Genomic DNA, 52,784 nt, shown 5'->3' with positions numbered 1-52,784 from the left:
CAGTTGAAATTGATTTCCAGCCGCTCATCGATGATCCCGTTACCGGCGCTGGCAACGATGATAATTGGGCCATCGATGATAAAGCCGATTGCGCACCCGATGATGAAAGCTGCCCCGCGCCAAAATGAGAGAGTTGACGGCGGGGCGGTTTGGCAGGCAGGACGCAAGCCATGACGCTTCACCTTTACAATAGCCTTACGCGATCACTTCAAGCCTTCGATCCGGTCGAGGAAGGCAAGGCCAAGGTCTATACCTGCGGGCCAACGGTGTATAATTTCCAGCATATTGGCAATATGCGTGCTTATGTGTTCGCCGATACGTTGGGCCGTGTGCTGCGGTATAAGGGCTATGATCTGACGCACATCATCAACATCACTGATGTCGGGCATCTGACCAGTGATGCCGACGCCGGCGATGACAAGATGGAGAAAGCCGCAGCGCTTTCGGGCAAGACGGCCTGGGACATTGCAGCGTTTTACACCGCAGAGTTCAAGCGCGATCTGAATTGGCTCAACGTCACCGAACCCGCCAAATGGACCGTCGCCACCGACTATGTCCCGGCGATGATCGACTACGCCAAGAGCATCGCCGACAAGCACTGCTACGAGCTCGACAGCGGGCTCTATTTCGACGTTTCGACCGTCCCCGATTACGGCCGCCTGGCCCGCGCTGCGACCGATGAAGGCGAAGGCCGGATCGACGAGGTTTCGGGCAAGCATCATCAGGCCGATTTCGCCATCTGGCGTAAGACGCCTGCGGGTGAGACCCGCCAGATGGAATGGGATTCCCCATGGGGCAAAGGCGCGCCCGGTTGGCACCTCGAATGCTCGGTGATGAGCGCGGCGGAATTGGGCATGCCGTTCGATATCCATACCGGCGGGATCGACCACCGCGAGATCCACCACCCCAACGAAATCGCCCAGAACCAGGCGCATGAGTGCAGCGCCCACACCGGCGCAAGTATCTGGATGCACAACAATTTCCTGATCGACCGGGGCGGCAAGATGTCGAAATCGGCGGGTGAGTTTCTGCGGCTGCAATTGCTGGTGGACCGGGGCTATCACCCGCTGGCCTATCGGCTGATGTGCTTGCAGGCGCATTATAGGTCTGAACTTGAGTTTAGTTGGGAAGGGCTGGGGGCTGCGTTGGTGCGGCTGAAGCGCATGGTGATGGGGGTTGAAGCGCTGAAGGTTCAACTGGCAGAGAACAATGGAGGCATGGTGGGAGCGCTCAGTGCCGATTTTGACGCTGAGATATCCAATGACCTGAACACCCCGAATGTACTTTCCTTATTGGATATTGTCATTTCTTTGAAGAATACCGCTGACAAGGAAAGGATGGAAGCTATTGGTGCGATGGACAGAGTACTAGGCCTAAATCTCCTCACTCTATCCCGCGCCGACCTTCGCATCCGTCCCAAATCCGCGACCATCACTGAACCTGAAATCGAAGCGGTGCTTGCCGCTCGCAAGGAAGCCCGTGCCGCCAAGGACTTCGCCACCTCAGACCGCCTGCGTGACGAACTCGCCGCTCAAGGCGTCGAGGTGATGGACGGCGATCCGCTGGGGTGGGACTGGAAGCTTGGGGAATAGGGCCCCTCCGTCAGGCCTGCGGCCTGCCACCTCCCCATCGCAAGTCGATGGGGAGATTCACGCAACGGTCGCGCAAGAGTCTCCCCATCGACTTGCGATGGGGAGGTGGCAGCGCGAAGCGCTGACGGAGGGGTGCTTGTGAGCCGGCCAGCCAAGCGAGCAACCACCATCCGCCGGGCCAAACGCTTGCGCCGGGAGATGTCGCTCCCTGAAGCTATGTTGTGGCGGCATTTGCGCGGTTCTCCCCAAGGCATCCGGTTCAGAAACCAACATCCGGCGGGCAATTATGTGCTCGATTTCTTCTGCGCGCGAGCCAATCTGGCGATTGAGGTCGATGGCATTGCGCATGACATGGGCGACCGGCCAGCGCGTGATCTGGCGCGGGATACGTGGCTGGACACGCACCGGATCGATGTGTTGCGGATTGCGGCGCGCGAGGTTCTGGCTGATCCAGTGCAGGTTGCCGAGGGCATTATCGCGCTTGCGGCTGAGCGGCTGGTGCGGTTTGGTAAGGCCCCTCCGTCATCGCTGCGCGATGCCACCTCCCCATCGCAAGTCGATGGGGAGAATCGCTCGAAAATCTCCCCATCGACGTGCGTTGGGGAGGTGGCAGGCCGCAGGCCTGACCGAGGGGCGAAATGAAGCTCTGGCGCCTGACCCGCGTGCCCTATGTGGCGCTGGACGGGAAGGGAGCCGAATTGAACGGCGCACGTTATGCGCCTTCCGGTCATCCGGTGGTCTCGCTGGCGAGCGAGGCTGGGCTCGCGGTTCTGGTGGCGCTGCGCTATCAGCCGCGCGATCTGGTGGGCTTGCCGGATGACTTTGTGCTGGGCTGGACCGAGGTTGATGTGGTGCCCGAACGCGTGCCCGATCCGGATGAGGATACCATCCGGGCGTTCGTGGGCGAATGGCTGGATACGCAGCGATCACTGACCTGCGCGATCCGCTCTCGCGTGCTGCCTGAGGCCGACGTGATTTACCTCAATCCGCGCCATCCCGATGCCGTGCGGGTCGCGCCGCTGACCACCCGGCCGTTCGATTTTGCCGAATGCCTGCACCGTCCGCCGATGCTGGACCGTTTCTCCAAGGCCTAGAGAAACGCCTTCACTTCACGCATGAAGCGATCGAACTGGTCATGGTGGAGCCAGTGCCCGGCGTTTTCGAATTCGCTGACCTTGTGATCCTGGAAGACCATCGCCCGGCCATCGGTTTCCGGGTTTGAGGCCCACGAATCCGCGCCATAGAGGAACAGGATCGGGCAGGTTATCGCCGCCCACAACTCGTTGGTGCGGTCTTCGGGCACTTCGTCGAACGGCCAGACGTTGAGGTAGGGATCGAACTTCCAGCTCCAGGTGCCGTCTTCGTTGCGGCTGGCACCGTGGACGGTCAGGTGGCGGGCCTGTTCGTCGGTGAGGAAGCCGTTCTCATCCTTCATCCGGGCAAAAGCGGCCTCGATCGTTTCATAGCGCCGCGGGATCCGGGCCGAGGCCTTGCGCTTGTCCTCGATCCATTTGCGGAACCGGGTGGAATAGCCTTTGGCCTCGCGTTCGGCGCGAACTTTGGGGGAGGGGCCGAGGCCTTCGATATTGACCAGCTTGCGGACCTTTTCCGGGTACAGCCCGGCGAACCGCGTGGCGACATTGCCGCCCAGCGAATGCGCCACGATCGTCACAGAATCGCGCCCCAGCGTGTGCACCAGCTGCGCAAAATCATAGACGAACATGTTCATCTCGTAATTGCCGTCGGGCGCCCAGGCGCTGTCGCCGTGGCCGCGCAGGTCGGGCGCGATCACGTGCCAGTCTTTGGCAAGCTCCTCGGCCACCCAGTCCCAGCTGCGGCAATGATCGCGTCCGCCGTGCTGAAGGATCAGCGGCGGTGCTTCGGGGTTGCCCCAATCGACATAATGCATGCGCAGGCGCTGCGAGATGAAGCTGTTGGCGGTGGGTCCGTTGATGCTCATGGGGCTGCGATTTGCGCGCTTTGCTGCGCTGCGTCAATCCGGGGAAATTCACGACCGCAGGACTCGCCAAGCGGTGCGCCGCTTCCTATCTGGTGCGCCAACGCACGGAGACACAGATGGCCACCCACACCACCCGCATGCTGATTATCGGTTCCGGCCCGGCGGGCCTGTCCGCCGCGATCTATGGCGCGCGCGCGGGCATGTTGCCAATCGTGGTGCAAGGGCTGCAGCCGGGCGGGCAGCTGACCATCACCACCGATGTCGAGAATTACCCCGGTTTTCGCGATGTGATCCAGGGCCCGTGGCTGATGGAGGAAATGCAGGCCCAGGCCGAACATGTCGGCACGCGGATGCTGTGGGATACGATTACCGAGGTCGATCTGTCGGGCTCACCGTTCCGCGCGATCGGCGATAGCGGCGATGTCTATGAAGGCGATACGCTGGTGATCGCCACCGGCGCGGCGGCCAAGTGGCTGGGCGTGCCGGGCGAGCAAGAGCTTTCGGGCAAGGGCGTTTCGGCCTGTGCCACCTGCGACGGGTTTTTCTATCGCGGCAAAAAGGTGGTGGTGATCGGCGGCGGCAACACCGCGGTGGAAGAGGCGCTGTACCTCACCAACCATTCGCAGGACGTCACGCTGATCCACCGCCGTGATAGCCTACGCGCCGAAAAAATCCTGCAAGACCGGCTGTTCGCGCATCCCCACATCAAGGTGCTTTGGAACAAGGCGGTCGACCACTTCGTTGGCGGCGATACGGGCCTGATCGGGGTCGCGATGAAGGATACCGTGACCGGCGAGAGTTCGGTGGAACCGACCGACGGCGCGTTTGTGGCGATCGGCCACGCCCCTTCGACCGAGCTATTCCAAGGCAAACTGCAAATGGATGGCGGCGGTTACCTGATTGTTGAACCCGGTACGCCCAAGACAGCGGTCCCCGGCGTGTTCGCCTGCGGTGATGTGATGGACCACACTTATCGTCAGGCGGTAACTGCGGCGGGCACCGGCTGCATGGCGGCGCTTGATGCCGAACGGTTTCTGGCCGAGCGGGATTTTGCGGCGTCGAAAGCTTAGGAAACCCCGCGCAACGCCGCCAGGATCTGCCCCTGCAGCCAGATCCGTGCTTGCGGCTCGACAAAACTGTGACCAGCGCCGGGGCATTTGCGCAGGCGGCTGTCGCCCTTGTCCCAATGCGCGAGGAAGGCCTGTGCGGTGCGGTCGTTCTCGGCGATCAAGATCGCTGCGCTGCCGCCGAATCTGCTCAATCCGTTGGCGATCTCCTGGGCTAACGTGCTTGGCGGTGGATCAGACTTGACCGCGGCGGCAATCGATCCGGCCAGCTTGCCCACTTCGACCTTGCCGCTGAGCAGGCGTTTCCAGGCCGATAAGTCGACGATCCGGCGCAAGTAATGCGCGCGAATCGCGGCAGGAGGCATTTCGGGTTCGGCTGCAGGGGCCTCGCGTTCGGGTTCAGGCTCCGGTTCGAACGTCCACGGATTGGCCAGCACCAGACTGTCAAAACCGGTGCCGCCTGCCAGCATCAGCGCGCTCGCGGCATCGCAATTACCGTAAGCCACCATGCGCCGCAGCGTCGGGACATGGGCCTTGAACGCATGCAGCGCTGCAGCGATATCGTCTGTGCTGTCAGCAAAGGTGGCGTTGCTGCCCGAACTGTCGCCCACGCCGCGCCGGTCATAGCGAAATACCGGAAAACCCGTGGTCGCGATCTTGTCAGCCAGTTCGGCATGGCTGCCGAACGGCCCGCAGCGCAATTCGTTGCCGCCGGTTACGATCAGCAGCCCGGTGGTGGCCGCAGCCATATCGATGCTGCCGGCCAGCGTCTCGCCCGCGCAGGCAAAGATGACGTGGCGGCGCTTCACGCGGCCAGCGCCACAGCTACGACAGCAGCCAGGGCATCAGCCTGCGCCGGATCTTCGTCCGGCTCGGCGCGCAGCCACAATGATCTGCCGCCGACAAGTTCGTGTTCGATTGCGGTGATCCCGGCTTGCTTGCCCGGCACCAGAGCACCCAGCTGGCGCAGCATTTCGCCCGACAGCGAATAGCCAGCCAGGTCGAGCCCCATTTGCAGCCCCTGTTCCATCAGCGCGTCGACGCTTTCCTCGCGGCCGGCCTCACGCGCGCCCAGGATCCGGGCGCGCAGCATCGTGCGCAGCAGGCTGGCGCCCTTGACCGGCGCATAGTGCCACCCGCCAAGCTTGCCGGGCAGGATCAGCCCTCCGCCGCGGACCGCCAGCACATGGGTCGCGCCGAAATGCCGCGCCGCCGCTTCCAGCGCCATGCGCCAGTCTTCGGGTTCGATCAGCGCCAGGTCCTGCTCGCTTTCGTTGCAGCCGGGCAGATCGGGCAGAAAGCAATCGATCCCAGAACCGCCCAGCCGGCGCATCACTTCGACCGTAAAGCGGCGCAGCTTGTGGGCTTCATCGAACAGGGCAGGGGCCACCAGCACGCGGGTGTCGCGGCCGGAATCAAAGACCAACGCAAATTCACGCGCCGCCGCTCCGCCGGGGAGCGGGCAAGGGTATTCGGCCGCCTTCACGCCCCGGCCAGCTTGGCACGCGCAAAAGCGAGTAGCGAGCCGTAGGTTTCGAACAGGTCGCCATCGATCTCGTCTTCGTCGATCACGATGTCCAGCCGGTCTTCCATCTCGGTAAGCAAGCCCGCAACCGCCATCGAATCGAGTTCGGGCAGATCGCCGAACAATCCGGTTTCGGTGGTAAACGCTTCGGTCTGGCCGGGCTTGAGGCCCAGCACATCGGCAAGAACTGAGCGAAGTTTGGTGTCGGTAGTATCCATGGATGCCTGCTCTAGCCGCCGGAGCGCAGGCTGCGCAAGGCAGCGCGCGCCATCTGCGGCCAGTTTCCGGGCCAGCCCGGGCGATACATTTCGAGCGCAAAGCGCGGCCGCACCGCTTCCATCCAGTCGCGCTTGTAGCCATCGTTGCCGGTGCCGAAATCGACCAGTGAAACGCGGTCGCGGTCGATCACTTGTTCGAACAGGGCAGCAGACAGTGTGGTGCCGGGGGAAAGCGGCTTGGAGGCCTGGGTGTGCGCCAGTTTGTGGATGAAGGCGGTGCCGTGCTCCACGGTCCAGAACTGCGCGGCGATGGGCTCTGCGTCAGCATAGGCGAGGCCCATGCGCAGGCGGCCCGCTTGTCCTTCGGCTTCGGCAAAGGCGCGCAGGAAGGCGGGGCTGCCCTCGCTCGGCTTCCAGCTTTGCGCATAAACCGCTTCATAGGCGTCCCAGCTGGCAGGGTCGAACTCGGTTTCAAGGCGCACCTCCACCTTGCCGCCCTTGCGCTTCAGCGTGGTGCGCAGCGGGCCAGGACGGGCAGCCATATATTCGGCGAAGCTGCGACCACCAACGGCCAGCACATGGTTCACATCGCACTGGCGGCGGAACACAGTCCATCCTGCGCTGCCGAAAGCGTGCTGAAGCAGGTCGGTCTCGCCGTTCTCATTGGGCAGGGGGGATAGGATGATGCGCGGGCCTTGTGTGGCCAGATCGGCCGCCAGCGCCGCAAACAGCGCGGCCTTGTCGGCGCCCTCGGTGACCAGAGGAGCGACCCGGAACGAATACCAGTTGGCCAGGGCAACGATCGACCGGCCCTGGCGCAGCAGCGGCAGGACCGCGCGGCTGTGACCATCGCGCGCCTCCGCGATCAGCGGCAACATGTCGCAGTGCTTCAACAGGCCGCGCCACCAATCAAGCCGGTCAAACGGTGCCTGCGCATGCGGTGCATCAAGCAATGCCGCCAACCGCGCATCGCCTTGCACTTCGTTAAGATCATCGTGATAGGTAACCACGATCACTTTGCAGTCCATCCCGTCATTGGAGCGAACAAGTCCTTGTCTGCGCAGCCTAATCCTGATCCCAGGCCGATCGACCATGTGGCCGAACGTGGCAATGACGCAGCCCCGGCACTGGTGCTGCGCAGTGGCACCCTTAACCACAAGGACTTAAAGGATCGTGTCGCAAGGCTGGCCGGATGGCTGCAGCGTCTGGGGCTTGAACCGGGCGCGCGCGTGGCTAGCTGGGCCGCCAAGGGTGAGCTGACGTGCCTGATGCCTTTGGCCGCGCCGCGTGCCGGGCTGGTCCACGTCCCGATCAATCCACTGCTTAAACGGGCGCAAGTGGCGCATATCCTGGCCGATAGCGGCGCTGCATTGCTGATGGCAACGCCGTCGCGGCTCGGCACGCTGGAACCCGGCGATTGCCCGGGCCGCTGCTGCGCCTTGGCCGAGGACGCAGTTCTGGACGAGGCCAGCACTGCCGAACCAATCGGTCCGTCGTCTGCCGATCCGCACGCGCTCGCCGCGATTCTCTATACCAGTGGATCAACCGGGCGGCCCAAGGGCGTCATGCTCAGCCATGCCAACTTGTGGCTGGGGGCCGATAGCGTCGTTTGCTATCTGGGCATGGCCGCCGATGACGTGACCTTGGCCGTGCTGCCCTTTGCTTTCGACTATGGCCAGAACCAGTTGCTCAGCACCTGGTCCGCCGGGGGCTGTGTGGTCCCGCTCGATTATCTGGCACCGCGCGACGTCATCAAGGCGGTAGAGCGCCACGGCGTCACCACGCTGGCCGCAGTGCCGCCGCTGTGGGTGCAATTGACCGAGCTTGAATGGCCAGCAGATGTGGCCGCCAATCTCCGCCGGCTGACCAATTCGGGCGGTGCGCTGACGGTGGACCTCGTACGCAAATTGCGCGGCCTGTTTCCGGCGGCGCAGCTGTTCCCGATGTACGGCCTGACGGAAGCTTTCCGTTCCACTTACCTCGATCCGGCGCTGGTCGGCGCGCATCCCACGTCGATGGGCAAAGCCATCCCGCACGCCGAAGTGCTGGTCATCGGCGATCACGGCGGTGTGACGGCCGATGGCGAAGAAGGCGAGTTGGTCCATTGCGGGCCGCTGGTCGCGCAAGGTTATTGGCAGAATCCGGCGCGCACCGCCGAACGCTTCAAACCGGCCCCGGCGGGCTCGCGCTATGGCGGCATGGCGGTGTGGTCGGGCGACCAGGTGCGGCGCGCGGCGGATGGATTGCTCTATTTCGCTGGCCGCCGCGATGCGATGATCAAAAGTGCGGGCAACCGCATCAGCCCGCAGGAGATCGAGGACGCGGCGCTGGCCAGCGGACTGGTTGCTGAAGCTGTCGCCTTGGGTATTGCCGACGCGCGTCTCGGCCAGGCCATAGCCCTTGTTGTGCGCGCCGCACCGCACGCAGATAGCCCGGCCAACCGGCTTCCGGCCATTTTGAAGAGCGAGCTGCCAAATTTCATGCAACCGGCGGTCATTCATTGGATCGAGACCATGCCGATCAGCCCCAACGGCAAAATTGATCGCGCGTTGCTGCAGCAGACTTTGCGAGATGCCGCGGTGGGGCGTGAAACAGCGCGGGAACTTGGAGCATGAAGCCGCTTGGCCCCATCCCGCCCGGTTTTGGCATGATCGAAGGCCAACTGGCAATCGGCGGACGCAAGGTGCGTGAGCTTGTTGCCGAAGCCGGCATGACGCCGCTGTTCGTCTATTCAGCCGATCGCATCCGGCGCCGGGTGACTGACTTGCTCCATACGATGCCATCGACTGTTGCATTACATTATGCTGTAAAAGCAAATTCATATGCGCCTGTTCTTCATCTCATGTCTGAACTTGTGGACGGGTTCGACATCGCTTCGGGCGGGGAATTGGTCATGGCGCTGAATGCCGGGCTCGATCCGTCGCGGATCAGCTTTGCCGGGCCGGGCAAGCGTATCGATGAAATCGAGGCGGCGATTACCGCCGGTGTCACGCTCAACCTTGAAAGCGAGGGCGAGGCGGTGCGCGCGCTCGAAGCTGGCGAACGGCTGGGGATCACCCCGCGCCTCGCAATCCGTGTCAATCCGCCGTTCGACCTCAAAGGTTCGGGCATGAAGATGGGCGGCGGGGCCAAGCCGTTTGGCGTGGATGCCGAACGCGTGCCGGCCATGGCCCGCGCGGTGATCGCCAGCGGCGCGGAATGGCGCGGCTTTCACATCTTTGCCGGAAGCCAGGCGTTGAGCACGCCCGCGATCATCGAAGCGCAGGAGCAGGCCATGGCGCTGGCCGCGCAGCTGGCAGAGCAAAGCGGCGCTGCGCTGCCGCACTGCAACCTCGGTGGCGGGTTCGGCATTCCCTATTTCCCGGGCGACGAGCCGCTCGATATTGCCGCCATCGGCGCGGCCTTGGGCGAGGCGCTCGAGCGCCGCGCGCCGGCGTTGCAAGACACCCAGTTCTGCCTCGAGCTGGGCCGCTACCTGGTTGGCGAAGCAGGCGTCTATCTCACGGAAATCGTTGACAGAAAGCGAAGCCATGAGGAGCTGTTCCTGGTCGTTGACGGGGGCCTTCATCACCAGCTTGCCGCCAGCGGCAATTTCGGCACGGTGGTGCGGCGCAATTACCCCGTGGCGATCGCCACCCGCATGGACAAACCGGCGGACGAGGTGGCAAACGTCGTCGGCTGCCTGTGCACCCCGCTCGACCGGCTGGCCGAGAAGGGGCAATTCCCGCACGCCGATGTGGGTGATCTGGTCGCGGTGTTCTGCGCCGGTGCCTATGGCGCCAGCGCCAGCCCGGCGCAGTTCCTCGGGCACGGTCCAGCCGCGGAAATGCTGGTTTAACAAAGACATTTCGAGGCGTCCCATTCCGGGACCGGGTCCATCTGCGCACACAATCTGCACATAAGGCTAACGCAATATTCACCCTTTTTTCCGATAGCGGAGGCCGAATTGCCGGGTTTTCGCGTCGGGTAGGGCATTCCTGCGGCGGGGGCCGGGCACCTTGGAAGGACATGCCCGATGAATTTCTCTCGCTTTTCCAGCCTTCTGGCCGGCCTGGCCATGGCCAGCCTGGCACTGTCTGGTTGCGCTGGGGCTGGCAGCGGACCGCAGCTTCCGCCCGCCAGCTTCGTGGCGATGCAGGAAGGCCCGGGCGAGGATTACATCATCGGTCCGCTGGATGAACTGACCATCTTCGTGTGGCGCAATCCCGAGCTGGGTGCCAAGGTGCAGGTGCGCCCCGATGGCCGCATCACCACCCCGCTGATCACCGACATGCCGGCCGTGGGCAAGACTCCCAAGATGCTGGCCGATGACATCACCTTGCAGCTTTCGCAGTATATCCAGGACCCGCTGGTCTCGGTGATCGTCAACAAATTTGCCGGAACCTACAGCCAGCAGGTGCGGGTGATCGGCGCGACCGGCAAGCCCGCTTCGCTGCCTTACCGCGCCAACATGACGCTGCTCGACGCGATGATCGCGGTCGGCGGTCTCAGCGAATATGCCGCCGGCAATCGCGCCAAGCTGATCCGCTTCGACAAGGAAACCGGCAAGCAGAAGGAATACGCGCTGCGCCTTGGTGACTTGCTCAAGAAGGGCGACAGCCGCGCCAACGTGATGCTGATGCCCGGCGATGTGATCATCATCCCCGAAAGCCAGTTCTGAGCGAAGGGCGGATCAGGGACGCACGATGACCAACATTTTTGACGAACTGCGCGCAGCGCTCCATTCGGTCTGGCACCGCCGCTGGCTGGCGCTGGGTATCGCCTGGGGGCTGTGCCTGGTGGGCTGGCTGATGGTGGCGATGATCCCCAACAGCTACGAATCTCGGGCCCGGATCTATGTCCAATTGGACGACATGCTGGCCCAGCAAATCGGGATCGGCCAGGGCGACCGCAAGCAGGGCGTGGACCGCGTCCGCCAGACGCTGACCAGCGCGGTCAACCTTGAAAAGGTGATCCGTTCGACCCCGATCGGTGCCGATATCACCACGCCCAAGCAGATGGAAGCCGCTGTGCTTGGCCTTGGCAAGATGATCAAGGTTGAGAGCAGCCAGGAAAACCTGTTCATCATCACCGCCAGCTATGGCGATGGATCGAACAGCGATGCGCAGAACGCCAAGATCGCGCAGCTGATTGTCCAGAAGATGATCGACATCTTCCGCGAAGAGAATCTGGCTGGAAACCGCGGTGAAATGAGCACTTCGCTCGAATTCATGGATGGCCAGCTGGCCCAGCGCCAAAAGGAACTGGCGACTGCCGAGCAAAAGCGTTTGCAGTTCGAAGCGCAGAACCCGTCGCTGGCCGGCGGCGCTGGAGCAGGCCTGCAAAAGCTTGAAGCAGCACGCGCCGAACTGCGCGGGATCGATGCCGATCTGGCCGCCGCGCAAAGCGCGCTGGCCGCGATCAACGGCCAGATGGCCGGCACCCCCAGGACCATTGCCGGTGCCGCCGGCCCGGTCGGCGGGGCGCGCGGCGCGCTGAACGAGGCCCAGGCGCAGCTCAATTCGCTGCGCGCACGTGGCCTCACTGAAAATCATCCCGACGTGATTGCGGCGCGCAACCAGGTGGGTGCACTGCGTTCAGCAGCAGCAGCCGAAGGCGGCGGCGGGACGCCGGGTATGCCCAATCCAGCCTATTCCTCGCTCGAATCGATCCGCGCCGAACGCCAGGCCAATGTCCAGGCGCTGTCCGCCCGCCGCGCAGCCGCGCAGCAGGAAATCACCACGTTGACCGCGCAGCAGTTCTCCAACCCTGCTGCTGCGGGCGAATATCAGCAGATCACCCGCGATTACGATGTGCTCAAGCAGCAGTACGACAAGCTGCTGCAGAACCGCGAACAGCTGCGCATTCGTGGCTCGATCGAAACCGAGCACAATTCGGTGCGTTTCCAGGTGATCGACCCGCCGGCCAGCCCGCGCAGCCCGATTTCGCCCAATCGCCCGCTGTTGCTGCTTGGCGTGCTGATCATGGGGCTGGGCGCCGGTGTGGCCGCGTCCTTCGCCGTGGGCCATCTACGCTCGACCTTTTCCACCGCGAACCGGCTTGAAAAGGCCATCGGCCTGCCGGTGCTGGGCGCGATCAGCCAGACGATCAGCGAACCGGCCCGGATCCTGCGCCGAAAGCGGATGAAGTACTTTTATGCAGCCAGCAGCGCGCTTGTCGGCCTGTTCGTCATCCTGCTGACGATCGAGTTCGTGCAACGCGGCATGGTGGCCTGAAGGGATCGATGATGACCGAACAGACCAAGATCCCCTTGCCTGACGCGGAACCGGCCAGGAAGCCTGGCGCGACCTTGATCGAGCGCGTTGTGCGCAATTACGATCTGGTCCAGCTGGCCCCGCCGCCGATCCCCGACAATCTGATGCCGCCGAAGGCCAGGCACCGCCGCTATCGCCGTGCCGACGAAGTCGTGGATGAAGCGCAGGCAGTCGAAGCGGAAGAGCCCGCTGTTGCAACCAAACCGATCGAGTCTTCCGCACCCGAAGTTGTGGTGTGTGAAGTCATCGACGTTGTGGCTGCACCACAGGCGGCGCCGGTTCCGGCCAGGGCCGCGAAGGCCCCGGTTCCTGCTGTATGCAAGGTCGAATTCAGCGGCGCGCGTCACCCGGTCAACCGCAACCACTTGCGCGATCAGGGGCTGATCGTTCCCGAAAGCGCGGTCACCGCGGTGCTCGAGGAATTCCGCATCGTGAAGCGCCAGCTGCTGTTCAATGCCGATCAGCTCAGCCAGCAGGGCATGGGCGCACCGGCCCAGCGCGTGCTTGTGTGCAGCCCGCATCCCGGTGAAGGGAAAAGCTTCACCTCGGTCAATCTGGCACTGGCAATTGCGGCCGAAAAGGAAACCGAAGTGCTGCTGGTCGATGCTGACTTTGCCAAGCCCTCGGTGCTTTCGATGCTTGGTCTGCCGGGCGGGCCGGGGCTGATGGATGCGCTGGTTGACCCGGACCTCGATCCCGTCAGCTGCGTGATTGGCACCGATGTTCCGGGGCTGTGGGTGATGCCGGCGGGCAATGCCACCGCGTCAGACAGCGAATACCTGTCTTCATCGCGGACCAAGGACGTGCTCGACCGGTTGGTCGAAGGCGCGCCCAATCGCTTCGTAATATTTGATTCCCCACCGGCGCTGGCGGCTTCGCCTGCGGCAGAACTGGCCAAATACGTTGGCCAGGCGGTGGTCGTGGCCCGGGCCGACAAGACCGGGCAAGGCGCGCTGGAAGATGCGATCTCGCTGCTTTCAGCCTGTCCCAATATCCAACTGCTTTTGAATGCCGTGCACTTCAGCCCGAGCGGTCGCCGCTTTGGCTCGTACTACGGCTACGGAGGGTGACCATGAAGTCCGACCTCATTACGCGGCTGATATCGCTGGCAGCGGGGCTGGCGATTGCCGTGCCCGGCGTGGCCCATGCCCAGTCCTTGCCTTACGGCGATGTTGCTGCACCCAGCGCTGGCGGCGGCGAAGATATAGGCGGCGATGATGCCGAAGCCGGTGAAGACGATTCGGCTGATGGAAACGTCATGCCCGGGGTCCACACCCGCAAGGTTTCGGTGACGCCCTATATCGAATTCCAGCAGGTGGTCACCACCGAGCTCAGCCCGGGCAACGAAACCCTGACCTGGTCAAGCGTGGCGGTGGGCGCCGATGCCTCGATCAGGAACCGCAACGCCGAAGCCGGTCTGGCCGTGCGCTATGAACGCCGCTTTGGCTGGGGCAGCAATGCCGAGGACAGCGACGCGGTAACCGGGATTGCCCGTGCCAGCGTGGGTGTAGTGCCGGGCACGCTTTACCTTGAAGGCGGGGCCATGGCCGCGCGCGTCGGCGTGCAGAACAACGGCTCGACCGTCTCGGGCTCGGCGTTCAGTCCCAATGCGACGCAGATCTGGTCGGCCTACATCGGCCCCTCGATCCGCGCCCGCGGCGGCGATGTCGAAATCGAAGGGCACTACCGTTTCGGCTACAACAAGGTTTCAGCGCCGCTCACCGTGCCGCTGGCGCCGGGCCAGGCCGCGCTCGACGTTTACGACGAGGGCACCGTGCACAACGCGATGATCCACTTTGGCACGCGCGCCGGTGTGGTCCTGCCGGTCGGCCTTGGCGTCGGGGCGGGCTGGAACCGCGAAGATGTGTCCAATCTCGATCAGCGTATCGATGACCGGCATGTCCGCGCCGATGCCACGCTTCCGCTTGGCCCGGACCTCGCGCTGGTTGGCGGGGTCGGTTACGAGGACGTCAAGGTTTCGCACCGTGATGCGCTGATCGACACGCTCACCGGACTGCCGGTGATCGGCAGCGATGGACGCTATGTCACCGATACCACCCAGCCGCGCCAGATCGCCTTCGAAACCGATGGCCTGATCTGGGATGCCGGAGTGATGTGGCGGCCCAGCAAGCGCACCGCACTGGAAGCCCATGTCGGCCGCCGCTATGGTTCGACCACCTATTTCGGCAGCTTTGCCTATGCCCCCAACACGCGGACCGCATTCAACGTTTCGGTCTACGATAATATCACGGGTTTTGGCGGACTTATGAACAACACCTTGGCCGATTTGCCAACGCAGTTCGAAGGCGTGCGCAATCCGCTCACCGGCGGGCTTGGCACGTGCGTTTCGGCACAGGGATCGGTCAGCCAGGGCGGGGCAAACTGCCTCAACGGCGCGCTCGCTTCGATCGGTTCGTCGACGTTCCGCGGCCGCGGGGTGATGGCCAGCCTGGCTTTGGGCGGGGGTGCGCTGGGTTACGGGGTGGCGGGCGGATATGAACGCCGCAAGTTCATCGCCGCGCCCGGGACTATCCTGGCCGCTGCCAATGGCGTGACCGACGAGAACTACTGGGTTGCCGCCTATCTCAACGGCCGGATCGACCAGAATTCGAGCTTCGGCACCAATGTCTGGGCCAGTTGGTACCAAAGCGGAGACGTGTTGGCTGGCAACACCGCGTCGTATGGGGCAACCGCAGCCTATTATCGCTCACTGACCCCCAACCTCACCGCCAATGCTGCGGTCGGGATCAATGGGGTCGAAAGCGAACTGTTGCAGGATTTCTGGTCGGCCTCGGCGCTGGTCGGCCTGCGGCTTTCGTTCTGAGCCTGAATTTGGGGGTATAGAGTGATGTTCAACGACTTCTACGGGCTCACCGGGCGGCCGTTCCAGCTTACGCCGGATCCTGCGTTCTATTTCGAGAGCCTGACGCACCGCAAGGCGCTGTCCTACCTGTCCTATGGCCTGGCCCAGGGCGAAGGCTTCGTGGTCATCACGGGTGAGGTTGGCGCGGGCAAATCCACGCTGGTTGCGCACTTGATGGCGACAATCGATCCGGCGCGGCTGACCGCGGCGCAGATCGTTACCAGCAAGCTTGACGGCGAAGAACTGGTCCACGTGGTGGCGCAGGCATTCGGCCTGATCGTCGACGGGCACGACAAAGCCAGTGCGCTGGGCGCGATCGAAGCGTTCCTTCACGATGAGGCCCGCGCGGGACGCCGCTGCCTGCTGGTGGTGGACGAATCGCAGAACCTCAGCCTTGAAGCGCTGGAAGAGCTGCGCATGCTCTCCAACTTCCAGCTTGGCTCGCATCCGCTGCTGCAGACGCTGCTGCTGGGGCAGCCCGAATTCCGCGATCTGATCCAGGATCACCCGCAACTTGAACAGCTGCGCCAGCGCGTGATCGCGGCGCATCACCTTGATGCGATGGAGCTGGGCGAAGTCCAGGCCTACATTGAGCACCGCCTCAAATGCGTCGGCTGGACGGGCAATCCCAAATTCGATCAGCGCGTCTATACCGAACTGTTCGCCGCTTCGGGCGGTGTGCCGCGCCGAATCAACCAGATCTGCAACCGGCTGATGATGCTGGGCGCGGTCGATCAGCGTAACCGGATTGATGGCGCGATGCTCAGCCAGGTTCTGGAAGAGCTGGAACTGGACGGCACCATGCCGCTGAACAAGCCGGCCAAAGCAGAGCTGCCGGCCGAACAGCAGATGCTGTCGAGCCCCGCGCACCAGCCGATCCCGGTTGATGCGGTGGCGATGGCGCAGCTGCAGGCTATGCTGGCCGAGCGCGACGCGCAGATTTCCGAACTGCAGCAGGCGGTGCTTGAACTGGCCAACGAACAGGAAGCTGTGCCTGCCGCGATGGCCGATCCGGCCCAGGCTTCGGCGCTGGCCGCGATCGAGGCCAAACTCGCCAGTTTCGAAGCCAAGATGCTCGAACAGGAACGCACGATCCGCCACACGCTGACCATGCTGATCGAGTGGATCGAAGCCGACGACGCCAGCCGCGTGGCGGCCTGAGCAAGCGGAGGATCGAAGGGGCATTATGTCCGATACGGTGGTCAATGGTCTTTCGGTCGATGTCGAGGACTGGTTTCAGGTCGGCGCTTTCGAAGGCGTGATCGACCGCGAAAACTGGGATTCGCTCGGTAGCCGGGTCGAGGCCAATTGCGACGCGATCCTTGAAATGTTCGCCCGCGCCGAAGTGAAGGCCACCTTCTTCACGCTGGGCTGGGTGGCGCAGCGCCATGGACCGCTGCTGCGCCGGATTGTCGATGCCGGACACGAACTGGCCAGCCACGGCTGGGACCACGAACGCGTCTTCCGGTTTGACCGGCCAAGCTTTGCGGCCGATCTTGAACGTAGCCGCAAGGCGCTGGAAGATGCCGGCGGGGTGCGGATCACCGGCTACCGTGCGCCCAGCTTCTCGATCGATCAGCGCACGCCGTGGGCCTATATGGAGCTGGCCGAACAAGGCTTTGAATACTCCTCCTCGGTCGCGCCGATCAAACACGATCACTATGGCTGGCGCGATGCCCCGCGCTTTGCCTTCAAACCGCTGCCCTGGGCCGATCTGATCGAGATCCCCGTCACCACCGCGCATTTTGCCGGGCGGCGACTGGCGGCGGGCGGTGGCGGGTTTTTCCGGGTGCTGCCCTATGGCTTTTCACGCTGGGCGATCCGCCAGGTCAACCGTCAGGACAAGCGTCCGGCGGTGTTCTATTTTCACCCGTGGGAAATTGATCCGCAGCAGCCGCGCGTCACCGGCGCATCGATGCGCAGCCGGGTGCGGCATTACACCAACCTTGATGTGATGGCGCAAAAACTGGAGCAGTTGGTCCGCGATTTCGCTTGGGGGCGGATGGATCTGCTGGCCCATCGCGAGCGCGGCCTGGCGGTGGATCTGGCAGCATGAACGCGCCGTTCCGGTCTGCCAGCAACCAGATCAGCCTCGCCAACCTTGCCGATCCGGGCGAGGTCCGGCGGATCGAAGCCTATGTTGCGCAGCACGGCGAAGGCGATGCCTTTCACCGCCCGGCGTGGCTGTTGGGCGCTGCGGCCGGCACCGGCAACCGCGCGCTGGCGCTGACGCTGGAAAGCGGCGGTGAACTTGCCGGATACCTTCCGTTGATCGAAATTCATTCGCCGCTGTTCGGCCGGGTGATGGCCTCAACCGGGTTCGGCGTCGGCGGTGGGATGCTGGTCGATCAGCCGGGCAAGGCCAAATACCTGTTTGCCGCGCTGGAAGAGCTGTGCCTGCGCCGCTCGGTTCCATCTACCGAACTGCGTGGTGGTGTGCTGCCCAAGGCGCGCGAGGGCTGGTCGATCAAGCGCAATTCGCACTGCGGGTTTGTCTTGCCGCTAGCGGCTGACGACGAAGCCCAGTTGAACACGATCCCGCGCAAACAGCGTGCCGAAGTGCGCAAGGGGCTTGCCGGGGAACTGACAGTCACGACCGGCAGCGATGCCCGCCACCGCGCCGCGCACTATGCGGTCTATGCCGAATCTGTCCGCAATCTGGGCACGCCGGTATTTCCGCGCAGCCTGTTTGATGCGGTTCTGAACACTTTCGGCGACGAGGCTGATATTCTTGTGGTCTGGAGCGGCGATGCGCCGGTCTCCGCCGTGTTGTCGTTGTATCACAAGGGCGCGGTGATGCCCTATTGGGGCGGCGGCACCTGGGATGCGCGGCGGCTGCGCGCGAATGACCGGATGTACTACGAACTGATGCTCCACGCCCGCCGGCGCGGCTGCGAGCGGTTCGATTTCGGCCGCTCGAAAACCGACAGCGGCGCTTACCACTTCAAGCGCAACTGGGGGTTCGAACCGGAACCGCTGTCTTACGCAGTGTGGACTGCGCCGGGCGCAGAAGCCCGCGATGCCGATCCCACCAGCCAACGCCACGCCGCCCGCATCGCGCTGTGGAAGCGCTTGCCACTGCCTATCGCCAATCTGATCGGCCCGCACATCGCGCGGGGGCTGGGATGAGCGGCGAGATCCTGTTCCTGTCGCACCGGATCCCGTTTCCGCCCAATCGCGGTGACAAGATCCGTTCGCACCACATATTGCGCCACCTTGCGGCGCTCGCGCCGGTGCATGTGGCTACTTTCGCCGATGACCTTGCCGACATGGCCGCCGAAAGCGAACTGGCCGCGCTATGTGCCAGCCACTGCCTGGTCCAGCGCACCAAGCCGCTGTGGCGCGCCGGGATCAAGGCGGTGGCGAGCGGCAAGCCGGTCAGCCTCACGGCGTTCCAGTCACCGCAGCTTTCGGCCTATGTCCGCGCTGTGCTGGCAAGCGGCCGGGTTGACACGATCTACGCCTTTTCGGGTCAGATGGGGCAGTACATCCCGGGCACCTTTGCCGGCCGGGTGCTGTTCGATTTCGTCGATGTCGATTCGGCCAAGTTCGAAGCCTATGCCGAAACCGGTAAGGGCCCGCGCCGCTGGATCGATGCACGCGAAGGGTGGCTGCTCGCGGCCGAGGAAGCCCGGCTGGCCGCGCGCAGCCAGGTCAGCCTGCTGGTTTCTAACGAGGAAGCGGCGCTGTTCCGCGCACGGCTTGATCCGGCGCTGCAGGCGACCTGCGATGTACGTGCCTTGCGCAACGGGATCGACAGCGCGCTGTTCGATCCGGCCGCCTGCACCCCGGCACCTGCGATGCTGCAATGCCCAGGCCCGCGGCTGATCTTTGCCGGACAGATGGACTATCCCCCCAATGTTGCGGCTGCCCTGCGCGCCGCGCAGCAGATCCTGCCGGCCATCCGCGCGCAGCTTCCCCAAGCGACGCTGCATATCGCCGGGCGCAACCCGCCGGCTGACCTTCGTGCACTGCACGGCAAGAATGGCGTCAATGTGTGGGGCGCGGTCGCGGATATCCGTGAATGGCTCGTTGCCGCCGATCTGGCGCTGGTGCCGCTGACGATTGCCCGCGGGGTGCAGAACAAGGTGCTTGAAGCCATGTCGATGGCGCTTCCAGTGGTGCTCACCCCGGCTGCGGCAACCGGGATTGGCGGAAGTGATGGGGCAACCTATGCGGTCGGCGAAAGCGATGCTGCGCTTGCAGATCGCACAATCGACCTGCTTTCAGACCCGGGCTTTGCCGCGCAATTGGGCCAGAACGCACGGCGTTTCGTGGTCGAGGGGCTCAGTTGGGACGCGACCTTGGCTCCGCTTGCGGCCATGCTTGGCCTTGGCGCCGCAGCGGCGCGTCATGCGGCTTGACGCGATCAGACTGCCTGCTCTGGCACACTGGGAGACGGTCCCCGAAAGCTGGCGCAAGGCGCTGTCTGCACTGGCGCTGACCTGGTTCACCCTGATCGCTGCGTTTGCCGGCGATTGGCTGGCGATGTTTGATCAGTGGTGGAATTCGTCGACCTATAATCACGTCCTGCTGGTTATCCCGATCATCGGCTGGCTGGCGTGGCAGCGCTGGCCGCAGGTCTCAACGCTTGATCCGCAGCCATGGCGCTGGGGGCTTGTTGCCCTGGCCGGTGCCGTGCTGCTGTGGGTGCTGGGCACATTTGCGGGCTTCAATCTGGTGCGCCAGACCGGCGCGGTCGCCATGCTGCCGGCCACTGGCCTGTTGCTGCTGGGGCCCCGCGTGTTCACCGCGTTGCTGTTCCCGTTCGCTTACATGGCGTTTCTGGTTCCCTTTGGCGACGAATTGATCCCGCCCTTGCAGACCATAACCGCGAAAATGACCATCGCGCTGGTCGATTTTACCGCGATACCGGCTCAAATCGACGGCGTGTTCATTGATACCCCGGCCGGGCTGTTCGAAGTGGCCGAGGCCTGCTCGGGGGTCAAATTCCTGATCGCGATGGTGGCGCTGGGGGTGCTTGTCGGCAATGTCTGCTTCAAGACCTGGCGCCGCCGGATCGCCTTTCTGGCGCTGTGCATCGTGGTGCCGGTCCTGGCCAACGGTGTGCGGGCCTGGGGGACGATTTTCGCGGCGCAGTATGTTGGCGCCGAAACGGCCGGCGGGATCGATCACCTGATCTACGGCTGGGTGTTTTTCGCGCTGGTGATTACCGCGGTCATGGCGATCGGCTGGCGCTATTTCGACCGCGATCCGCGTGAGCCGATGGTCGATATCGAGGCCGTGCGCAGTGCGCCGCTGCTGGACCGGCTTGAACGCCAGGCAATCGCTGCGCCGCTGGCGCTTGCGCTTGCCGCCGTGCTGGTGATCGGCGGGGCGGGCTGGGCGAAGGCGGCCGACGCGCTTGAAGCGTCTCTGCCGCAGCAGATCTTCCTGCCCGATGTGGCGGGCTGGAAACGCGTCGCCTATCAGCCGCAAGCCGCCTGGGAACCGCGCGCCGCGGGCGCTGCGCACCGGCTGCTGGGCCGCTACGAGGACGCTGCTGGCAATCAGGTCGATGTCTTTTTTGCCGTGTTCGCCGCGCAAGGTGAAGGACGCGAGGCCGGAGGCTTCGGGCAAGGGGCATTGACACCCAATAGCACCTGGGCCTGGACCAGTGCGGGTCCGGAGATCGGCGGTGCCCGCTCTGACCGGCTGCTGTCGGGCGGATCGATCGAACGGTTCGCGCTGACCTGGTATCGCACCGGTTCGGTCACCAGCGGCAGCAACATCGCGCTCAAGATCGCCAACATCGAAGATCGCCTGCTGCTGCGGGCGCGGCCCACGGCAATGCTGATCGTTTCGGCGGAAAGCCGGCCTGGCCGCAGTGCCACGGCGGCGCTGCAGGCCTTCACCCGCACGATCGGCGATCCCGGACCATGGATGGACCGCATCGGCGAACAGCGCTAAGCGCCTATTCGCATGTGCGGAATCGCGGGTCTTTATCATCTCACCACGCCCAAGCCGGTTGATCCTGCGCGGATCGAGCGGATGATCGCGGCCATGCCGCACCGCGGCCCGGACGGGCAGGGGGTGTGGACTGCACCGGGCGTCGGGCTGGGACATTTGCGCCTGTCGATCATCGATGTCGCCGGATCGCCGCAGCCGATGGCCGCCAGCGATGGGCAGGCCATGCTGGTCTTCAACGGCGAGATATACAATTTCCGTGAACTGCGTGCCGAGCTGAAAGGGCAGGGCGCGCAGTTTCACACCGATGGCGATAGCGAGGTGATCCTGGCCACCTGGCAGCGTTGGGGCCCCGATTGCGTAACGCGCCTGCACGGCATGTTCGCCTTTGCGATTTACGATGTGCCCAGCCGCAAGTTGTTCCTGGCGCGGGACCGGTTGGGGGTGAAGCCGCTGTTCTATGCCCCGCTCAGCGATGGCAGCCTGGCGTTTGCGTCCGAGCTCAAGGGGCTGCTGGCCCACCCGCTGCTGCGCCGCGATATCGATCCGCTCGCGGTTGAGGACTACCTGACCTGGGGTTACGTTCCTGATCATCGCTCGTTCCTGGCGGGCGTGCACAAGCTGCCGGCCGGACACACGCTGCTGCTGTCGCACGATCACCCGCTGCCCGCACCGCAACCCTACTGGGATGTCAGCTTTGCCGAGCGCCGCACCGGGCGCACGGCCGATCTTGAGGCGGAACTGCTGCACCTGCTGCGCCAGGCGGTAACCTCGCGGATGGTTTCGGACGTGCCGCTGGGTGCGTTCCTTTCGGGCGGCGTCGATAGTTCGGCGGTCGTTGCGCTGATGGCCGAAGCGAGCGGGGACCGGGTCAAGACCTGTTCGATCGGTTTCGATGTCGGCGCGCTCGATGAAAGCGCCTACGCACAGCAGATTGCGCGCAAATTCGGCACCGATCACCGGGGCCGGCAGGTTTCGCCCGATGATTTCGAACATGTCGATGAACTGGCGGCGATGTTCGATGAGCCTTTTGCCGATGCATCGGCACTGCCGACCTGGCGGGTCTGCCAATTGGCGCGCGAAAGCGTGACCGTGGCGCTTTCGGGTGACGGCGCGGACGAAGCCTTTGCTGGCTATCGCCGCCACAAATTCCAGTTCGGTGAAGACCGCGCGCGCAGTTTCCTGCCGCAGGCGCTGCGCGGGCCGCTGCTGGGCGGGCTTGGCGCGGTCTATCCCAAGGCCGATTGGGCCCCGCGCCCGCTGCGCGCAAAAACGACGCTGCTCTCTCTCGCCGGTACCAGCGAGGCTGGCTATGCCCGCGCGCTCTCTATCCTCCCGCCGGAACTGCGTGATACGCTCTATTCGCCCGAATTCATCCGTCTGCGCGGGGATTACCGGGCCGAACAGCCGTTCGAAGAGATGATGCGCCAGGCACCGGGCAGGTCCGGGCTTGACCGGGCGCAGTACGCCGATCTCAAATTCTGGCTACCCGGCGACATTCTGACCAAGGTTGACCGTACCAGCATGGCGGTCAGCCTTGAAGCGCGTGAGCCGCTGCTCGATCATCGCCTGATCGAATTTGCCGCGACCTTGCCCGAAGCGTTGCGGCTGCGCCGCGGCGAAGGAAAGTGGCTGCTCAAGAAAACGATGCAGCGTTACTTGCCCGATGAGATTCTTTACCGGCCCAAACAGGGCTTCGTGATGCCGATCAGCCAGTGGTTTCGTGGTCCGCTGGCCGAAAGCGCCCGCGCGATCGGTTCCAGCGCCGCTTTGTCGCGAATCGGTTGGTTCGATTCGAAGCGGCTGTCGGCCCTGGCCGAAGCGCATATTGCCGGCCATTCCGATCATGGCCGCGTGCTGTGGCAGCTGCTGATGCTGGATAAGGCCATCGGCCGCTTGGCGAGCTGAAAAAACTAAGAGATGTCAGTTAGATAGAGAAACGGCCCCGACTTGCGTCGAGGCCGTTTTCAACTCAGTCTGCGGTGGGAATTACTTCCTGCCGCCACGACCAGTCACAAGCCATTCAAAGATTTCCATCGCAACCTCCTGAGCGGTCGACTCGCCTTGAGTCGATAACTGCAGAGCCATCGATAACCAAATCTTAACTTTAGGCAACAGGATTTTCTTAACCACGGTTGCACAGTGCATATTAACCATCGGTTCTGAGAGATTTTTTTGACAACAAACCTTGCGGGACGGATTGGAGCCCTTGTCGATAGAGCAAGGTCAAGACAAGCGACGGTACCGGATTGCTCCGGTCCGCCATTTCTGCGCGACTCTATTCAGCAAAATTTGAAAGTTGTTGCAGCTTCATCCCAATCGCACTGCCTAGAGGCTGCGTTTTGCGATGTCCCGGCTTAGCGGCGGTCAGGCAGCCTTGATACGCTGGCTGGCGGAAAGCAGGGATTCGAGCGCTTCGATCCGCATCGGCTTGGCCAGATAGTATCCCTGCGCTACGTCGCAACCGATCGCCCTGAGCAGTTCCAGCGTTTCGGGATCCTCGATCCCTTCGGCGATCACGCGGCGGCCCAGGCCATGTGCTAGTTCGATGGTCGATTCGACCAGCAGCATATCGCCGTTGTCATGGAGCAGGCTGGTCACGAAGCGGCGATCGATCTTGATTTCCTGGCAGGGTACCGAACGCAGGTATTCAAGCGTCGCATTGCCGGTGCCGTAATCATCGATCGACAGGGCGATCCCCAGAGCGTCAATCCCGGCCAGGTTGGTTGCAACCGTGGCATGCTCGGCGAAGGGCGCGGATTCGGTGACCTCAAGCGTAAGGTTCCGGGTCGGGAAACCAGTCCGGCTGAGGACTTGAAGGATCATGGCAGGCAGATTGGCCTGTTCCATCACCGTAGCGGAAATATTGACGCTCAGCCGGAATTCCGGATGAAGCGCAAGGATCGGCCCGGCGGCGCGGGTTGCATGCTCCAGCACGTGGAAGGTCAGTTTGCCGATCCGGTTGTGCTCTTCGGCAGGAAGGATGAACGCTTCGGGCGAGATGGCGCCGCGCGTCGGATGCTGCCAGCGGACCAGGGCTTCAGCGCCGATAATGCTGTCGGCCTTCAGATCGAATTGCGGCTGATAGGCTATCCAGATGTCGCCGCCTTCGATCGCGGCATCCAGTTCGCTCATCAGCGAAAGTTCCCACGCGCTTTCCTCGTCGTTGTCTGAGGTGTTGAACATGTAGGGCTGATGCCTTGATGCGGCCGTATCGGCAGCCAGCAGCGCGCGGCCGATGCGGTTCGCTACGGGCCGGGCAAGATCGGTGTCGACGCCGATGGCAACATGGATATCGACTTTGCGGCCCCGGATCAGGAACAGGCTTTCCGTAAGCCGGACCAGCCCGGCGATGTGGCCAGCGAGTTCTGCCGGGGGCAAAGCCGGACCAAGCCAATACAGCACATCCTCGGCCTGATAGAAGGTGGCGGCTTCACCCGGCAAGGTCAGGCGCCGGACAATTTCCGTAATCAGTTCATCTTCAACCGATTCCGAAAAGCTGGCGCCGACCGCAGCATAGTTGCGGATGCGCATGGCGATAATCGGCCTTGTTGCAACCAAAGGCTCTTCGCGCAGGGCCGAAAGGTTGGGCAGCAAAGTGGCGGCGTTCTGTTTTCGGGCCTGGATGATAGCGCGAAGGTTTGCCAGACGATAAGCCGCCAGTCCGAAAGTGATATAGGCTGGCAGAAATTCGGCAATGATATGAAAGTGATCGAGAACAAAGGGCGTAATAATGGCGGCGCCTACCGCGGCGATCAAGATCAGGCCAGACCGGCGCTTGTTCCTGGCGAGCAGCAGCAAAATTACGAGAGAAGCTGAAACCAGATAGGCAGGCAGCCAGCCAATGCTTATTGGCCGACGTTCGCGCAGCGTTTGCGCACCAACAGCATGATTGTAGACCCCGGGAAACCAGCCTTTTCCGGAAACATGCGCCATGTCTTGACTGCTGGAGGCAGTGTCGCCGATCAGCACATCCTTGCCAGCAAACGCACTTGCCGGCACCACTCCGTCTATCACATCGATCATGCTGTAAGTGGGAATGCTATCGATATCGATTGCCCAATCGGGCCGATAGGTCGATTTGAGAGCGCCGTCCTGATCAGCAATAATTGCCGAAAGTGACCGGACAACAACGTTTCCATGACGGCTTTTGTAGTAAAGCTCTTCCGATAGTCCAAAGGGTGCAACCTTGGCCTGAATCGACCCCACGACAGCTCGGCTCAGAAACAAAGCCAAGGGCAGCGATGGTTTGTCTTCATTCGTAACTCGGTCGCGGATTGGCAACGCGCCAAGCACCACTTTGCCGGGATGACGATCAAGCATCGCTGCAAATGCAAGATCACCTTCCTTGTCGATTCCCCGCTCAAAAGTAAAATCGAACAGAACGCGTTTTGCACCACGGGCAATCAGATCATCCACCAGACGGGCGTCCGTGCTGCGCGAATAGTAATACGTCCCCAGCCGTTTGATCGAACGGTCATCAAGTCCGACGACGACAACCTTGCCATCGGCAGGCCGTTCGCGGACGAGGTTGCGGTTGCCGCGATAGATGTCCTCAAGCGGACGGCCAGCGTTGACCGCACCGATGCAGGCACCGATGATCAGCGCCCACATCACGCTGCGCAGCGCCGAGGCCGATTTCTTCGATTTCGCCTTGCGGGAAAAGGGCCAGATCATGCCGCGCCGCCGTTCCGGCTCAAACCAGTCAGGAAAGTTCGGCAAATGCAGGAAAAGGCTGCGCCTTTGCGCCTGCGCAGAGCGCAGGTACGGGTTACCGGCAAAAGCAGTCCCTTCGGCATGCTTTGGCGATTAGAGCCTAATCGGTAACAATTCGTTATCCCTACTTCCGAGTGAGCAGACGCGCACCGCGCAGGATCCGGCTTCAGGCTTCGCCGTGGCCGGCGGCGAGATAGTCCTCGCTCTGCATTTCCATAAGGCGCGATGCGGTGCGTTCGAATTCAAAGGCACCGTCGCCGGAACGGTAGAGCGCTTCAGGCTGCGCTGCGGCGGTGGCGAACAGCTTGACCTTGTTCTCATACAGCGCGTCGATCAAGGTGACGAAGCGCGCCGCTTCATTGCGGTTGTCCGGGCCCATCGCCGGGATGCCGACCACGATTACCGTGTGGTAGGTCTGCGCCACCGCCAGGTAATCCGCCGCCCCGCGCGCCTCGCCGCACAGCTTACTGAAGCTGAACACCGCCACACCTTTGAGGCTTTTTGGCACGTGCAAGGTGCGCCCGCCGCCAAGGTCAAGATCGGCAGAGGGGACGTTTGCGCTGTCTTCGGGGGGGAAATCGGTTAGCCGGAAAAAGGCCTCGCGCACTTGCGCTGTGGCACTGTCGCCCAGCGGGGTGTGCCAGGTATCGATCCCGGCAAGGCGTTCAAGCCGGTAATCGTGCGGGCCATTGAGCGCCATGACGTCAAGATCCTGCTCGATCAGGGCAATGAACGGCAGGAAATGCTCACGGTTGAGGCCGTCCTTGTAAAGCGCGCCGGGCGCGCGGTTGGATGTGGTGACCACCACCAGCCCATGATCGCGGATCAGCGCGGTGAACAGCCGGCTCATGATCATCGCATCGGCCGAATTGTTGACGACCATTTCATCGAAAGCGAGCACGCGCAGGTTGGTTGCGATTTTCGCGGCGACCGGCGGGATCGGATCGCCGGTTTCGCTCTGCCTTGCTTCGCGCAGCAGCGCATGAACCTCGATCATGAAGGCGTGAAAATGAGTGCGGCGTTTTTCGGGGATCGCCAGGCACTGGTGGAACAGGTCCATAAGCATCGATTTGCCACGCCCGACGCCGCCCCACAGGTAGAGCCCGCGCGGGCGTGCGGCTTTGCGGCCAAGCAGGCGGCCAAGCAGGCCCGGAGCTTCGTATCGCTCAAGTTGCTGCTGCAGGTTGCCTAGCCGCTGCGCTGCGGCCAGTTGTCCGGGATCGGGGCGCAGCTCGCCATTTTCGACCAGCTGGTGATAGCGGACGAGCAGGCCGGTCATCTGGGTGCAGAGGGTTTGCGGATCGTACCCGAAAAGGCCGCTATCAGGTTGCCTTCACCCTGTTCAACCACCCCGCGCAGGAACACCAGCCGGCGCGTCTCTTTCAGCAGTTCGGTCACTGCATCGCAGGGTTGGTCTGGCTTGCCGGCACCGATGAACTGGATCGAAAGATCAAGCGTGACGGCGGTTCCGGCCTCGATGATCCCCAGCATGCGCGAACAAGCGAACAGGCCGATATCGATCAGCGCCAGCACCGTGCCGCCATGGATATTGTTGCCCAGGTTGGTGTGGCGATGTTCGGGGAACATCCGCAGGCGTGCCGTGCGATCACCTTCGGCGCGGACCAGCAATTTGGGAAACATCCAGTTGTTGAAGCGTGACAGATCGTTGAGCTGCCAGGTCTGCCAGCCGGGATTGTCCGGATCGGGCTCACTCCTGAATCCCCGATCGTCGCTCAAACGTGACGCTCCGCCTGCATCTTCTTGATTTCTGCGATCGCGCGGGCCGGGCTGAGGCCCTTGGGGCAGACGTTGGCGCAGTTCATGATCGTGTGGCAGCGATAGAGGCGGAAGGGATCTTCCAGCTCGTCGAGCCGTTCGCCGGTCATTTCATCGCGGCTGTCGGCCAGCCAGCGATAAGCCTGCAACAGGATTGCCGGGCCAAGGAACTTGTCGCTGTTCCACCAATAGCTCGGGCAGCTGGTCGAACAGCAGGCGCACAGAATGCATTCGTAAAGCCCGTCCAGCTTTTCACGCTGCTGCGGGCTTTGCAGGCGTTCCTTGCCCGATGGGGTCGGCGTGACGGTCTGCAGCCACGGCCGGATCGAACTGTACTGGGCATAGAAATGCGTGAAATCGGGAACCAGATCCTTGATCACTTCCATGTGGGGCAGGGGGGTGATCCGCACATCGCCCGAAAGATCCTCGATCGCGGTCGTGCAGGCGAGGCCGTTGCGGCCATTGATGTTCATCGAGCACGAACCGCAGATGCCTTCGCGGCAAGACCGGCGAAAGGTCAGCGTCGGGTCCATTTCCGACTTCATCTTGATCAGCGCATCAAGCACCATCGGCCCGCACTGGTCGAGGTCAATATCGAACGTATCGTAGCGCGGGTTTTGGCCCGAATCCGGATCGTAGCGATAGACCGTGAAGGTCTTGACCCGCGGACCCGCGTCAGCCGCACTGTGGCGCGTGCCGTTGTTGTGGATCTTGCTGTTTGCCGGAAGCGTGAAAGTCGCCATGGAAAGTCCCTGATCGCTGGCGGCCAAACGGCCTTGCGGGCTTCTCTCTAGCAATTCATCGGCAAGGGGCAAGTGCCCCGAAGGCCATTATGGCTGCACCGCGCCGCCAGGACCAAGAAGTTTGGTGACGAAAATGGCGACAGCAAGCGCGGCCAGGACGATGACGAGCATGATCATCACGCGCGCCATCGCCATCGGCCGTTCTTCACTGCTTAGCCAGGCTGGCAAGCTGGGAGAAAAAGCAGCGGAAAGCTGCGACCCATCCAATCCAGTTTCACCGAAATTGTGCGACCCGCCGGTGAGACTGGCCTGAATGCTTTCCGCGACCGCCCCATTGCCGCCCGCGGCGGAGTCCGATAGGTGAATTTTTTGCCATATCGGGTCATTCGATGGTGCATCTGTAGAAAAATTCAGGCGGTAAAGCCGTGCCAATTCGCCTCTTGGCAGGCCGCCAAGCCTGGCCCTTACTATTTCGATGCGTTGATTTACGGCACTTTCGGAAATGCCAAGTAGCCCGGCAATCTCCTTACTGGTGCGATTGTCGGCAACCAATGCCAGCACTTCACGCTGTTTTCTGGTGAGCTGGGGTAATGATCGCTCTGCCGGAGCCTTGCTGGTCATGGGAAACCCTTCTTGATTATCGGCATACTCCAGCTTGACCCCCGCGACAATCGCCAAGCGCTCATCCGTCCGGCTGCCGCGTTAGCCTTGCCGCGGCGCGCCATTTGACGCGCAGAAGGCTGGCGAGGATGCCGCCCCACAATGCCGCGATCATGATCAAGTTGGCCAGGGCGGCAATCAGGCGCGCCGCACGCGCTGCGGGCGGTTCTTGAAGTCCGGCTACAACCAGCGCCAATGAAGCCACAAGCACGCACGCCGCGACCACCAGCGGCCAAAATTCACGGGCGCGCAGACTTATCGGTAAGATGAACATCAGCCCGATCGCCGAACAGGCGGCATGAAGGCTGTCTTGCGGGCCATATGCGAGCCAAGCGAACAGGTGGATCATCACCATTGCGGCGACGGCCACCGACAACGCCCGCGAAACCGCACTGGCTCTGCGCCCGGCAAGCCAAAGACCTGCCAGGGCGACCAACATGAGCGGTGAGGGCCACTGCAGCGTGATCCAGCCGAGTAGAACCGGTTCGCCGGAAGGGAAAATCATTGCGTCCTCCTGGCCTAACCCATGAGCCTGCCGAGCTTGTCGGAAGCATCGAGCAGCAGCACCAGCAGCGCCGCCAGGCCTACAGCGATCGCAACAACCAGGGCGAGCCGGGGAAGCAGGCCTTGCGGATGAGCCAGCGATGAAGAAAAGGTGGAGGGTTGCAACACGCCATCGGTCTCTTCGAAACCGGGGTCCTCGAGAACGGTGGCCCCCTCCGCATGTGAGGGTTGGCCGCCATCATCCCCCAGCTGAAGCTGGATTGGCTTACCTGTAAGTGAATTACTGGTCGGTAGGGTGATCAGCAAGGTATGCTGATGGCGGTAGATGCGGGCGATCTGCGAGCGCGGCAGGCCGCCCAGGCGCTGCCGGATCGTTTCGATCCGCTGGTTCACCGCACTTTCTGAAATGCGCAGTTTTCTGCCGATTTCCTTGCTCGTCAGACCTTCAGAGACAAGCGCCAGGACTTCCTTTTGCTTGCCCGTCAGGCGATCGATCAGGGCGGCCCGGGAGATTTCATCAGTCATGTTGAGGGTTGCAATAGCCGGTTCGCGATCTGGTAACAAATCCCTAGTGCAAGAGACTTGAACTGCGCGAACCCCGGTGTGTCACGCCAACCATCGGACATGTCGTTAATTCGCAGGTCCGACTTCAATTTGGCACAGCTGCTTGTGGCGGCAAAATCGGGAAGATCGTTGGGGTGGTCATCGCCTGTACGATAAATCCGCATTTTGGCCTTCCTCCCGCGCAGCACTGTGGCATCATGGCGCAGACCACAGGGCAGGGGAAGCAGCGGATCATGGGACTTGGGAATTGGTATGATGAAAACATCGTTCCGCGCGTGATCCGGTGCGCCTGTTCAGCGCCAGCGATCATGAAGGTGCGCCAACAGGTGGTGCCGCTAGCCGCAGGCCAGGTGTTCGAGCTGGGCTGCGGGGGCGGGATCAACCAGCAATTCTACGATGCGCAAAAGGTTACATATTTTGCCGGAATGGACCCATCGCCAAAAGGGCTCGACTATGCCCGCAGCGCCGCCGACGGCCGTGGGTTCCAGGCTGATCTGCGGCAAGGATTCGGCGAAGCGATCCCGTTTCCTGCCGCCAGCTTCGATTGCGTGGTTTGCACCTACACACTCTGCTCGGTTGACGATCCCGCGCAGGTGCTGCGCGAAATGCACCGTATTCTGAAGCCCGGGGGCAGGCTCTTGTTTGCAGAACACGGCAAGGCGCCAGACGAAAATGTACGCACCTGGCAAGGCCGGATCGAACCGGTGTGGAAGCGCCTGGCTGGCGGATGCCATCTGACCCGGCCGATCAGCAGCGCGGTTGCGGGCGGCGGCTTTGCGGTCGCGCCGATCGGTGCGCGCTATGCCCCGAAGACGCCGCGCTGGGCGGGGTGGATGGAATGGGGTGTGGGGCTGAAAGCGGGCTAGAAGCCGCGCACTTCGCCGACTTGCATGATCCAGGCGTTTTCCTCGCCGTATTGCTGTTCCAGCGCCGCCCGGCGAAACCGCGCGGGCGCTTCGAACGGATCCTCAGGGGTGAGCATGATGCTGCCCCAATGCATGCCTACTGCGGTGCGTGCACGGATATCGCGCGCGATCATGATCGCTTCTTCGGGCGTTGCATGGCTGGCTTCCATGATTATGCGCGGCTCATAGGCACCTATACCGACGAGTGCGAGGTCAAACGGACCCGCGCGTTCGCCAATCTCGCGAAAGCAGGCACCATAGCCGGTATCGCCACCAAACCAGACCTTCCGGTGCGGCCCGGCGAGCGCCATGCTGGCCCACAAGGTGCGATTGCGATCGAACGGACCGCGGCCTGAGAAGTGCACTGCAGGAAGCGCCGTGACCGTCAGTGCCCCGCACCGCCAATCCTGCCACCAGTCTATCTCGGTGATCCGGGTGAAACCCTGGCGGCGCAGCAAGGGGGCAAGCCCCAGCGGGCAGACCACAGGTGTTTGCGCGCGCCAGCGATAGGCCCCTAGTGCGGCGCCATCGACATGATCGTAATGGTTGTGGCTGATCACGATGAGATCGAGCTGGGGCAAATCGGCTGCGGTGATTGCGGGCGGAAGGAAGCGGCGCGGGCCAAGGCCAAACGGCCCGGCGGCCTTTCCCAGATAGGGATCGGTCAACACCAGTTTACCGCCAATCCGCAAAGCGAAGCAGGCATGGCCAAGCCAGGTTACCTCGTTTTCCTGCATGGCGGAAAGATCAGGCGCGATAGCGGTGGCAAGACCCGGCGGCAGCGGCGGCAGCTTGGCCCGGCGCATGTCCCACAGCAGGAATTTGAGGAAATCGCGCAGCCGGGCGCGGCTGACCGGGCTTCCTTCCGGGTTGCGAAAACCCCCGCCCTGGCGGTGGTGGTAAGGCGGCTGGATGGCGCCGACCGCGCCGGGTGGATCACCGGGCGCGGCCATTGCCTTGTCTTATTCGCCGAAAGTGCGCTGCCACCATCCGCGACGCGGCGTCCCGGTGGTTTCGTCGCCATCTTCTGCCATCGCTGGTTCGCCTTCGGCAGGATCGGCGGCTTCGGTCTCGGCATCCGTCTTTTTCTTGCGGGTGCGCTTGGGCTTGGCCGCAACTTCCTCGGCTACTTCAACCGGAGCCGATTCGGCAGCGGGTGCTTCGGCGGTGGCTTCGGCTTCGAGGTCGGCCTTCGTCTTGCGGGTCCGCCTGGGCTTGGCCGGAGCCTCCTCGGCAAGCGGGGCTTCCTCGGCCGGGGCGGCTTCGGCTGCAACCTCGGCTGCGGGTTCGGCTTCAACTTCGACGTCGGCCTTTTTGCGGCGGCTGCGTTTGGGCTTGGCCGGTGCTTCTTCGGCAAGCGGGGCTTCGATCAATGCCGGTTCGGCAACGTCGGCTCCGTCGGCTTCGCCTTCTGCGGCCTCGTCACCATTTTCTGCCGACTGGCCTTCACCGTCGCCGCGGCCCTTGCCGCCACGCCGCCGCCGACCGCGCCGACGCCGCTTGCGCGGACCTTCGCCATCTTCGGCCTTTTCAGCGGCTGAGCGATCATCGTCGCCTTCGCCCTCATCCTCGCCGGCATCGTCGTCGTTGTCGCTGCGCGGCGTATCACCTTGTTCTCTGCGCGGCGCATCGTCGCGATCGCGCCCGCCACGCCGGCGGCGCTTGCGGCGAGGCTTGCCGCGTTCTTCTTCGCTTTCTTCGTCCGCGCGCTCTTCGGCTTCGAACTCTTCCTCGTCCTCGATCACGTCGTCGTCATCATCTTCTTCAAGCGCGATCGGTTCGAAGCGCGGCACGAATTCGGGGCGCGGGCCTGATGAGGCGACGCGCATCTTCGAGCCTTCGTTCTCGCCCTCGGGCAGCACTTCGACGTGCACGCCATAGCGGTGCTCTATTTCGCCGAGATCGCCGCGCTTGGCGTTGAGCAGATAGACCGCCGCTTCGGTGCTGGCGTAGAGCGAGATCACCGAGCCCTTGCCCTTGGCAGCCTCTTCCTCGATCAGCCGCAGCGCCGAAAGCCCCGCGCTTGATGCAGTGCGGACCAGGCCGGTGCCATCGCAGTGCGGACAGCCCCGTGTGGTGGCTTCGAGCACGCCGGTGCGCAGGCGCTGGCGGCTCATTTCCATCAGCCCGAAGCTGGAAATGCGGCCCACCTGGATCCGCGCGCGGTCGTTCTTGAGCGCGTCCTTCATCGCTTTTTCGACTTTGCGGACGTTGGAATTGTATTCCATGTCGATGAAATCGATCACCACCAGCCCGGCCATATCGCGCAGGCGCAGCTGCCGGGCGATTTCGCGCGCGGCCTCAAGGTTGGTGTTGAGCGCAGTCGCCTCGATCCCGTGTTCCTTGGTCGAACGGCCCGAGTTGATGTCGATCGAAACCAGCGCTTCGGTCGGGTTGATCACGATATAGCCGCCGCTTTTCAGCTGGACTTCGGGATCGTACATCGCGGTCAGCTGGTCTTCGGCGCCATAGCGCTGGAACAGCGGCACCGGATCGGCATAGTGCTTCACCCGCTTGGCGTGGCTGGGCATCAGCAGCTTCATGAAATCGCGCGCGGCGCGGTAGCCATGCTCGCCTTCAACCACCACGTCTTCGATCTCGCGGTTGTAGATGTCGCGGATCGCGCGCTTGATCAGATCGCTGTCCGAATGGATCAGCGCCGGGGCAGTGGAGCCCAGCGTGGTATCGCGAATTTCATCCCACAGGCGGGCGAGGTAATCGAAATCGCGCTTGATCTCGGTCTTGGTGCGCTGCAGCCCGGCGGTACGCACGATGCAGCCCATGCTTTTGGGCAGGTCCATCTCGGCGATGATGCCCTTGAGACGCTTGCGATCTCCGGCCGAATTGATCTTGCGGCTGATCCCGCCGCCATGGCTCGAATTGGGCATCAGCACGCAATAGCGACCAGCAAGGCTGAGGTAAGTGGTAAGCGCAGCGCCCTTGTTGCCGCGTTCTTCCTTGACCACCTGGACCAGCAGCACCTGGCGGCGCTGGATCACGTCCTGGATCTTGTAGCGGCGGCGCAGCGCCATGCGCTTGGCGCGCAGTTCGTCGGCTTCCTTGGCGTGGCCGCGATTGCCTGATCCGCCCTGACGGCGGCGGCCGCGGCCGCGCTGGCGGTTGTCGCCGGCATCGCCGTTGTCGCCTTCTTCGGCGGCATCTTCGCCGTCGTGATCGAAAGCCCCGTCAACGTGGCCGTCCTCGATCGTTGCAACGTCGTCCTTTTCAGACGTGTCGACTTCCATCACCCCGCCGAAATCGTCGTCGTCGTGATGATCGTGGCTGGTACCGGCCATGTCATCGGCCAGGCTTTCGCCCAGTTCGTCGTCGCCAACGAAATCTTCCTCACCTTCGGCAATGGCGCGCAGTGCGGCCTCTTCCTCGGCGTGGGCAGCCTCTTCGGCGAGCAGCTGCTCCCGGTCTTCCTTGGGGATCTGGTAATAATCGGGGTGGATTTCGCTAAAGGCCAGGAAACCGTGGCGATTGCCGCCGAAGTCAACAAAGGCCGCTTGCAGCGACGGTTCTACCCGGGTGACCTTGGCAAGATAGATATTGCCCTTGATCTGCTTGTGTTCGGCGGATTCGAAATCGAACTCGTCAATCCGGTTGCCTTTGAGCACCGCCACCCGGGTTTCTTCCGGGTGGCGCGCATCGATAAGCATGCGCGTTGTCATTGTAGATTCTCCGTGCGCGCCCGGTGCAGCGCGACCCGAAGGTGCGTGCGGAGATGGCGCGGCTGTATGCGGACAGTCCGCGCCCGGCTGAGCATACGCTCCGGCCGGTTGCGGATGTATCGGTGATGCCGGACCCAAGGCGGGTTCCGGCGGCGATGTGTGCGTCTGCAGCAAAAAAGAGACGCGGCAACCCTGCGCGCGGCTGGCCCGCCATCCCATACGCCGAAGCCGCTAGGGCTCCCGACGACTGGAACGGTGCTAGGCTCTTCATTGTTGCATCAACCTGTTTGATCCGGAACGAAAATTTCCGGATTCTCCCCCCGAAAGCGGCCATGCCGGTTTCGGTCGAAGGTTTGCCTAGCATCGCTTCGCGGCGGCGGCAAGTTGCTTGCCGCAATGCGGCGATTGCGCCGCGCCGATTGTCGCACTAGTCACATGGCGATGCGCCGTACTGTTCTGCTGTCTGCGATAATCGTCGTACCAATCGCGGTATTCGCCGCGATGGTTTTGGCTGACCGTAGTTTCGGGCGGCCGGGGCGGGGCTTTGACTATATCGTTGCGGTTGACTTGCCGAGGCCTGAAGCCGGTGCGGCGCTGCCCAAGATCGAAGGGCCGCTCGATGCCAGCCGCCCGCTGGTGGTGATCGATGCCGGACACGGCGGCAAGGATCCCGGGGCCGGGCAGGGCGACCTCAAGGAAAAGACCCTGACCCTGATGCTGGCCGAAGCGCTGCGTGACGCATTGCTGAAGCAGGGCGGGGTGCGCGTTGCCCTGACCCGCGGCGACGATACCTACCTGTTCCTCGAAGAACGGCCAGAGATTGCCCGTAAGCTGGGCGCCGACCTGTTCATCTCGATCCATGCCGACAGCACCGAGGCAGATAACGGCGCCAAGGGTGCAACGGTCTATACCCTGTCAGCCAAGGGCAGCAACCAGGAGGCCGAGAAGATGGCGGCGCGCGAAAACGCTGCTGATCAGGTCTATGGCGTCAGGATCGAAGGACGGAGCAGCGATGTCAGCGCAGCACTGATCGATCTGGCCCAGCGCCAGACCCAGGCGCGATCGGAAACCTTTGCTCAGCTGGTCCTGCGCGAAGGGCGCGGGCTGATGCCGTTCAAGCGAACCGAACCGCAATCGGCCGCCTTTGTCGTGCTCAAATCGCCCGATGTGCCCTCGGTGCTGTTCGAGACCGGCTATATCAACAACACCGACGATGTCGCGCGGCTAACGTCCTCCGCCGGGCGAAACGGCTTCGCCAGTGCACTGGCACAGGCAATCCGCGTGTTTTTTGCGCGGACATCGGCAGCGGCATGATTTTCGCCGGATTGCGCGCGGCAAGGCGCTGGCAAATGCGGTGCGGGCCATGCTAGAGGCCACAATTCATGGCTGAAAGTGACGATCAGGAACCCACTTCGGTACGCTTGCGGATCCGCCGCGAGGCAAGCGGGCTGTGGTCGCGGACCAAGGGCCTGGCCAGCGGCCTGTGGGCGCGCATTCGCGCAAGCGACTTTGCCGATTGGTACCGGGCGCGGTGGGCCGATAACCGCAAGTTTCGTGTGTTCAATTATCTGCTGGGGGCTTTTGTCGCCTTCAATCTGCTGTTCTGGGTAGCGGTAACGCGGAACCTGCCTTCGGCCGATAGCCTGCTCACTTACCAGCCGCCGCTGCCCACCATGGTGCGCGGCAGCGATGGCGAGATCGTCTATTCCTATGCGCGCGAACGGCGCGTTCAGCTGCGCTATGTCGATTTTCCGGAAAAGCTCAAAGGCGCTTACCTTTCAGCCGAGGACAAGACTTTCTGGAGCCATGGCGGGGTCGATTACAGCGGCCTGATCGGCGCGGTGTTCGATTATGTGACCAAGCTGGGTTCGGGCAAGCGCGCCAAGGGCGGATCGACCATTACCCAGCAGGTTGCGAAGAACATCCTGATCGGCAACGAATACTCAGTCACTCGCAAGATCAAGGAAATGGTCGTCGCCCGGCGCATCGAAAGCGTGCTGGAAAAGGAACAGATCCTCGAGCTTTATCTCAACGAAATTCCGCTCGGCCGGCAAAGCTTCGGGGTTCAGGCGGCAGCGCAGGCCTATTTCGGCAAGGATGTGGCCGAACTGTCGCTGGCGCAGGACGCTTTCCTCGCCGCCCTGCCGCGCGGGCCCGAAATCTACGGCCGCGCCAACCACGCCGCAGAGGCGGTTGAACGGCGCAATTGGGTGCTCGACCAGATGGTCAGGAACGGTGCAGCCAGCGCGGCCGAAGCGGCTGCCGCCAAGGCCGAGCCGCTGGGCATAATTCCGCGCCGCGGGGATAACTGGGATCCGGCCAACGGTTACTTCATCGAAGAAGTCCGCCGTCAGCTGATCGACCGGTACGGTGAGAATGCCGAGACTGGCCCTAACAGCGTCTATGCCGGCGGACTGTGGGTGCGCACCTCGCTTGATCCGCAGTTGCAAAAGGCCTCGCAGGATTCGCTGCGCAAGGGGTTGCTCGGCTTTGGCGGGCGCGGCGGGAACGGCAAACCGCTTGATCACGTCGATCTCGACAAGGATGCCTGGCAAGGCCAGATCGCCTTGCTCAACAAGTCGATCAACTTTGAAAACTGGCGCGTCGGCCTGGTGATCGGCCGGACGGGCAATGCGGTCACAGTCGGCTTTGCCGATGGCGATAAGGGCGCGTTGACCGGTGCGCCGGCGACCATCGCAGAAGGCGATGTGGTTGCCGCGGCACCGGTCGGCACCAAGATCTGGACGTTCCGTTCGATCCCCGAGATCACCGGCGGGTTGCTGCTCGAAGATGCGCATTCGGGCCGCGTGCTAGCCATGCAGGGCGGCTTCGATGCGGGTCTTGGCAGCTTCAACCGCGCCACTCAGGCGCAGCGCCAACCGGGTTCGACGATCAAGCCGTTTGTTTATGGCACGGGGCTCGATTTCGGGATGAGCCCGTCGAGCGAAGTGATCGACGGCAAGTTCTGCGTTTATCAGGGTTCGAGCCTTGGCCAGAAGTGCTTCCAGAACTTCGGTGGAGGAGGCAGCGGCGCTACTCACACGATGCGCTGGGGACTGGAACAATCGCGCAATCTGATGACCGTCCGGATCGCCAACGATACCGGAATGGACAACGTGTCCAGAACCTTTGAACGGGTCGGTATTGGCAAGTATCCGCCCTATCTCGCGTTTGCGCTGGGTGCTGGCGAAACGACGGTGCAACAGATGGTCAACGCCTATGCCGCGCTGGCCAATAACGGGGTGCAGTTTCCGGCAACCGTCATCGATTATGTCCAGGATCGCACCGGAAAGGTGATCTTGCGCGCCGACACCCGCCGCTGCGAAAAGTGCAACATGGCAGAGTGGGACGGCAAGCCGATGCCGCGGTTCAATTCGCGCGGCAAGCAGGTGATGGATCCGCGCACCGCGTTCCAGGTGGTGCACATGCTCGAAGGCGTGGTCACCCGCGGCACTGCTTATGCGCTGGCCGATCTTGGCCTGCCGCTGTTCGGCAAGACCGGCACCACCAGTGGGCCGACCAACGTGTGGTTTGTGGGCGGAAATCAGGATATCGTCGGCGGGGTTTACCTGGGCTATGACCAGCCGCGTTCGCTGGGCGGGTGGGCGCAGGGCGGCAGCGTGGCCGCGCCGATCTTCAAGCAATTGGTAGCCTCCACGCGGCCGCGCTGGAGCACGCGCCCGTTCACTGCACCGGCCGAAATTCACTGGGTCAAGGTTGACCGGATCAGCGGCAAACGGGTGTTCACCGGCACGCCTGGCGATGGCCGCGATGCCAGCGTGATCTGGGAAGCTTTCAAGGCGGAAAGCGAAGCCCGGCCCGGGATCGGAACCGAAGAGCGCGAGAAGCAGCGCGCCGCACTGATTGCTGCGGCACGGCGCGGGGCCGGGCGACCCAAAGCGCCTGCAGCCGATACATCCGCCGGCCCGGCCAAGGAACCTGATGCGGTTCCTGCGATTGCCCCGGGTCCGGCGGCAACCAGCGAATAACGAGGGCCGGGGGGCTTTGAGGAGACTATGATGAAGCGCAATTTGTTTGGCCTTGCGATGGCCGCCGCGATCCTGGCTATTCCCGCCGCCGCACCGGCCGATCTGCCGATTGGTGCGCGCGCACCCCAATTCGTAACGCAAGGCGCGCTGGGCGGCACGGTGTTCAATTTCAACCTGGCGCGGGCGCTGCGCAAAGGGCCGGTGGTGCTCTACTTCTACCCCAAGAGCTTTACCGATGGCTGCACCATCGAAGCGCGCATGTTTGCCGAGAAGGCTCAGGCGTTCAAGGCGGCTGGGGCGACGCTGATCGGGCTGTCCGCTGATACGATCCAGGTGCAGCAGGATTTCAGCCGCAAGGAATGCAGCAGCAAGTTCCCGGTCGGGGTCGCCACCCCGGCGATTATCGGTTCCTACGATGTGCACCTCAAGAAGCCCGATGGCGCGCAAACCGGCCGTTCGAGCCGGACCAGCTATGTGATTGCCCGCGATGGCCGGGTGGTCCTGGCCTATACCGACATGAACCCGGGCGAACATGTTACCCGGACGCTCGCGGCGGTACAGGCCTTGCGCCGCCGCTGACCGGCCCCTTTACATTGCGGGCAATCAGACTAACGGCCTGCCTTCCGAATTTCTGGAGTAAATAGCCATGCGAGCCGAAGGGCTGGCCCATATCGAACGGATCGAAAAGGCGTTGGCGCTGGTCCGCAAGTTCCTCGATTGGGATCGTGCGCTGCGCCGCCTCGACGAGTTGAACGCGCGGGTCGAAGATCCCAAGCTTTGGGACAGTCCCAAGGACGCCGAAGCCGTGATGAAGGAACGCCGCCGGCTGGAAGCGGCGGTTAGCACAGTCAATTCGATTGGGGCGGATATGGCCGACGCGATCGAATATATCGAGCTGGGCGAAGCCGAGGGTGATGAGGCGACAGTTGACGAAGGTATCGCCACGCTGGCTGCGCTGGCCGACAAGGCCGATGCCGACAAGGTCGAAGCGCTGCTTTCGGGCGAAGTTGACGGTAATGATACCTACATCGAGATACACGCCGGCGCGGGCGGCACTGAAAGCCAGGATTGGGCCGAAATGCTGCTGCGGATGTACAGCCGCTGGGCCGAAAAGCGCGGCTTCAAGGTGGAGATGATCGAATACCAGTCGGGCGAGCAGGCGGGCATCAAATCGGCCACGATCCTGTGCAAGGGCGAAAACGCCTATGGCTATGCCAAGACCGAAAGCGGCGTGCACCGGCTGGTCCGCATTTCGCCCTATGACAGTTCGGCCCGGCGCCACACCAGTTTCAGCTCGGTCTGGGTCTATCCGGTGATCGACGACAACTTCGCGGTCGACGTCAATCCGGCTGACCTCAGGATCGATACCTACCGCGCTTCGGGGGCGGGCGGGCAACACGTCAACACCACCGATTCGGCGGTGCGCATGACGCACATTCCCTCAGGGATTGTGGTCGCCAGCCAGATCGATCGCAGCCAGCACAAGAACCGCGAAATCGCGATGGGGATGCTGAAAGCGCGGCTCTATGAAGAGGAGATGCGCAAGCGCGAGGAGGCTGCCAGTGCCGAACATGCCAGCAAGTCTGATATCGGCTGGGGCCACCAGATCCGGTCCTACGTGTTGCAGCCCTATCAGATGGTCAAGGACCTGCGCACCGGGGTAACCAGCCCGACGCCGGCCGATGTGCTCGATGGTGCGCTCGATCCGTTCATGGCCGCCGCCCTGGCGCAGCGTGTAAGCGGTGAGACTGTCGAGGTCGATGACGTCGATTGATCCGGCGGTGGGCACGGGGAACGTGCTTTGCCAAGCGCTGTTTGCTGGGCTAAGGCAGGCTTCGTGACTATCCGGAGCCATCTTCTGTTGCCGCTTGCGATCGCCGCTGCTGCGGCGCTTCTTGCGGGCTGCAGACCCAGCCCCGATGAAACCGGCCGGGCCGAAGGCGCGCGTGGATTTCCCCTTGCGATCCGCCCGGTATCAGCGCTTTCCGGCACCGAATTTTCCAACGAAGACCAGCGCGACAATCTGGGCGAGGCGCAAGTGGTGATGGAACTGGCCGCGATCCGCCCGGGGCAGAGCCTGGCCGATATCGGTGCGGGCGAGGGTTATTACACCATTCGACTGGCCGCAGGGGTGGGCACCAAAGGCCGGGTGCTGGCGCAGGATATCGATCCCGGCGCGATCCAGCGGCTGGGCCAGCGGGTTGAGCGTGAACGGCTTGACAATGTGTCGATCCGCACTGGCCTGCCCGAAGATCCCAAGCTGCCCTCTGCCAGTTTCGACCGCATCTTCATGGTCCACATGTACCACGAGGTGAACGAGCCTTATGCGTTCCTGTGGCACTTGCGCCCGGCGCTGCGCAAGGGCGGGCAGGTGATCGTGGTCGATGTCGACCGACCGACCGATCAGCACGGCATCCCGCCGCGCCAATTGTTCTGCGAATTTGGCGCGGTGGGTTTTCGGCTGGTGCAATTTGTGCTTAGGCCGGAACTCAACGGCTATTACGCCGCGTTCGAGGCGAATGGGGAACGCCCCAGGCCGCAGGATATAAAGCCGTGCGATACGGCAAATGGGAAGACAGGGACGCAATGACTGCAGCTACGGCCTTCAAGGGGCTCAAGCCAATTCTCTACGGCGGACGCGAAGTCTGGCCGATCGTCGAGGGCGGCAAGGGTGTTGCAGTGTCCAATCACGCCAGTTCGGGTGCCTGGGCTGCCTCCGGCGGCATTGGGACGGTCAGCGCGGTTAACGCCGATTTCTATGATGATCAAGGCAACATCGTTAGCCAGGTCTATGACGGCGCCAGCCGCAAGGACCGCCACGATCAGCTGATCCAGTACGCCATCACCGGCGGGGTTGAACAGGTTCGCCGCGCCTTTGAAATCGCCGGCGGCCAAGGCGCGATCAACATCAATGTCCTGTGGGAAATGGGTGGTGCGCAGCCGGTGCTCGAAGGCGTGCTGGAACAGACTCGCGGGATGGTCACCGGGGTCACCTGCGGGGCCGGAATGCCCTACAAGCTGTCCGAGATCGCCCAGCGTTACAACGTCAACTACTTGCCGATCATTTCGTCGGCGCGTGCCTTCCGCGCACTGTGGAAGCGGGCCTACCATAAAGTCGCCGACCTGATGGGCGCGGTGGTCTATGAAGATCCGTGGCTGGCCGGCGGACACAACGGCCTGTCCAATGCCGAAGATCCACTGGTGCCGCAGGATCCCTATCCCCGCGTCCAGGCGCTGCGCGATACGATGCGCGCAGAAGGGATTGCGGATTCGGTACCGATCGTGATGGCCGGGGGGGTCTGGTTCCTGCGCGATTGGGAAAACTGGATCGACAATCCTGAACTGGGCCAGATCGTTTTCCAGTTCGGCACCCGCCCGTTGCTGACCCAGGAAAGCCCGATCCCGCAGGCGTGGAAAGATCACCTGCGCAAGCTGGACGAGGGCGATATCCTGTTGCACCGTTTTTCGCCGACGGGCTTTTACAGCTAGGCCGTGCGCAATGGCTTTCTGCGCAATCTCGAAGCGCGCAGTGGGCGGCAGATCCCATATTCCAAGGTCGAGGCGGGCGAACATACCGCGCGGCTTGATGTCGGTGTGGGCAACAAGAATTTCTGGGTCGCCCCGGCCGATCTCCAGCGGGCCCGCAACTGGGTGGCGCAAGGCCACAAGGAAGGGCTGCGCACCCCCGACGATACGATCGTGTTCGTTGACGAAGCCGAACGCGCGGTGATCCAGACCGATCAGAAGGAATGCATGGGCTGCCTGTCACATTGCGGTTTTTCCGCGTGGAAAGACCATGACGATTTCACCACCGGCTATCTGGCCGATCCGCGCAGCTTCTGCATCCAGAAGACCCTGAAGGCGATCGTCCATGGCGAGGATATCGATCAGAACCTGATGTTCGCCGGCCATGCCGCGCACAATTTCAAGACCGACCCGTTCTATTCGAACAACTTCACCCCGACGGTGAAGCAGCTGGTCGACCGGATAATGACGGGGGATTGAGGCTTTGGCGTCGCCCGAACGGCCAGCGTTTGGACTATTGGCTGCCGAAGCCCTTGCGATCCCGCAGCTTTTGCTCACGCCGCTGCAGCGTGCCGTACCGATCCCGCATGGCCGGGGCCAACCAGTCGCGGTCTATCCCGGCTATCTGGTCAGCGATATCGCCTCACTGCGGCTGCGCCGTTCGCTGCAAGCGGCGAACTACCCTGCCTATGGCTGGGGGCTTGGGCAGAACCGCGGGGTGCGGGCCAATACGCTCGACCGGTTGGTCCCCCAGCTGGAGCGGATGTGCGATAATCACGGCCAGCCAGTCACGCTGATTGGCTGGAGCCTTGGCGGAATTTTCGCGCGCGAAGTGGCCAAGCTGCGACCCGATCTGGTGCGGCTGGTAATCACGCTGGGCAGCCCGTTTTCGGGTGATCCGCGTGCCAACAATGCGTGGCGGATCTACGAATTGCTCAATGACCATCCGGTCGATCGCCCCCCGATTGATGTAAACCTGCCCGAAAAGCCGCCAGTGCGCACGATCGCAGTTTATTCGCAGGCCGACGGCGTGGTTTCGGTCGGGTCCGCGCGCGGCAATCCGGGCGAAAGCGACCGGCAAGTCGAAGTCGGTGAACGGCACTTGGAAATGGTCCGCGCTCAGGGCGCCATTGCGGCCATTGGCCGTCTGCTGGCCGAGGAACTGGGGCAGGGCTGAGCCTGCCCCGGTACGTTCATTCAAACTCCCACGCGCGCTCGCCGTGGCAGGCCAGATCAAGTCCTTCGCGCTCGTCATCCTCGCCCACCCGCATCGGGATCGCCAGGCTGACCAGCACCGCGATCAGCGCGCTCGCAATGGCTGACCAGATTGCAACAACGCCCACGCCCACGGCCTGCGCGGCGAGCTGGCTGATCATGGTGTAACCTTCGGTATAGCCGGCGCCGCCCAGACTGGGTGACAGGAACACCGCCAGCAGCAGCGAGCCGAGCATCCCGCCCACACCGTGCACCGCAAACACATCAAGCGAATCGTCGATTTCGAGCTTGCCTTTGATGAACTGGATCATCGGGAAGCAGGCCAGTGCCGCCAGCGCGCCGATCACCACGGCAGCCCACGGCGCGACGTAGCCTGCCGCCGGAGTGATCGTTGCAAGACCCGCAATTGCGCCGGTCGCAAAGCCGACGCTGGTTGGCTTGCCGACCTTGAACTTTTCCACCAGCAGCCAGACCAGCGCCGCGGTGCAGGCACCAAGGTGGGTGTTGATGATTGCGCTGGCGGCGCTGTCATCAGCTGTAACGGCCGAACCGCCATTGAACCCGAACCAGCCAACCCATAGCAGCGCCGCGCCAACCATCGTCAACGCCGGACTGTGCGGCAGCATCAACTGGCGCGGGAAGCCCAGTCGCTTGCCGACCAGCAGCGCGGTGACCAGCGCCGAAACCCCGGCGGTGGTGTGGACCACGATCCCGCCGGCGAAATCCATCGTGTTCATCCGCGTCGCCAACCAGCCGCCGCCCCAGATCCAGTGCGCAACAGGGGCATAGACCACCAGGCCCCACAGCGCGCAAAAACCGATCACCCAGCCGAACCGTGCGCGATCGACCCAGGCCCCGACCATCAGCGCCGGGGTAATTGCCGCAAAGGTCATCTGGAACAGCGCAAAGGTGCGCTCGCTGACCGCATAGTCGCCGCGCAGCAGGCCTTCGCTGCCGGACAGGAACCACATGTCACCGCCGCCGAAATAGCCGCTGCCAACATCGCCAAACCCGATCCGGTAACCGGCCACCATCCACAGCAAGGAAGCGACCGCGGCGATCGCGCCGATCTGCACCGCCACCGAAAGGAAATTCTTGGCCCGCACCAGCCCGCCATAGAACAGCGTCAGCCCGGGCATGCACATCATCAGCACCAGTGCGGAGGAGACCAGCAGCCAGGCATTGTCACCGCTGTTTAGCGCATCACCAGCATCGGCCACCGCGTCCTGCGCGAAAGCGATTGTCGGCACGGCAAGACTGCAGAAAGCCAGCATCGTCTTGGCCAGGACACGCATGCAAATCTCCCCTCGGAACGCTCACTTGTGACGCGATTCTCTTGCCGGGGGCTTAAAGCAACGATTGCAATTCGATCAAGCAAGGATGCGCATGGATATTGCGCGCAGTGCAGTTATGCCCAACCTTGCAGCACCTGATCGGGCGGGCGGTGGCCATCGGCCCAGAAGCGGATATTGGCGATTACCTTTTCTCCGGCATGTTCGCGCCCTTCCACCGTGGCACTGCCAAGGTGGGGGAGGGTGATGACATTCGGCAATGCGATCAAGCGCGGATCGACCTGCGGTTCGCGCGCGAACACATCCAGCCCAGCCCCCGCCAGATGTCCACTCGACAGCGCGGCAATCAGGGCTTCCTCGTCAATCAGATCGCCGCGCGCGGTGTTGATCAGATAGGCACCCGGCTTCATCTCGGCCAGCCGCTGGGCATTGATCAGGTGATGCGTATCGGCGCCAGCCGGGCAGTGCAGCGTCAGAATGTCGCTGGTGGCGATCAGCTGTTCCAGGTCGGGCTCATACCGCGCGCCGAACATGCTCTCGACGCTGGGCGGCAGGCGGTGACGGTTGTGATAGACCACGTCCATCCCGAAAGCGCGGGCGCGGTGCGCCACGGCCTGGCCGATCCGGCCCATGCCCACAATCCCCAGACGTTTGCCGCCGATGCAGCGGCCGAGCATCGCGGTGGGCGCCCAGCCGGTCCAGAGCCCATCGCGGACCAGGCGGCTGCCTTCGCCCAGCCGGCGCGGCACCGAAAGGATCAGCATCATCGCCAGGTCGGCGGTATCATCGGTGAACACGCCCGGGGTATTGGTGACGATCACCTTGCGGGCGCGCGCCGCGGCAAGGTCGATATGTTCGATCCCGGCACCGAAATTGGCAATCAGCCCAAGCCGTTCGCCTGCGGCTTCGAGCATTCCTGCATCGATCTGGTCGGTCACGGTGGGCACGATCACATCGCTGGTTTGCATTGCTGCGATCAGCTCGTCACGGCTCAACGGGCGGTCTTCGCCGCTCAGCACCACGTCGAACAGTTCGCCCATCCGCGCCTCGACGCTGGGCAGCAGACGGCGGGTAACATGCACGCGCGGCTTGCCTGCGACGCGGCGGGTATTGGGGCTGTCTGTCACAACGGTCATGAACTCGCGCTAGGCTGTGCCGGGGCGGATGGTCAAGCGGGTTGAAGCGAGGGGCCGGGGAGCGCTATTAGGCTGGCATGTCCCCGATGCGCCGATTCCTCCTGGGCCTTGCCCTTGTCACCACAGCCGTTCCCGCCATCGCTCAGGATGGCAAGGTGCCATACTGGGCCTCGATCCGGGCCGAGGAAGTCAACATGCGCGTTGGCCCGGGCGAGGACTATCGCATCGTGTGGGTCTATCGCCGCGCGCATCTGCCAATGAAAGTGCTGCGGATGAAGGAAGGCTGGCGGTTTGTGGAAGACCCTGACGGTGCCAGGGGCTGGGTTTTGGCCCGCTTCCTGACCCGCGAACGCGGCGCTTTCGTCAAAGGCACGGAGCCAGTGGCAATGCGCGAACGCGGCGCTGCCGAGGGCAAACTGCTGTGGCGATTGGCCCCGGGCGTGGTCGGCCTGCTGGGTGACTGCGCCAGCGGCTGGTGCCAGTTCAACGTCGGCCCGCGCCAGGGATATGTCGAACAGTCGCGCCTGTGGGGGGCAGAAGAGCTCTAGACGAGCTCGACCGCCAGCGCGGTAGCCTCGCCCCCGCCGATGCACAGGCTGGCAATGCCCCGCGTCTTGCCATGGCGCTGCAGCGCGGCGATCAGCGTGGTTATGATGCGTGCGCCCGACGCGCCGATCGGATGGCCCAGTGCGGTCGCTCCGCCGTGGACGTTGATCTTGTCATGCGGGATGCCGAGGTCATGCATTGCGAACATCGCAACGCAGGCGAAGGCTTCGTTGACTTCGAACAGATCGACCTCACCAAGCGACCACCCGGCCTTTTCCAGCACCTTGCCAATCGCACCCACCGGGGCGGTGGTGAAATCCTTGGGTTCCTGCGCGTGGGCCGCAACGGCAACCACGCGTGCCACCGGCTGCAGGCCCTTGGCACTGGCAACGCTCTGGCGGGTCAGGACCAGCGCGGCGGCACCATCCGAAATCGAACTTGAGGTGGCGGCGGTGATTGTGCCGTCCTTGGCGAAGGCCGGTTTGAGCGACGGGATCTTGTCAGGGCGGCCCTTGCCGGGCTGCTCGTCAGTATCGACCACGCTTTCACCCGCGCGGCTGACCACCGTTACCGGGGTGATTTCACCAACGAAGGCACCATCGGCGATCGCCGCCTGCGCGCGGCGCAGCGATTCGATCGCATAGCCATCCTGCGCCTCGCGCGTCAGCTGGTAGGCATCGGCGGTGTCCTGCGCGAACGTACCCATCGCCCGGCCGGCGTCATAGGCGTCTTCCAACCCGTCGAGGAACATGTGGTCATAGGCGGTATCGTGCCCGATCCGCGCGCCTGAGCGGTGCTTCTTGAGGATGTAGGGGGCATTGGTCATGCTTTCCATGCCGCCCGCGACCACCATGTCGATCGAGCCCGCGGCCAGCGCCTCTGCGCCCATGATCACCGTTTGCATGCCCGAGCCGCACACCTTGTTGACCGTTGTGGCCTGCACCGATTTGGGCAGTCCGGCCTTGATCGTCGCCTGGCGGGCAGGGGCCTGGCCGAGTCCGGCGGGGAGCACGCAACCCATGTAGACGCGTTCGACATCGGCACCGTTGACCCCGGCACGATCGACCGCGGCCTTGATCGCCGCCGCGCCAAGGTCGGTCGCGGATACATCGGCCAGCGCGCCTTGCATGCCGCCCATCGGGGTGCGGGCATAGGACAGGATGACGATCGGATCGGCTGCGGAAAACTGGGCCATGGCTGTGGGCCTTTCAGATTAGGGTGAGTCCATCGTACCTCTAATGCTGCGATGCAACAGGTGCAATCACACATCGATGCTTGCCATAATCGCGCGGCTGCGGGAAAAGGTGGCAAATGAAAACGGGGAGCCTGCTTGTGAGCGCCGAATTGAACCGCCTGACCGATGTCCTTGCCCGCCAGCGCGCTGCTTTCACCGCCGCGCTGCCCGAACCATTGTCGGTGCGGCGTGACCGGATCGACCGGGCAATCGCAATGCTGATCGATCACAAGGATGCCTTCGCCAAGGCGGTCAGCGCCGATTTTGGCCACCGCAGCACCGAACAGACCCTGATGACCGACATCATGCCCTCGGTCGGCGCGCTCAAGCACGCCAGGAAGCACTTCGAGGCGTGGAGCCGCAATGAAAAGCGCAAGGCGATGTTCCCGCTGGGCCTGCTCGGGGCCAAGGCCGAAGTGGTCTATCAGCCCAAGGGCGTGATCGGGGTGATCGCGCCGTGGAACTTCCCGGTGGGCATGGTGATGGTGCCGATGGCCGGGATCCTGGCGGCCGGCAACCGCGCGATGATCAAGCCGAGCGAGTTCACCGAGCGCGTCGCCGAGGTCTTCGCCGAAGTGGTGCCGCAGTATTTCGCTGAAGAGGAAATGGCGGTATTTACCGGCGGGGTTGAGGTCGGCACGGCCTTCAGCAAGCTTGCCTTCGATCACATGATCTTCACCGGCGCGACCAGCGTGGGCAAGCACATCATGCGGGCTGCGGCCGAAAATCTGGTGCCAGTGACGCTGGAACTGGGCGGCAAGAGCCCGACCTTCGTCGGCCGCAGTGCTGACAAGACCAAGGCCGGCCAGCGGATCGCTTTGGGCAAGATGATGAACGCCGGGCAGATCTGCCTCGCGCCCGATTACCTGCTGGTCGCCAAGGATCAGGAGATGGACGTGATCGAAAGCGTGAAGTCCGGCGTTGCTGCCATGTATCCCACGATGCTGGCCAACGATGACTACACCTCGGTGGTCAACGGCCGCAATTTCGAACGTCTGCAGGGCTACCTCGCCGACGCCAGGGAAAAGGGCGCCGAACTGATCGAGGTCAATCCGGCGGGCGAGGACTTCACAAGCTCCAACGGCAACAAGATGCCGCTGACCATCGTGCGCAACGTTACCGATGACATGAAGGTGATGCAGGAGGAAATCTTCGGCCCGATCCTGCCGGTGATGACTTACGATTCGATCGACAGCGCGATCGACTATGTCAACGATCACGATCGCCCGCTGGGGCTCTATTACTTCGGCAACGACAAGGCCGAGGAACAGCGCGTGCTGAGCCGGACGATCTCGGGCGGGGTTACGGTCAACGACGTGCTGTTCCACAACGTGATGGAAGACCTGCCGTTCGGCGGGACCGGGCCATCGGGGATGGGCAATTATCACGGGGCGGATGGATTCAAGACCTTCAGCCACGCCCGTGCGGTCTATCGCCAGTCGGGACTGGATATTGCAAGCCTCTCGGGCTTCAAGCCGCCTTATGGCAAATCGACGCAATCGACACTGGCGCGCGAGCTGAAGAAGTGAAAAGTTCCCCTTCCGCCTGCGGGAGGGGCAAGGGGAGGGCCAGTCTGCCGCTTCGAGCTTGGGTATGATCGCCAAGTGACCCACCCCCGACCCCTCTCGCAAGCGGGAGGGGAGACGGGGCTGCGACGCCGGCATGGGCGGCAGACAAGTTGACACAGTTGACACCGAGTCCGCTTCTTCCAACATCGGGAGCGGCCCGGTTTTCTGCGGGTTATCGCCATGAAGTGGGCAAAACCATCCAAGCTGCAAAGAAAAAACCCGGATCGGCGCAAAGCCTGCCCGCACGCACTGCTGGCGCGCACAGCTTAGCCGCGTGAAGTATCGATCCAACTGCGCCATTCGCGAACCATGCCAAACCCTGTCCATGTAGGAAATTCGTTTGATTATTGCGGATCAAGGGCATTCCCCCACTTGCGCGGGGGCAGCACCGGGACTAGGGCGCGGGCTATCTTTCATCTAGGCGAGTCAGCCCCTTGATCGACCTGTCGCAATACCTCGCCGTCCTGATCTTCCTGGGGATCGCCTTCGCGCTTTCGGCGCTGTTCGTGTTCCTGCCGATGGGCGTCGCCCGGCTGACCGGGACGCACCAGCCCAACGCCGACAAGCTCAGTGAGTACGAATGTGGTTTCCCCGCGTTCGAGGAACCGCGCAGCCAGTTCGACGTGCGCTTTTATCTCGTCGCAATCCTGTTCATTGTGTTCGATCTTGAAGCGGCGTTCCTGTTTCCCTGGGCGGTCACGTTTCTCGAACTGGGCTGGTCGGCCTGGATCACGATGATGGTGTTCATTGCCGAACTGGTGTTCGGGCTGATCTATGCATGGAAAATGGGGGCTTTGGATTGGGAATGAGTATTCCGGTTGATGCCCTTGGCCGCCCACTTTGGAACGGCCCGCTGGCCGCGCCCGACGCGGCGTTTTTCAAGGACCTCAATGGTGAGTTGGGCGACAAGGGCTTCCTTGTCACCAACACCGAGGACCTGTTCCAGTGGGCCCGCACCGGCTCATTGTGGTGGATGACCTTCGGCCTCGCCTGCTGCGCGGTCGAGATGATCCACGTCAACATGCCGCGTTACGATATGGAACGCTTTGGCGTCGCCCCGCGCGCCAGCCCGCGCCAGTCTGACGTGATGATCGTGGCCGGCACGCTGTGCAACAAGATGGCCCCGGCGCTGCGCAAGGTTTACGACCAGATGTCGGAGCCCAAATATGTCATCTCGATGGGCAGCTGCGCCAATGGCGGCGGTTATTATCACTACAGCTACTCGGTCGTGCGTGGGTGTGACCGGATTGTGCCCGTGGACATCTACGTCCCCGGCTGCCCGCCGACCGCTGAGGCGTTGCTCTATGGCGTGATGCAGCTGCAACGCAAGATCCGCCGGGTGGGGACGATCGAGCGATGAAACGAGTGTTGCACACCATAGCCATCGCATCGGCGATATTCGCTATGCAGGCCGCCGCCCAAGGCGGGTTGCCGTCTTGGGAGCGCGCCATCGCTCAAGACAATTCTTTCTCAATTGAGACGCCCTGCTCAGGCGCCGTGATCGAGCAATTGCGGAAGGCCCCACCTGAACTGTCGAAAGGCCTTATCCTGCCGCCTCAAAGCCGTGTCATGTGCGCAACATCGGAACTGAGGTTCGTTGCCGGCGTGATTGAAGGTCCTGTCGGTAAGGTTTCGATATTCGACGAACTTCTAAGCGAAGCGAGAGCCGATCCGACCGCTGAAGGAACGCCTTCGCTGACGTCAATCAATGGCCATCGCGCCTACTTGAATCGCCAAACTGCAGGCAATCGTGTTGTACAAGCCGGTGTTGTTGAAGTGAGCGCGAACAAGATCGTTCTTTTAATCGCTGGTACGCAATCGGATGCGACGCTGTCGGTTGAGGATCAGAACGCAATCATCGACAAGTTCTACCAGTCGTTGCGGATTAGCGTGAAATGACCGTGCTGCATTCTGCCCCGCGCTTTGCCTCGAACGAAGGCGTTGTCGCCGCGCTGTCAGAGGCGCTTGGCTCCATGCTCGTCGCCGCTAAGGAAGAGCATGGCGAGATCGTGCTCACCGTGGCGCGCGATCAGATCGTGGCCGCGCTTCGTCTGCTGCGCGACGATCACGAATACCAGCAGATGATGGAAATGGCCGGGGCCGATTATCCCGATCGGGCCGAGCGGTTCGAAGTTGTCTACATGCTGCTTTCGGTGACGAAAAACCACCGCATCATGGTCAAGGTTTCGGCGGCCGAGAATACCCCGGTGCCCAGCGTTACCGGACTGTGGCCCAACGCCGGCTGGCTCGAACGCGAAGTGTTCGACATGTACGGCGTGGTATTCGATGGCAATCCGGACCTGCGCCGGATCCTGACCGACTATGGCTTTGAAGGCCACCCGTTCCGCAAGGATTTCCCGCTGACCGGCTATGTCGAGCTGCGCTATTCGATCGAAGAGCAGCGCGTGGTTTATGAACCCGTGAAGCTGGCGCAGGACCTGCGCCAGTTCGATTTCATGAGCCCGTGGGAGGGTGCGGACTACGTGCTGCCAGGCGATGAGAAGGCGGAGGTCGGGAAGTGAGTTCCGTAGCCTTTACTCGTCACCCTGAACTCGTTTCAGGGTCCATCGTGGTTCTTGCCCGGCGGCGCATTACACAAGCAAACCGGGCAGTCGGCTCATTCCACGCAACCATCGGGCCTTCGGCGAAATGGACCCTGAAACGGGTTCAGGGTGACGGGGTTTTTGGATTGGGAGGCGCGGCATGACCATGCAAATGGAACAATCGCCTACCACCGGCGATGAAGTCATCGCCAACTACACGATCAACTTCGGCCCGCAGCACCCGGCCGCGCATGGCGTGCTGCGGATGGTGATGGAGCTGGATGGCGAGATCATCGAGCGGATCGATTGCCACGTCGGGCTGCTCCACCGTGGCACCGAAAAGCTGATCGAGACCAAGACCTATCTGCAGGCGCTGCCCTATTTCGACCGGCTCGATTATTGCAGCCCGCTGGCGATGGAGCACTCCTATGTGCTGGCGATCGAGAAGCTGCTCAACCTCGAAGTGCCGGTTCGCGGCCAGTACCTGCGGGTGCTGTTTGCCGAACTGACGCGCATCTGCAACCACATGCTCAACATGGGGTCCCATGTGATGGATGTTGGGGCGATGACGCCCAACCTGTGGCTGTTCGAAGTGCGTGAGGATTGCCTCAACTTCTTTGAGCGTGCCTCGGGTGCCCGCATGCACTCGGCCTGGTTCCGCCCCGGGGGGGTGCATCAGGACGTGCCGCAAAAGCTGCTCGATGATCTGGGCGTGTGGCTCGATGATCGCCTGCCGCGCCTGTTCGAAGACGCGATGAGCCTGGTGGTCGACAACCGCATCTTCAAGCAGCGCAATGTCGATATCGCC

At 63.0% G+C, this 52,784-nt stretch carries 45 protein-coding genes and 3 pseudogenes; 31 read left to right on the top strand and 17 right to left on the bottom strand.

What is annotated here, in order from left to right; genetic code table 11:
• Positions 1–170: 170 nt before the first annotated feature.
• The 3 genes from cysS to RMN99_RS04015 all read left to right on the top strand — a co-directional run bounded on the left by cysS (position 171) and on the right by RMN99_RS04015 (position 2,686).
• Entirely contained in the window at positions 171–1,592 is a 1,422-nt protein-coding gene (gene cysS, locus RMN99_RS04025; protein ID WP_309622006.1) for a cysteine--tRNA ligase, read from the top strand.
• 198 nt (positions 1,593–1,790) lie between these two features.
• Positions 1,791–2,234: an endonuclease domain-containing protein gene (locus tag RMN99_RS04020; RefSeq protein WP_409035229.1), complete on the top strand. Its 444-nt coding sequence runs from the start codon at positions 1,791–1,793 to the stop codon at positions 2,232–2,234.
• Complete coding sequence (locus tag RMN99_RS04015) at positions 2,231–2,686, top strand: RES family NAD+ phosphorylase (protein ID WP_309622004.1); 456 nt, start codon at positions 2,231–2,233, stop codon at positions 2,684–2,686. Before RMN99_RS04020 ends, RMN99_RS04015 begins: the two co-directional genes overlap by 4 nt.
• Here the strand turns inward: RMN99_RS04015 and RMN99_RS04010 are convergent.
• Positions 2,683–3,552 (bottom strand): alpha/beta hydrolase, encoded by an 870-nt coding sequence (locus RMN99_RS04010; protein WP_309622003.1) that lies wholly within the window; start codon positions 3,550–3,552, stop codon positions 2,683–2,685. The genes RMN99_RS04015 and RMN99_RS04010 overlap by 4 nt on opposite strands.
• 116 nt (positions 3,553–3,668) lie before the next feature.
• Between RMN99_RS04010 and trxB the strand changes: the two genes are divergently transcribed.
• On the top strand, positions 3,669–4,622 hold the full coding sequence (gene trxB / locus RMN99_RS04005; RefSeq protein ID WP_309622002.1) for a thioredoxin-disulfide reductase: 954 nt from the start codon (positions 3,669–3,671) through the stop codon (positions 4,620–4,622).
• Here the strand turns inward: trxB and RMN99_RS04000 are convergent.
• The 4 genes from RMN99_RS04000 to RMN99_RS03985 are packed head-to-tail and all read right to left on the bottom strand — an operon-like array spanning position 4,619 to position 7,378.
• The gene (locus RMN99_RS04000; RefSeq protein WP_309622001.1) at positions 4,619–5,428 is read right to left on the bottom strand and encodes a hydrolase 1, exosortase A system-associated; all 810 of its coding nucleotides are present in this window, start codon (positions 5,426–5,428) and stop codon (positions 4,619–4,621) included. The genes trxB and RMN99_RS04000 overlap by 4 nt on opposite strands.
• Complete coding sequence (locus RMN99_RS03995) at positions 5,425–6,045, bottom strand: hypothetical protein (protein ID WP_309622000.1); 621 nt, start codon at positions 6,043–6,045, stop codon at positions 5,425–5,427. Before RMN99_RS03995 ends, RMN99_RS04000 begins: the two co-directional genes overlap by 4 nt.
• 56 nt (positions 6,046–6,101) lie before the next feature.
• The gene (locus RMN99_RS03990; RefSeq protein WP_309621999.1) at positions 6,102–6,362 is read right to left on the bottom strand and encodes an acyl carrier protein; all 261 of its coding nucleotides are present in this window, start codon (positions 6,360–6,362) and stop codon (positions 6,102–6,104) included.
• Positions 6,363–6,373: 11 nt separating this feature from the next.
• Positions 6,374–7,378 carry a GNAT family N-acetyltransferase gene (locus RMN99_RS03985; RefSeq protein WP_309621998.1) on the bottom strand — a complete coding sequence of 335 codons (1,005 nt, stop codon included), beginning with the start codon at positions 7,376–7,378 and terminating at the stop codon, positions 6,374–6,376.
• A gap of 36 nt (positions 7,379–7,414) precedes the next feature.
• Between RMN99_RS03985 and RMN99_RS03980 the strand changes: the two genes are divergently transcribed.
• The 12 genes from RMN99_RS03980 (at position 7,415) to RMN99_RS03925 (ending at position 23,294) form a co-directional block, all read left to right on the top strand.
• A complete protein-coding gene (locus tag RMN99_RS03980) occupies positions 7,415–8,977 on the top strand; it encodes an acyl-CoA ligase (AMP-forming), exosortase A system-associated (RefSeq protein WP_309621997.1) in 1,563 nt (520 codons plus the stop codon).
• Positions 8,974–10,200 carry a pyridoxal-dependent decarboxylase, exosortase A system-associated gene (locus RMN99_RS03975; protein ID WP_309621996.1) on the top strand — a complete coding sequence of 409 codons (1,227 nt, stop codon included), beginning with the start codon at positions 8,974–8,976 and terminating at the stop codon, positions 10,198–10,200. The genes RMN99_RS03980 and RMN99_RS03975 overlap by 4 nt, the downstream gene beginning before the upstream one ends.
• Before the next feature lie 177 nt (positions 10,201–10,377).
• Positions 10,378–11,022: an XrtA/PEP-CTERM system exopolysaccharide export protein gene (locus RMN99_RS03970; RefSeq protein WP_309621995.1), complete on the top strand. Its 645-nt coding sequence runs from the start codon at positions 10,378–10,380 to the stop codon at positions 11,020–11,022.
• Between the two features lie 25 nt (positions 11,023–11,047).
• Positions 11,048–12,577 (top strand): XrtA system polysaccharide chain length determinant, encoded by a 1,530-nt coding sequence (locus tag RMN99_RS03965; protein WP_309621994.1) that lies wholly within the window; start codon positions 11,048–11,050, stop codon positions 12,575–12,577.
• A gap of 11 nt (positions 12,578–12,588) precedes the next feature.
• Positions 12,589–13,686: a P-loop NTPase gene (locus RMN99_RS03960; RefSeq protein ID WP_309621993.1), complete on the top strand. Its 1,098-nt coding sequence runs from the start codon at positions 12,589–12,591 to the stop codon at positions 13,684–13,686.
• Between the two features lie 2 nt (positions 13,687–13,688).
• Positions 13,689–15,440: a preprotein translocase subunit YajC gene (locus RMN99_RS03955; RefSeq protein ID WP_309621992.1), complete on the top strand. Its 1,752-nt coding sequence runs from the start codon at positions 13,689–13,691 to the stop codon at positions 15,438–15,440.
• Positions 15,441–15,464: 24 nt separating this feature from the next.
• Positions 15,465–16,640, top strand: a complete 1,176-nt coding sequence (locus tag RMN99_RS03950; protein ID WP_309622008.1) for an XrtA/PEP-CTERM system-associated ATPase — start codon at positions 15,465–15,467, stop codon at positions 16,638–16,640.
• Positions 16,641–16,665: 25 nt separating this feature from the next.
• Positions 16,666–17,535: an XrtA system polysaccharide deacetylase gene (locus RMN99_RS03945; protein ID WP_309621991.1), complete on the top strand. Its 870-nt coding sequence runs from the start codon at positions 16,666–16,668 to the stop codon at positions 17,533–17,535.
• The gene (locus RMN99_RS03940) at positions 17,532–18,608 is read left to right on the top strand and encodes a FemAB family XrtA/PEP-CTERM system-associated protein (protein ID WP_309621990.1); all 1,077 of its coding nucleotides are present in this window, start codon (positions 17,532–17,534) and stop codon (positions 18,606–18,608) included. The genes RMN99_RS03945 and RMN99_RS03940 overlap by 4 nt, the downstream gene beginning before the upstream one ends.
• Positions 18,605–19,843: a TIGR03087 family PEP-CTERM/XrtA system glycosyltransferase gene (locus RMN99_RS03935; protein ID WP_309621989.1), complete on the top strand. Its 1,239-nt coding sequence runs from the start codon at positions 18,605–18,607 to the stop codon at positions 19,841–19,843. Before RMN99_RS03940 ends, RMN99_RS03935 begins: the two co-directional genes overlap by 4 nt.
• Positions 19,833–21,389 carry an exosortase A gene (gene xrtA, locus RMN99_RS03930; protein WP_309621988.1) on the top strand — a complete coding sequence of 519 codons (1,557 nt, stop codon included), beginning with the start codon at positions 19,833–19,835 and terminating at the stop codon, positions 21,387–21,389. The genes RMN99_RS03935 and xrtA overlap by 11 nt, the downstream gene beginning before the upstream one ends.
• 12 nt (positions 21,390–21,401) lie before the next feature.
• Positions 21,402–23,294 (top strand): XrtA/PEP-CTERM system amidotransferase, encoded by a 1,893-nt coding sequence (locus tag RMN99_RS03925; RefSeq protein ID WP_309621987.1) that lies wholly within the window; start codon positions 21,402–21,404, stop codon positions 23,292–23,294.
• A gap of 459 nt (positions 23,295–23,753) precedes the next feature.
• Here RMN99_RS03925 and RMN99_RS03920 read toward each other — a convergent pair whose 3' ends face one another.
• From RMN99_RS03920 to RMN99_RS03890, 7 genes are all read right to left on the bottom strand, one after another.
• Positions 23,754–26,063 (bottom strand): EAL domain-containing protein, encoded by a 2,310-nt coding sequence (locus tag RMN99_RS03920; protein ID WP_309621986.1) that lies wholly within the window; start codon positions 26,061–26,063, stop codon positions 23,754–23,756.
• A 205-nt stretch (positions 26,064–26,268) separates the two neighbouring features.
• Entirely contained in the window at positions 26,269–27,381 is a 1,113-nt protein-coding gene (gene zapE, locus RMN99_RS03915) for a cell division protein ZapE (protein ID WP_309621985.1), read from the bottom strand.
• Positions 27,378–27,839 carry a PaaI family thioesterase gene (locus RMN99_RS03910; protein WP_309621984.1) on the bottom strand — a complete coding sequence of 154 codons (462 nt, stop codon included), beginning with the start codon at positions 27,837–27,839 and terminating at the stop codon, positions 27,378–27,380. The genes zapE and RMN99_RS03910 overlap by 4 nt, the downstream gene beginning before the upstream one ends.
• Positions 27,836–28,621 carry a succinate dehydrogenase iron-sulfur subunit gene (locus RMN99_RS03905; protein ID WP_309621983.1) on the bottom strand — a complete coding sequence of 262 codons (786 nt, stop codon included), beginning with the start codon at positions 28,619–28,621 and terminating at the stop codon, positions 27,836–27,838. The genes RMN99_RS03910 and RMN99_RS03905 overlap by 4 nt, the downstream gene beginning before the upstream one ends.
• A gap of 87 nt (positions 28,622–28,708) precedes the next feature.
• Positions 28,709–29,299, bottom strand: a complete 591-nt coding sequence (locus RMN99_RS03900) for a helix-turn-helix transcriptional regulator (protein ID WP_309621982.1) — start codon at positions 29,297–29,299, stop codon at positions 28,709–28,711.
• A gap of 4 nt (positions 29,300–29,303) precedes the next feature.
• A complete protein-coding gene (locus RMN99_RS03895) occupies positions 29,304–29,786 on the bottom strand; it encodes a hypothetical protein (protein ID WP_309621981.1) in 483 nt (160 codons plus the stop codon).
• A 14-nt stretch (positions 29,787–29,800) separates the two neighbouring features.
• On the bottom strand, positions 29,801–30,310 hold the full coding sequence (locus RMN99_RS03890) for a helix-turn-helix transcriptional regulator (protein ID WP_309621980.1): 510 nt from the start codon (positions 30,308–30,310) through the stop codon (positions 29,801–29,803).
• Between the two features lie 272 nt (positions 30,311–30,582).
• Between RMN99_RS03890 and RMN99_RS03885 the strand changes: the two genes are divergently transcribed.
• On the top strand, positions 30,583–31,215 hold the full coding sequence (locus RMN99_RS03885) for a class I SAM-dependent methyltransferase (protein ID WP_309621979.1): 633 nt from the start codon (positions 30,583–30,585) through the stop codon (positions 31,213–31,215).
• Here the strand turns inward: RMN99_RS03885 and RMN99_RS03880 are convergent.
• Both RMN99_RS03880 and RMN99_RS03875 read right to left on the bottom strand, forming a co-directional pair.
• The gene (locus RMN99_RS03880) at positions 31,212–32,207 is read right to left on the bottom strand and encodes an MBL fold metallo-hydrolase (protein WP_309621978.1); all 996 of its coding nucleotides are present in this window, start codon (positions 32,205–32,207) and stop codon (positions 31,212–31,214) included. The two genes, RMN99_RS03885 and RMN99_RS03880, sit on opposite strands and share 4 nt — an antisense overlap.
• A gap of 9 nt (positions 32,208–32,216) precedes the next feature.
• Complete coding sequence (locus RMN99_RS03875) at positions 32,217–34,928, bottom strand: ribonuclease E/G (protein ID WP_309621977.1); 2,712 nt, start codon at positions 34,926–34,928, stop codon at positions 32,217–32,219.
• A gap of 441 nt (positions 34,929–35,369) precedes the next feature.
• On the opposite strand from RMN99_RS03875, the gene RMN99_RS03870 reads away from it, so the two are divergent.
• The 7 genes and pseudogenes from RMN99_RS03870 (at position 35,370) to RMN99_RS03840 (ending at position 43,619) form a co-directional block, all read left to right on the top strand.
• Complete coding sequence (locus tag RMN99_RS03870; RefSeq protein ID WP_309621976.1) at positions 35,370–36,242, top strand: N-acetylmuramoyl-L-alanine amidase; 873 nt, start codon at positions 35,370–35,372, stop codon at positions 36,240–36,242.
• A 68-nt stretch (positions 36,243–36,310) separates the two neighbouring features.
• Positions 36,311–38,917: a transglycosylase domain-containing protein gene (locus tag RMN99_RS03865; RefSeq protein WP_309621975.1), complete on the top strand. Its 2,607-nt coding sequence runs from the start codon at positions 36,311–36,313 to the stop codon at positions 38,915–38,917.
• A gap of 30 nt (positions 38,918–38,947) precedes the next feature.
• Entirely contained in the window at positions 38,948–39,496 is a 549-nt protein-coding gene (locus tag RMN99_RS03860; RefSeq protein WP_309621974.1) for a peroxiredoxin, read from the top strand.
• A 67-nt stretch (positions 39,497–39,563) separates the two neighbouring features.
• Complete coding sequence (gene prfB / locus RMN99_RS03855; RefSeq protein ID WP_309621973.1) at positions 39,564–40,691, top strand: peptide chain release factor 2; 1,128 nt, start codon at positions 39,564–39,566, stop codon at positions 40,689–40,691.
• Between the two features lie 63 nt (positions 40,692–40,754).
• Complete coding sequence (locus RMN99_RS03850) at positions 40,755–41,507, top strand: class I SAM-dependent methyltransferase (protein ID WP_405029590.1); 753 nt, start codon at positions 40,755–40,757, stop codon at positions 41,505–41,507.
• Positions 41,504–42,922, top strand: a pseudogene (locus RMN99_RS03845) (NAD(P)H-dependent flavin oxidoreductase). Before RMN99_RS03850 ends, RMN99_RS03845 begins: the two are co-directional and overlap by 4 nt.
• A 37-nt stretch (positions 42,923–42,959) precedes the next feature.
• On the top strand, positions 42,960–43,619 hold the full coding sequence (locus RMN99_RS03840) for an alpha/beta hydrolase (RefSeq protein WP_309621972.1): 660 nt from the start codon (positions 42,960–42,962) through the stop codon (positions 43,617–43,619).
• Between the two features lie 16 nt (positions 43,620–43,635).
• On the opposite strand, the gene RMN99_RS03835 is transcribed toward RMN99_RS03840, so the two are convergent.
• Both RMN99_RS03835 and RMN99_RS03830 read right to left on the bottom strand, forming a co-directional pair.
• A complete protein-coding gene (locus RMN99_RS03835; protein ID WP_309621971.1) occupies positions 43,636–44,952 on the bottom strand; it encodes an ammonium transporter in 1,317 nt (438 codons plus the stop codon).
• 113 nt (positions 44,953–45,065) lie between these two features.
• Complete coding sequence (locus RMN99_RS03830; RefSeq protein ID WP_309621970.1) at positions 45,066–46,085, bottom strand: D-glycerate dehydrogenase; 1,020 nt, start codon at positions 46,083–46,085, stop codon at positions 45,066–45,068.
• A gap of 86 nt (positions 46,086–46,171) precedes the next feature.
• Here RMN99_RS03830 and RMN99_RS03825 point away from each other — a divergent pair, with 86 nt between their 5' ends.
• On the top strand, positions 46,172–46,633 hold the full coding sequence (locus RMN99_RS03825; protein ID WP_309621969.1) for an SH3 domain-containing protein: 462 nt from the start codon (positions 46,172–46,174) through the stop codon (positions 46,631–46,633).
• Here the strand turns inward: RMN99_RS03825 and RMN99_RS03820 are convergent.
• The gene (locus RMN99_RS03820; protein ID WP_309621968.1) at positions 46,630–47,826 is read right to left on the bottom strand and encodes an acetyl-CoA C-acyltransferase; all 1,197 of its coding nucleotides are present in this window, start codon (positions 47,824–47,826) and stop codon (positions 46,630–46,632) included. The genes RMN99_RS03825 and RMN99_RS03820 overlap by 4 nt on opposite strands.
• 116 nt (positions 47,827–47,942) lie before the next feature.
• Between RMN99_RS03820 and RMN99_RS03815 the strand changes: the two genes are divergently transcribed.
• From RMN99_RS03815 to RMN99_RS03790, 6 genes and pseudogenes are all read left to right on the top strand, one after another.
• Complete coding sequence (locus RMN99_RS03815) at positions 47,943–49,394, top strand: coniferyl aldehyde dehydrogenase (protein WP_309621967.1); 1,452 nt, start codon at positions 47,943–47,945, stop codon at positions 49,392–49,394.
• A gap of 473 nt (positions 49,395–49,867) precedes the next feature.
• Positions 49,868–50,242 (top strand): NADH-quinone oxidoreductase subunit A, encoded by a 375-nt coding sequence (gene ndhC / locus RMN99_RS03810; RefSeq protein WP_309621966.1) that lies wholly within the window; start codon positions 49,868–49,870, stop codon positions 50,240–50,242.
• Positions 50,239–50,793, top strand: a complete 555-nt coding sequence (locus RMN99_RS03805; protein ID WP_309621965.1) for an NADH-quinone oxidoreductase subunit B family protein — start codon at positions 50,239–50,241, stop codon at positions 50,791–50,793. Before ndhC ends, RMN99_RS03805 begins: the two co-directional genes overlap by 4 nt.
• Positions 50,790–51,332 carry a hypothetical protein gene (locus RMN99_RS03800; protein ID WP_309621964.1) on the top strand — a complete coding sequence of 181 codons (543 nt, stop codon included), beginning with the start codon at positions 50,790–50,792 and terminating at the stop codon, positions 51,330–51,332. The genes RMN99_RS03805 and RMN99_RS03800 overlap by 4 nt, the downstream gene beginning before the upstream one ends.
• Positions 51,329–51,940, top strand: a pseudogene (locus RMN99_RS03795) (NADH-quinone oxidoreductase subunit C); the annotation flags it as partial. The gene RMN99_RS03800 and the pseudogene RMN99_RS03795, both read left to right, overlap by 4 nt.
• A 196-nt stretch (positions 51,941–52,136) precedes the next feature.
• Positions 52,137–52,784: pseudogene (locus RMN99_RS03790) on the top strand (NADH-quinone oxidoreductase subunit D); the annotation flags it as partial.

Origin of the sequence: Novosphingobium sp. (genome assembly GCF_031417815.1) — a bacterium.
Classification (GTDB): domain Bacteria; phylum Pseudomonadota; class Alphaproteobacteria; order Sphingomonadales; family Sphingomonadaceae; genus Novosphingobium.
This window is presented reverse-complemented; position numbering and strand designations above follow the sequence as displayed.

Bases quoted from the DNA above. Each gene is read 5' to 3' on its own strand.
- cysS (WP_309622006.1), top strand. From the start codon at position 171: ATGACGCTTCACCTTTACAATAGCCTTACGCGATCACTTCAAGCCTTC.
- RMN99_RS04020 (WP_409035229.1), top strand. From the start codon at position 1,791: ATGTCGCTCCCTGAAGCTATGTTGTGGCGGCATTTGCGCGGTTCTCCC.
- RMN99_RS04015 (WP_309622004.1), top strand. From the start codon at position 2,231: ATGAAGCTCTGGCGCCTGACCCGCGTGCCCTATGTGGCGCTGGACGGG.
- RMN99_RS04010 (WP_309622003.1), bottom strand. From the start codon at position 3,552: ATGAGCATCAACGGACCCACCGCCAACAGCTTCATCTCGCAGCGCCTG.
- trxB (WP_309622002.1), top strand. From the start codon at position 3,669: ATGGCCACCCACACCACCCGCATGCTGATTATCGGTTCCGGCCCGGCG.
- RMN99_RS03990 (WP_309621999.1), bottom strand. From the start codon at position 6,362: ATGGATACTACCGACACCAAACTTCGCTCAGTTCTTGCCGATGTGCTG.
- RMN99_RS03975 (WP_309621996.1), top strand. From the start codon at position 8,974: ATGAAGCCGCTTGGCCCCATCCCGCCCGGTTTTGGCATGATCGAAGGC.
- RMN99_RS03970 (WP_309621995.1), top strand. From the start codon at position 10,378: ATGAATTTCTCTCGCTTTTCCAGCCTTCTGGCCGGCCTGGCCATGGCC.
- RMN99_RS03965 (WP_309621994.1), top strand. From the start codon at position 11,048: ATGACCAACATTTTTGACGAACTGCGCGCAGCGCTCCATTCGGTCTGG.
- RMN99_RS03960 (WP_309621993.1), top strand. From the start codon at position 12,589: ATGACCGAACAGACCAAGATCCCCTTGCCTGACGCGGAACCGGCCAGG.
- RMN99_RS03955 (WP_309621992.1), top strand. From the start codon at position 13,689: ATGAAGTCCGACCTCATTACGCGGCTGATATCGCTGGCAGCGGGGCTG.
- RMN99_RS03950 (WP_309622008.1), top strand. From the start codon at position 15,465: ATGTTCAACGACTTCTACGGGCTCACCGGGCGGCCGTTCCAGCTTACG.
- RMN99_RS03945 (WP_309621991.1), top strand. From the start codon at position 16,666: ATGTCCGATACGGTGGTCAATGGTCTTTCGGTCGATGTCGAGGACTGG.
- RMN99_RS03940 (WP_309621990.1), top strand. From the start codon at position 17,532: ATGAACGCGCCGTTCCGGTCTGCCAGCAACCAGATCAGCCTCGCCAAC.
- RMN99_RS03935 (WP_309621989.1), top strand. From the start codon at position 18,605: ATGAGCGGCGAGATCCTGTTCCTGTCGCACCGGATCCCGTTTCCGCCC.
- xrtA (WP_309621988.1), top strand. From the start codon at position 19,833: ATGCGGCTTGACGCGATCAGACTGCCTGCTCTGGCACACTGGGAGACG.
- RMN99_RS03925 (WP_309621987.1), top strand. From the start codon at position 21,402: ATGTGCGGAATCGCGGGTCTTTATCATCTCACCACGCCCAAGCCGGTT.
- RMN99_RS03920 (WP_309621986.1), bottom strand. From the start codon at position 26,063: ATGATCTGGCCCTTTTCCCGCAAGGCGAAATCGAAGAAATCGGCCTCG.
- zapE (WP_309621985.1), bottom strand. From the start codon at position 27,381: ATGACCGGCCTGCTCGTCCGCTATCACCAGCTGGTCGAAAATGGCGAG.
- RMN99_RS03905 (WP_309621983.1), bottom strand. From the start codon at position 28,621: ATGGCGACTTTCACGCTTCCGGCAAACAGCAAGATCCACAACAACGGC.
- RMN99_RS03895 (WP_309621981.1), bottom strand. From the start codon at position 29,786: ATGATTTTCCCTTCCGGCGAACCGGTTCTACTCGGCTGGATCACGCTG.
- RMN99_RS03890 (WP_309621980.1), bottom strand. From the start codon at position 30,310: ATGACTGATGAAATCTCCCGGGCCGCCCTGATCGATCGCCTGACGGGC.
- RMN99_RS03885 (WP_309621979.1), top strand. From the start codon at position 30,583: ATGGGACTTGGGAATTGGTATGATGAAAACATCGTTCCGCGCGTGATC.
- RMN99_RS03880 (WP_309621978.1), bottom strand. From the start codon at position 32,207: ATGGCCGCGCCCGGTGATCCACCCGGCGCGGTCGGCGCCATCCAGCCG.
- RMN99_RS03875 (WP_309621977.1), bottom strand. From the start codon at position 34,928: ATGACAACGCGCATGCTTATCGATGCGCGCCACCCGGAAGAAACCCGG.
- RMN99_RS03870 (WP_309621976.1), top strand. From the start codon at position 35,370: ATGCGCCGTACTGTTCTGCTGTCTGCGATAATCGTCGTACCAATCGCG.
- RMN99_RS03865 (WP_309621975.1), top strand. From the start codon at position 36,311: ATGGCTGAAAGTGACGATCAGGAACCCACTTCGGTACGCTTGCGGATC.
- RMN99_RS03860 (WP_309621974.1), top strand. From the start codon at position 38,948: ATGAAGCGCAATTTGTTTGGCCTTGCGATGGCCGCCGCGATCCTGGCT.
- prfB (WP_309621973.1), top strand. From the start codon at position 39,564: ATGCGAGCCGAAGGGCTGGCCCATATCGAACGGATCGAAAAGGCGTTG.
- RMN99_RS03835 (WP_309621971.1), bottom strand. From the start codon at position 44,952: ATGCGTGTCCTGGCCAAGACGATGCTGGCTTTCTGCAGTCTTGCCGTG.
- RMN99_RS03830 (WP_309621970.1), bottom strand. From the start codon at position 46,085: ATGACCGTTGTGACAGACAGCCCCAATACCCGCCGCGTCGCAGGCAAG.
- RMN99_RS03825 (WP_309621969.1), top strand. From the start codon at position 46,172: ATGCGCCGATTCCTCCTGGGCCTTGCCCTTGTCACCACAGCCGTTCCC.
- RMN99_RS03820 (WP_309621968.1), bottom strand. From the start codon at position 47,826: ATGGCCCAGTTTTCCGCAGCCGATCCGATCGTCATCCTGTCCTATGCC.
- RMN99_RS03815 (WP_309621967.1), top strand. From the start codon at position 47,943: ATGAAAACGGGGAGCCTGCTTGTGAGCGCCGAATTGAACCGCCTGACC.
- RMN99_RS03805 (WP_309621965.1), top strand. From the start codon at position 50,239: ATGAGTATTCCGGTTGATGCCCTTGGCCGCCCACTTTGGAACGGCCCG.
- RMN99_RS03800 (WP_309621964.1), top strand. From the start codon at position 50,790: ATGAAACGAGTGTTGCACACCATAGCCATCGCATCGGCGATATTCGCT.